Annotated in this window: 47 protein-coding genes and 1 tRNA gene (2 of these 48 running past the window's edge); 25 read left to right on the top strand and 23 right to left on the bottom strand. The window is 50.5% G+C overall.

The genetic code is table 11. The annotated features are described in order from the left end of the window. From F608_RS0127520 to F608_RS0127505, 4 genes are all read left to right on the top strand, one after another. Window positions 1–531, top strand: partial view of a hypothetical protein gene (locus F608_RS0127520; protein ID WP_022668974.1) — the 3' portion only. 111 nt of this gene lie to the left of the window's left edge; the window shows 531 of its 642 coding nt (coding positions 112–642); its start codon lies off the left edge, out of view; the stop codon is at window positions 529–531. Continuing rightward, window positions 531–1523 (top strand): hypothetical protein, encoded by a 993-nt coding sequence (locus tag F608_RS0127515; protein WP_022668973.1) that lies wholly within the window; start codon window positions 531–533, stop codon window positions 1521–1523. The genes F608_RS0127520 and F608_RS0127515 overlap by 1 nt, the downstream gene beginning before the upstream one ends. 251 nt (window positions 1524–1774) lie before the next feature. After that, window positions 1775–9106, top strand: coding sequence for a hypothetical protein (locus F608_RS0127510; RefSeq protein ID WP_153307623.1), 7332 nt, complete (start codon window positions 1775–1777; stop codon window positions 9104–9106). A 168-nt stretch (window positions 9107–9274) separates the two neighbouring features. Continuing rightward, complete coding sequence (locus F608_RS0127505) at window positions 9275–9649, top strand: NifB/NifX family molybdenum-iron cluster-binding protein (protein WP_022668971.1); 375 nt, start codon at window positions 9275–9277, stop codon at window positions 9647–9649. Between the two features lie 254 nt (window positions 9650–9903). Here F608_RS0127505 and F608_RS0127500 read toward each other — a convergent pair whose 3' ends face one another. Then, a complete protein-coding gene (locus F608_RS0127500) occupies window positions 9904–11022 on the bottom strand; it encodes a substrate-binding domain-containing protein (protein ID WP_022668970.1) in 1119 nt (372 codons plus the stop codon). Window positions 11023–11196: 174 nt separating this feature from the next. Between F608_RS0127500 and modA the strand changes: the two genes are divergently transcribed. Genes modA through modC form a run of 3 tightly spaced genes read left to right on the top strand, consistent with a single transcriptional unit; the run spans window position 11197 to window position 13364 of the window. After that, window positions 11197–11970: a molybdate ABC transporter substrate-binding protein gene (gene modA, locus F608_RS0127495; RefSeq protein WP_022668969.1), complete on the top strand. Its 774-nt coding sequence runs from the start codon at window positions 11197–11199 to the stop codon at window positions 11968–11970. Beyond that, window positions 11970–12662, top strand: coding sequence for a molybdate ABC transporter permease subunit (gene modB, locus F608_RS0127490; RefSeq protein WP_022668968.1), 693 nt, complete (start codon window positions 11970–11972; stop codon window positions 12660–12662). The genes modA and modB overlap by 1 nt, the downstream gene beginning before the upstream one ends. A 6-nt stretch (window positions 12663–12668) precedes the next feature. Further along, complete coding sequence (gene modC / locus F608_RS33635; RefSeq protein WP_022668967.1) at window positions 12669–13364, top strand: molybdenum ABC transporter ATP-binding protein; 696 nt, start codon at window positions 12669–12671, stop codon at window positions 13362–13364. A gap of 63 nt (window positions 13365–13427) precedes the next feature. Here modC and F608_RS0127480 read toward each other — a convergent pair whose 3' ends face one another. The 3 genes from F608_RS0127480 to F608_RS0127470 all read right to left on the bottom strand — a co-directional run bounded on the left by F608_RS0127480 (window position 13428) and on the right by F608_RS0127470 (window position 15441). Beyond that, window positions 13428–13883, bottom strand: a complete 456-nt coding sequence (locus F608_RS0127480; protein WP_022668966.1) for a MaoC/PaaZ C-terminal domain-containing protein — start codon at window positions 13881–13883, stop codon at window positions 13428–13430. Window positions 13884–13970: 87 nt separating this feature from the next. Then, on the bottom strand, window positions 13971–14384 hold the full coding sequence (fosX, locus tag F608_RS0127475) for a FosX/FosE/FosI family fosfomycin resistance hydrolase (protein WP_022668965.1): 414 nt from the start codon (window positions 14382–14384) through the stop codon (window positions 13971–13973). A 148-nt stretch (window positions 14385–14532) separates the two neighbouring features. After that, the gene (locus tag F608_RS0127470) at window positions 14533–15441 is read right to left on the bottom strand and encodes an AEC family transporter (RefSeq protein WP_051148667.1); all 909 of its coding nucleotides are present in this window, start codon (window positions 15439–15441) and stop codon (window positions 14533–14535) included. 517 nt (window positions 15442–15958) lie between these two features. Between F608_RS0127470 and F608_RS0127465 the strand changes: the two genes are divergently transcribed. The 7 genes from F608_RS0127465 to F608_RS33630 all read left to right on the top strand — a co-directional run bounded on the left by F608_RS0127465 (window position 15959) and on the right by F608_RS33630 (window position 24049). Further along, window positions 15959–16828 carry a LuxR C-terminal-related transcriptional regulator gene (locus F608_RS0127465; protein ID WP_022668963.1) on the top strand — a complete coding sequence of 290 codons (870 nt, stop codon included), beginning with the start codon at window positions 15959–15961 and terminating at the stop codon, window positions 16826–16828. 172 nt (window positions 16829–17000) lie between these two features. Then, complete coding sequence (locus tag F608_RS36610; protein ID WP_022668962.1) at window positions 17001–17144, top strand: hypothetical protein; 144 nt, start codon at window positions 17001–17003, stop codon at window positions 17142–17144. Window positions 17145–17234: 90 nt separating this feature from the next. Then, complete coding sequence (locus F608_RS36605) at window positions 17235–17378, top strand: hypothetical protein (protein WP_022668961.1); 144 nt, start codon at window positions 17235–17237, stop codon at window positions 17376–17378. A gap of 69 nt (window positions 17379–17447) precedes the next feature. Then, window positions 17448–18122 carry an ABC transporter ATP-binding protein gene (locus F608_RS0127450; protein WP_022668960.1) on the top strand — a complete coding sequence of 225 codons (675 nt, stop codon included), beginning with the start codon at window positions 17448–17450 and terminating at the stop codon, window positions 18120–18122. After that, the gene (locus F608_RS0127445; protein WP_022668959.1) at window positions 18119–20734 is read left to right on the top strand and encodes an FtsX-like permease family protein; all 2616 of its coding nucleotides are present in this window, start codon (window positions 18119–18121) and stop codon (window positions 20732–20734) included. Before F608_RS0127450 ends, F608_RS0127445 begins: the two co-directional genes overlap by 4 nt. Window positions 20735–20742: 8 nt before the next feature. Further along, entirely contained in the window at window positions 20743–21930 is a 1188-nt protein-coding gene (locus F608_RS0127440) for a lipocalin-like domain-containing protein (protein ID WP_244154347.1), read from the top strand. A 181-nt stretch (window positions 21931–22111) separates the two neighbouring features. Beyond that, complete coding sequence (locus F608_RS33630) at window positions 22112–24049, top strand: GNAT family N-acetyltransferase (RefSeq protein ID WP_022668957.1); 1938 nt, start codon at window positions 22112–22114, stop codon at window positions 24047–24049. A gap of 31 nt (window positions 24050–24080) precedes the next feature. Here F608_RS33630 and F608_RS0127430 read toward each other — a convergent pair whose 3' ends face one another. Genes F608_RS0127430 through F608_RS0127420 form a run of 3 tightly spaced genes read right to left on the bottom strand, consistent with a single transcriptional unit; the run spans window position 24081 to window position 26621 of the window. Further along, window positions 24081–24518, bottom strand: coding sequence for a pyridoxamine 5'-phosphate oxidase family protein (locus F608_RS0127430; RefSeq protein WP_022668956.1), 438 nt, complete (start codon window positions 24516–24518; stop codon window positions 24081–24083). Window positions 24519–24525: 7 nt separating this feature from the next. Beyond that, window positions 24526–26100, bottom strand: a complete 1575-nt coding sequence (locus tag F608_RS0127425; RefSeq protein WP_022668955.1) for an SDR family oxidoreductase — start codon at window positions 26098–26100, stop codon at window positions 24526–24528. Between the two features lie 14 nt (window positions 26101–26114). Beyond that, window positions 26115–26621 (bottom strand): hypothetical protein, encoded by a 507-nt coding sequence (locus F608_RS0127420; RefSeq protein WP_022668954.1) that lies wholly within the window; start codon window positions 26619–26621, stop codon window positions 26115–26117. A 191-nt stretch (window positions 26622–26812) separates the two neighbouring features. Between F608_RS0127420 and F608_RS0127415 the strand changes: the two genes are divergently transcribed. Together F608_RS0127415 and F608_RS0127410 are read left to right on the top strand one after the other, a co-directional pair. Continuing rightward, entirely contained in the window at window positions 26813–27793 is a 981-nt protein-coding gene (locus tag F608_RS0127415) for a YbgA family protein (RefSeq protein ID WP_022668953.1), read from the top strand. A 280-nt stretch (window positions 27794–28073) separates the two neighbouring features. Continuing rightward, window positions 28074–28619: a rhomboid family intramembrane serine protease gene (locus tag F608_RS0127410; protein ID WP_022668952.1), complete on the top strand. Its 546-nt coding sequence runs from the start codon at window positions 28074–28076 to the stop codon at window positions 28617–28619. A gap of 78 nt (window positions 28620–28697) precedes the next feature. Here F608_RS0127410 and F608_RS33625 read toward each other — a convergent pair whose 3' ends face one another. The 4 genes from F608_RS33625 to F608_RS33620 form a co-directional block, all read right to left on the bottom strand. Further along, the gene (locus tag F608_RS33625) at window positions 28698–32498 is read right to left on the bottom strand and encodes a ligand-binding sensor domain-containing protein (protein WP_022668951.1); all 3801 of its coding nucleotides are present in this window, start codon (window positions 32496–32498) and stop codon (window positions 28698–28700) included. Between the two features lie 6 nt (window positions 32499–32504). Then, the gene (locus F608_RS0127400) at window positions 32505–33989 is read right to left on the bottom strand and encodes an S-methyl thiohydantoin desulfurase domain-containing protein (RefSeq protein WP_022668950.1); all 1485 of its coding nucleotides are present in this window, start codon (window positions 33987–33989) and stop codon (window positions 32505–32507) included. 72 nt (window positions 33990–34061) lie between these two features. Then, window positions 34062–34628: a response regulator gene (locus tag F608_RS0127395; protein WP_022668949.1), complete on the bottom strand. Its 567-nt coding sequence runs from the start codon at window positions 34626–34628 to the stop codon at window positions 34062–34064. Between the two features lie 203 nt (window positions 34629–34831). Then, the gene (locus F608_RS33620) at window positions 34832–35110 is read right to left on the bottom strand and encodes a hypothetical protein (RefSeq protein ID WP_033399052.1); all 279 of its coding nucleotides are present in this window, start codon (window positions 35108–35110) and stop codon (window positions 34832–34834) included. Between the two features lie 541 nt (window positions 35111–35651). Between F608_RS33620 and F608_RS0127380 the strand changes: the two genes are divergently transcribed. The 3 genes from F608_RS0127380 (at window position 35652) to F608_RS0127365 (ending at window position 37755) form a co-directional block, all read left to right on the top strand. Further along, window positions 35652–36089, top strand: a complete 438-nt coding sequence (locus F608_RS0127380) for a GNAT family N-acetyltransferase (protein ID WP_022668946.1) — start codon at window positions 35652–35654, stop codon at window positions 36087–36089. Between the two features lie 166 nt (window positions 36090–36255). After that, entirely contained in the window at window positions 36256–36828 is a 573-nt protein-coding gene (locus F608_RS0127375; protein WP_341833820.1) for a GNAT family N-acetyltransferase, read from the top strand. A gap of 558 nt (window positions 36829–37386) precedes the next feature. Next, complete coding sequence (locus F608_RS0127365) at window positions 37387–37755, top strand: hypothetical protein (RefSeq protein ID WP_022668944.1); 369 nt, start codon at window positions 37387–37389, stop codon at window positions 37753–37755. Window positions 37756–37965: 210 nt separating this feature from the next. Here the strand turns inward: F608_RS0127365 and F608_RS0127360 are convergent, their stop codons facing one another. Then, window positions 37966–38337, bottom strand: coding sequence for a hypothetical protein (locus F608_RS0127360; protein ID WP_027363183.1), 372 nt, complete (start codon window positions 38335–38337; stop codon window positions 37966–37968). Between the two features lie 204 nt (window positions 38338–38541). On the opposite strand from F608_RS0127360, the gene F608_RS0127350 reads away from it, so the two are divergent. Beyond that, window positions 38542–39677, top strand: a protein-coding gene (locus tag F608_RS0127350; protein ID WP_208599521.1) for an IS3 family transposase whose coding sequence is annotated in 2 segments (ribosomal slippage) — window positions 38542–38821 and window positions 38821–39677 — 1137 coding nt in all. Because the reading frame shifts where the segments join, the coding sequence is not laid out codon by codon here. Between the two features lie 132 nt (window positions 39678–39809). Here F608_RS0127350 and F608_RS0127345 read toward each other — a convergent pair. Then, a complete protein-coding gene (locus tag F608_RS0127345) occupies window positions 39810–40817 on the bottom strand; it encodes a hypothetical protein (RefSeq protein WP_022667033.1) in 1008 nt (335 codons plus the stop codon). Window positions 40818–40907: 90 nt separating this feature from the next. Here F608_RS0127345 and F608_RS33615 point away from each other — a divergent pair, with 90 nt between their 5' ends. Then, window positions 40908–41576: an RraA family protein gene (locus F608_RS33615; protein WP_022668943.1), complete on the top strand. Its 669-nt coding sequence runs from the start codon at window positions 40908–40910 to the stop codon at window positions 41574–41576. Window positions 41577–41986: 410 nt separating this feature from the next. Here the strand turns inward: F608_RS33615 and F608_RS35410 are convergent, their stop codons facing one another. The 6 genes from F608_RS35410 to F608_RS0127295 form a co-directional block, all read right to left on the bottom strand. Further along, window positions 41987–44890, bottom strand: a complete 2904-nt coding sequence (locus F608_RS35410) for a PAS domain-containing protein (RefSeq protein WP_022668941.1) — start codon at window positions 44888–44890, stop codon at window positions 41987–41989. A 1023-nt stretch (window positions 44891–45913) separates the two neighbouring features. Continuing rightward, complete coding sequence (locus tag F608_RS0127320) at window positions 45914–47263, bottom strand: Ni/Fe hydrogenase subunit alpha (protein WP_022668938.1); 1350 nt, start codon at window positions 47261–47263, stop codon at window positions 45914–45916. Further along, window positions 47264–48193 carry an NADH-quinone oxidoreductase subunit B family protein gene (locus F608_RS0127315; RefSeq protein ID WP_022668937.1) on the bottom strand — a complete coding sequence of 310 codons (930 nt, stop codon included), beginning with the start codon at window positions 48191–48193 and terminating at the stop codon, window positions 47264–47266. After that, window positions 48184–48627: a hydrogenase iron-sulfur subunit gene (locus tag F608_RS36710; RefSeq protein WP_208599555.1), complete on the bottom strand. Its 444-nt coding sequence runs from the start codon at window positions 48625–48627 to the stop codon at window positions 48184–48186. The genes F608_RS0127315 and F608_RS36710 overlap by 10 nt, the downstream gene beginning before the upstream one ends. 98 nt (window positions 48628–48725) lie before the next feature. After that, window positions 48726–51773 carry an FAD-dependent oxidoreductase gene (locus F608_RS0127305; RefSeq protein ID WP_153307621.1) on the bottom strand — a complete coding sequence of 1016 codons (3048 nt, stop codon included), beginning with the start codon at window positions 51771–51773 and terminating at the stop codon, window positions 48726–48728. 37 nt (window positions 51774–51810) lie between these two features. Continuing rightward, window positions 51811–52314, bottom strand: a complete 504-nt coding sequence (locus tag F608_RS0127295; protein ID WP_027363181.1) for a hydrogenase maturation protease — start codon at window positions 52312–52314, stop codon at window positions 51811–51813. A gap of 386 nt (window positions 52315–52700) precedes the next feature. On the opposite strand from F608_RS0127295, the gene F608_RS0127290 reads away from it, so the two are divergent. Continuing rightward, a tRNA-Pro gene (locus F608_RS0127290) sits at window positions 52701–52777 on the top strand. Window positions 52778–52962: 185 nt separating this feature from the next. After that, window positions 52963–53433, top strand: a complete 471-nt coding sequence (locus tag F608_RS0127285) for a PilZ domain-containing protein (RefSeq protein ID WP_022668933.1) — start codon at window positions 52963–52965, stop codon at window positions 53431–53433. A gap of 116 nt (window positions 53434–53549) precedes the next feature. Here F608_RS0127285 and sbtM read toward each other — a convergent pair whose 3' ends face one another. Continuing rightward, complete coding sequence (gene sbtM, locus F608_RS0127280; RefSeq protein WP_022668932.1) at window positions 53550–55169, bottom strand: thio(seleno)oxazole modification radical SAM maturase SbtM; 1620 nt, start codon at window positions 55167–55169, stop codon at window positions 53550–53552. Between the two features lie 72 nt (window positions 55170–55241). Then, the gene (sbtA, locus tag F608_RS35970; RefSeq protein WP_153307620.1) at window positions 55242–55454 is read right to left on the bottom strand and encodes an SbtA family thio(seleno)oxazole RiPP natural product precursor; all 213 of its coding nucleotides are present in this window, start codon (window positions 55452–55454) and stop codon (window positions 55242–55244) included. A gap of 361 nt (window positions 55455–55815) precedes the next feature. Here sbtA and F608_RS0127270 point away from each other — a divergent pair, with 361 nt between their 5' ends. Next, window positions 55816–55992, top strand: a complete 177-nt coding sequence (locus F608_RS0127270) for a hypothetical protein (protein ID WP_153307619.1) — start codon at window positions 55816–55818, stop codon at window positions 55990–55992. A 130-nt stretch (window positions 55993–56122) separates the two neighbouring features. Here F608_RS0127270 and F608_RS0127265 read toward each other — a convergent pair whose 3' ends face one another. Next, a complete protein-coding gene (locus tag F608_RS0127265; RefSeq protein ID WP_022668929.1) occupies window positions 56123–56365 on the bottom strand; it encodes a hypothetical protein in 243 nt (80 codons plus the stop codon). Between the two features lie 28 nt (window positions 56366–56393). Beyond that, window positions 56394–56939: a YaeQ family protein gene (locus tag F608_RS0127260; RefSeq protein ID WP_022668928.1), complete on the bottom strand. Its 546-nt coding sequence runs from the start codon at window positions 56937–56939 to the stop codon at window positions 56394–56396. Window positions 56940–57491: 552 nt separating this feature from the next. On the opposite strand from F608_RS0127260, the gene F608_RS0127250 reads away from it, so the two are divergent. Further along, on the top strand, window positions 57492–57671 hold the 5' portion of the coding sequence (locus F608_RS0127250) for a sodium:proton antiporter (RefSeq protein ID WP_022668927.1). Its footprint extends 1356 nt past the window's final position; 180 of the gene's 1536 nt are visible here — the first part of the coding sequence; its start codon is at window positions 57492–57494; its stop codon lies off the right edge, out of view.

The raw sequence follows: 57671 nt of genomic DNA, 5'->3' as shown, positions 1-57671 counted from the left end.
AGCATATCTGAAACTGCAAGGGATCAAGGGGGGCAAATCCCCGAAAAGATAGCGGTCCAGGCCTCTGAATCCCACGGCGGTTCCATGATTGCATCCAAAGTCGCTAATGGGGGGGACAAAACCGAACCCCAGACCATGGGTCCGGAGGGAATTACCATGATTCTCGGCCCGATCAATGCCGAAAGGTTGGTGAACAATAAAGGCGTATCTGTGGATGCAGGGCAGAGTATCCGGGAAACCATCAGCCAGAAATTAACCGGGAGCAAAGAGATCAGCCTCTTTGATGCACCTGAAGAGCGATTCATTGACGATTCTCCCCGTCCGGACCTTTCCCGGAGAGGGGTCAAGTTTGTGGTAAAGGGGGTAGCCAGTACGGGCTCGGATTCCAATGAAACAACCGTGTTTTTGCGGGCCGTGGATACAATGACCGGGAAGGTCGCCATGGTGGCTTCTGCCCGTCATGAATCCCAAAATCAAGCTGCCGAAGAGGCAGCCCAACGGTTATTGACAAAAATTACAGGTGGGAAGTGATGAGAGTTCTTTATTCTATTTTCATGATTGTTTTGTCTGGTGCCCTTGCCGGTTGTGTCAGCAACAGCAAGACTGCTAAACCTGCCGGCAGTACCACAAGTCAGATTCGCCCGGTAGATGCCTTGCCCAAGGAAGTGGCTGCAGACAGGATCACCGTGGCACAGTTCAGGTTTGTCAGCGACATGATGGCAAGGGATCTGGTACGCCAGCCCTTTATCGTCAGGGCGGGCAGTCCTCCGGTGGTTACCATCCGAAAGCTTCAGAACAAGACAGGTATCTATATTGACGAGCAGATCTTTCAGGAAACCATACGTGTCAAACTCATGGAAAACTCAGGCGGTTTGATCCTGTTCCGGGATGATGCCTCCTACAAGGATATTATCAAGGAACGGGTCCGTCAGAGCAATGAAGAACTGGTGGTTACCTTGACCGACACCGAACTTGGGACCAAAACCCGGGACCGGGTAAGTGAGCGGGAATATGAGGCAGGTTCCCTCAGCGGAGGGAGCGGAAGCGGTGAACTTACGGATAATTTTGAAGAAGAAAGCACCATGGATATGAGTCAGACCGCTTCGGTCAAATCCAAGGTTGCAGCAGCCGATTATTTTTTAAGGGGTATCATTTACCAGGTAAATGAAAAGGACATGACAAAGGCAAACAGCGGAATGAGCTATTTCCAATATCAGTTCAGGGTGGTGGATGCGAGAAGCGGGCTCATTGTCTGGGAAAAGATGGTGTCCAGCAAAATGGCCGGGCAGTATATGTTAAAACCGGCCCAGCCGGCATCGGGATCCGGGTCCCAGACCCCCCAGGGCTGGCCAACAGGAACGGCTGTCCAGCCCGGTGCCATACCCGGGCAGACCCAGGTTCCGGTCACCCAGCAGCAGACGGTTCAACCGGTTCCCGGGCAGATCTATCCGGCCCAGCAGCAGTCCAATCCTGTACAGCAATTGCAGCAGATTATTCCCATTATTAAAAAGATCCAGCAATAGCCTCAGCCGGGCTCCTTCAAGCTGGGAGGATAATGAAAAAAAGACCGATTACATGTCCGCCTAAGGTAAAATTACATGTTGTTCTACCAGGATCACTGAGTAAAAGGATAAAAAGGACCGCTATAATTTTGGCGGCCCTTTTTTCTTTTGTCTTCTTTTCAATTCCGGTTTTTGCGGAAAATGATCCATATATCGTCTATAAACCCATTGCGCCGCGATCCACAGAACCTGACGAAAATTTGAGCAGTTCCGTGGAAAAATGGGCCGCCTTGGGGTTGCCCAAGGCAGTGGCGGAAGCGGTTCATCTTTACGCGGTAAAACCAAGTGCAAAAACAGGTCTTCAGGTATTGCAGCACTACAATGAATTGGCCGGGGACAAGAACCAGGCCGGTAAATATGCGGCCCTCCGGGATACTTGTTTTCAACAGGATCGCCAGCTTTTCCAGAGCATTGACGCCCTGAAGTATGAGATTGTGATGCGGACCCAGAAAAGGCTTTCCCGTCGCTTCAGCAGCGAGGGAGGGATAGACGGAGCCCTCCGGGTGGGATCTTCCGCGGCCCGGCACAAAGAATGGCTTGACTGGGCAAAAAAGGGCAAAGACCTTGATTCCATGCCGGCCCTGGATGTCAATAAACAGTTTTCCAGCGACGACGACATCACCAATATACCCAATGCCGCAGCCGAAGAAAGAAATCCCGTCCTGGGGGAACTGCTCAACGGCAGGACCGCGGCAGAGGAGTTTGTCAAGGCATCCATTGAAATGGGGTTCAAAGGCGGTCTGGATCCCAAGCTGGTCCAGATAGAGTTTTTATCCCCCACAAAGGCATTTGGGATCCTCCAGGAACAGCACCCCGGAGAATTTTTGCCGGTCAAGCCCCAATTCATGGCCGAATGGACCCGGGCGGACCAGGAAAAGTACAATGGCCTTTTTGCCGTGGAACAACTCCACGAGTGGGCCGTTCAAAAGGGAATGATCACCACCAACGTGAATGACCCGGAGGGTTCCACCATTCCCTATGCAGAGTATGCAAAAACACACAATGATCCCGATGCCCCCAAAGGGTTTAGCGCCCATGGATTAATGGCCTGGATGGCCAACAACCACCGTCAGATCTTTGAGGTGCATTCCGGGGATCTAAAGAGCCTTGCCAAATACACTACGCGGATGATCGCGGCCTGGCGGGTTCTGGGTCTGAAGCCTCCGTCCCAGGATGCTGCCATGTATGAAATGGCGGAAAAGATCTATAATCCGCCGGAGGGCTATTCACCACCGGCCGATGCCTTGGAAAAACTCAAAGAGTACAATAAAACCCTGATCATCAATGCCCATACCCAGAATTTCAGTCTCATCGAAAAACGTTTGGTCAAAGCGATCCGGACACGCAGCAAAAACAGGCCCACGGACAGAGGGCTTAATTTTGACGCGTTTGATCTTAATGACCTGATCGCCGGGGATAAGGAACTCTACCAGGCCGTAAATTCCCTTGCCGTTGCCTATACCAATATTGACGACGATATGATCAAAGATCTTGAAATCGAGATTGGGGAAAAAATAAAACAGGCCGGGGACAAACGAAAACCCGGAACACCTGAAGCGGATTATGCCGCCCGGATTTCGGTTCATCTGCTCCAGACGCTTGAAGTGGCAAAAAAATCCGCAGCTGCCAGCCGGGTCCAGACTGATGCCTTTGTATACCTTCGAAATGAACTGGATGAACAGGTCAATAAGCACATTACCGATATCAGCCAGCGCCTGAACCTGGACTCCTATCTCTTAAAGGTGGCCACAGGGGATTTTTCCGACACTGAACTGCGCATCGACTGGGACGGCCGGCGCCCGGTTGTGGCCAAACGCCAGCTCACCCCGGAGGATGTGGCCCAGGACATGCGAATGATAGAATCCCTTTCCAGACTTTTTGTCTGGCAGGAAGCGCCCATGGCAAAGATGGCCAAGGAGTACTTTGAGGTCGATGACCCGAATTTGGCCGTACGTCTGGTGAAGCTGGTCCGTGAAATGGGGGAGGTCGCCTCTGCCAAGCCCGTCACGGTCACCTATACGGATGCCGGCGGAAAAAAGGTCAGTAAAACCATGGCGGTTTCCGCCTTTAAAACAGGGTTAAACGCAGGGTTTCTTACGTTTAAAGCCGCCCTGGCCGGCTGGAACTTGTGGGGAGATGCCGCCGACGGAAAAGCCCTTTTCGACAATCTTCGGAAAATTGCCACAAAGGCCGGAATGGATCCAAAAGAGCTTGCCATTGCCCATTCCCAGATCCTTGCCAATGCCCTCAACCTTTCAGAGTATGCCAATGTCCCCTTAAAAGGGGGAAATTATCTTTCCACCCTGGCCACCCTGGCCGGGAACAGTTTCATGGACGACACCCTTTATACTGATCTTGGAAAGGTATTGTTCAACGATCTTGTGGTTGCTTATCAGCCTTACCTTGCCTATGCCTATGCGGTCCACGGAATCGCCTCCTGGGGCTGGAACAAGTATTCCCTTTCCGCCTCAAAGGGAGAGATCTTTCAACTGCTGCTGGAAAATGGTGTCTGGGAATACCCGGACAAGGACGGGGAAAAAAAAGGTGAAAAAGGCAAGACTTCCCAGGCCAGTGATCCCAAGAACCGCAGCTATAAAAAGGATCCGATATTCCAGGGATATATCGAATGGGATGGAAAAAACCATGAAGATAGGATTCCTGCTTCCAATACGAAAAGGCTTGCCAAACTTCTGTCCGATGAAGTCAAGGACGGAATCATGCTGAAAAAAAGCAAGATCAAGGTCAACCCCCGTCTCTCCTTGATGGATATCGCCTATAAGGGGGGATACATTGCCAAGGATCAGATGATCGATATCGATACCAAGGCCATTTCCCAGGTCTTTGGCGGATGGTCCATCACCAGCTGGCCCTCTTTAATCAGCCTGCCGGTGATCAGTACTGACTCCAGCTATTGGACCCAGTCCTGGCTCAAATCAGTCTATGGTATCCAGGTCCCCACCCGGGAAGACGCTACGGTCATTTCCCAAAAAAAAGAGCGGCTGATTCAGATCGGTACAGGAACCAATGAGGGATGGGGGACCTGGACGGCCACCTTTGTGGATGGGGTCCGGTACGGGGTGTTAAAGAACCTGGGTTATCTGATGCAGGATTTCTGGGTCAAACGCCAGATTTTACTGGAAAAGGTGGTGCTGCCGGCCATTTTAAAAGAAGCTGCCAAGCAGAAGATGAAGGACGATATCCAAAATTCAGATGTGTCTGATTATCCTGATGAATTAAAAAAATTAAGGGAACGGATGATCGAATTGGATAAAAAGGTCTGGAAAAATATTGCCCGATCGGCAGATCCTTTTATCAACGTGGCATATGATCCGGAAAAGGACATCCCCATTACCGACCAATGGTGGGAGTCCATCAAGCCCCAGCGGGAAACCCTTACAAAATGCGTGAACTGGCTTGAGAAGTATAAAGACGACAAGAATGCCGATCCAAAAATTGAGTTCCCCGAATCCTATCTGGACCTGGTGAGAAGCTATTACAGGGTCAAGAGCTATCTTGGCTATGGTGTTGTGGTGGATACAAGGGAGGATGTTCCCAAGCTTGCCAGATATACCATTGGAGATATTACCGACATCCTTATCGCCCATGAAAAAGCTTATGACGGTATTTTAAATACCCTGGCCAATACCCAGAAGCTGGTGAAAGAAAAGGGCAAGATCGACATCTCTCCCTATCATGTGCATTTAAAGCCCCTGCCGGTTTCCTGGTTTGGCCAGCTGGATACAGCCGATGAGGGTGAAAAGGTGTCGGATCCCTCCTCCGTGGCATCCATTGCCGACAATTGGCAGGGGAAATATAAAGAGGAGACCATGAAGGTGAGTGCAGATATCGGGGCTATTCTGATCTCCATGGGGTTTAAACCTCCCCAGATCCCGGAATCCGAATACTCCTGGACAGATCCAATTCGAAAACTGACCGCGACCCTCTACAATTGGTGGTCCAGCAACGGGGATGTTCAACTGGTACCCAGCCATCCCCTTTGGAAGGATGCTGTCCAGCTTCGCATGCAGATTCACAAACTCCAGAATATGCTGGTCAAACCGGAGGAACTCAGCAGAGGTGAATTTGACAAACCCATCGGGCAGATGGTGTTTAAAGAATTTAAGAAAAACGACAAGGACGAAGCTTCCCAGAGTAAGGATATCCTGACCGATGTCCCTGTGAACCTGGTTGCCGGAAAACCGTTGGAACGGGGAGGGCAGGTCAAGGAACTGGTAAAAAAAATGGAGGAAGAGTACCGGGATATTTTAAAACAGGTCCAAAACCTCTTTGAGGTTACCCTGGAGATAAGCCCGCCTTCTGGATACCACATTCCAGGGGAGATACAGGTAAAGGTATCTGCCACCCCCAAACTCCAGGGCCTTGGAACGGGAGATCTTCTCAAGCAGGTTGAAAATTACCGGTATGAGATCTACGGCCTTCAACCCGAGGTCAGCGAAGGAGATCTGATTGTCAACGAAGTGGTCAAAGAGAACACCTGGAAACACAATCTGTCCGCTTCCGGGAAACAAAAGCTGAAAGTACAGCTCCTTGGAGCGGATCATCTCCCCCTGAGCGTGACCGAGCATGAACTCATTGCGGATCCGGCCTGGCTGGACGGCGAACTGATCGTGCACGACAACTTTAGTTTGACCGATCCTGTCACCATAAATCTGGGCCGGGGAAGCGCCCTGGAAAATCCGGTGGGAGAACTGAAAACGCCTGGAAAATTCACTTTGGAAATCAAACGGATAAACGACGGACTGGTCAACCCGCCCCGGGATAACCCCGATATCAAACCCCTGACTGCCATCGCCAAAATTATTCCCCAGGTAGATTCAACTCAACGGGCTTCCGCCGGCATGTCCATTGTTACCTCCAACAAGTCCGATGTTCATTCGGCCGCCAGTATCCTTAGCCTGGTCAAGCCCCTTGAATTTCAATTGGCGACCCCGGTGAATATCAAAGTGAATGTCACCGATGCCAGCGGCAGCCAGGTCAAGAGCGATATCACCGCCTCCAGCGGACAGCAGGTAGTCTCCCTTCCGGATGAGCTCATATTAAGGCTGAAGAACCAGGATCCGGTATCAGTTAAGGCCGAACGAAAAGAGCCGGCACCTGGGGTCTCGGCAACGGGCAAAGCCGTACTATACGATTCCGCTACCATGAAGGGAGAAATGGGTTTTGATGTTCAGCTTGATTTTTTCGATGCAGGTAATCTTACCGTGGAAGGCCGGTTTGTACCGGTTCCGGGAATTGAGCCGGCACCTGTTTTTTCCAACGGGCAAATGCGGTCCAATATCTCGGAAAAACAGGAGGTGGGAGCGGACGGTTCTTTTTCCTTTACCAATACAAGGGCCGTGCTCCTGAACAAAGCCCTGATGGTTTATGGGGTCATGTTCAGTGACGACGGTCGGATATTCAAGCCCAAGGGCGGGGCCTTTACAACCCCCTTGAAAAAGGGAAGAACCCTGAAGCTGGGAACCATTGAGCTGGAACCCTGGGAAGTTACGGTAAAGCCCATTACCGTTTCTGTACAGGACAAAACCGGCAATGCCATCCCCCATGACATGGTCAAGGTTCAGTTGGGTTCAGAGCCGGCCGCCTGGGACGGGAAACACTTTTCAGGGGCCTGGACCATCCGGAAGAAAGATGAAGAACTCAAAATTACGGCTGAACTGACACTCTTCAACGGATCCAGGGTAAAGGGTGAAACCATCCTTGCCACTGCCGGGATCGATCTGCTGAAAAAGTCTCCTCCCCCGCCCAAGACCGTTTTGATACCCCTAAATGTTCATGCCAGCCTGACGGTGGAAGGGAGTACAGCCATTGTCCTGGAAAAGGGCAAGCAAAAACCCAATGCCGTGAAACTCGAGTTTCCCGGTACGGGTGAAACTGCCCGGGCTGCCCTGGATGAAGCCTTTTCGGTTCTGATTATCGGCCCCTTTGAAATCCATAAAAAACTGGATGTCGAAGCCAGGGCCCAGGACCTGAAAGATAAGATCCTTTACAGGGCAAGCGGATCCGGAACCATCCCGGAGCTGCCGACCCTCGATGTTGGAAAATTGACCCTTAAAAGTGACAAAGGAGGGGACTTTCTGGGTATCGGGACCATGCAGGTCACCGGTGCCAACGGAGGCAACCCTGTTTTGGGAAAGCCAATGAAGGGATCGGCAGACATTGTGGTTGGGAAATATGAAGGTCCTGTTTCCGTTGAATGGACCCGGCAGTCTGATATGCTTGTGGAGAAATCATTCAAGGATTATATCTCTCCGGGAGAATCTTTTTCCGTAACGGTTTCCATGCCTGAGGTTCCAGAGGCCATGCGCACCAACGATGATGTGCTGGAACTTCGCATTTCCGACGAGATTGACAAGGAAGCCGTTAAATCTTTTCCATTCACATGGGAAAGCGGGGACGAGTTTCTGGGATTTCAATTTATCAGCGTGAAAAAGCAAAAAAGGGGAACAAAGTTTACCATCGGTGAAAAGATCAATGTATCAGGTAAATGGCAGATCGCAGAGGATAACGGGATCAGCCGCACACTGGTGTACTATGCCAATGGGACCGAGTTTTTCAGAGAAGATCTTAGCGTGCCCAAAGGAAAGATTTTTTCCCATTCTGCCATTCTGGACACCAAGGGGGTTAAAAAAGGGTTAATGGAGGTCCGGGCGGACATGGTCAACGATGATCCTGTTGCCCTGACCAAGGGCATGGGAAAGGTCCACATGGCAGAACCTGAGGATAGAATCCTGTCAGCCGGTGCCGGTTCGTCCTCAGGTTCCGGCGGCAATTCAAAGAAGTTTACCCAGGGAGACAAGGTGTTTATCTATGCCGATGTCCAGGCTGCCGAAGGAAAAGAGGGGACCCGGTCTTTGACCCTGAAATACAGGGGCAGGGTGATCTTATCTGAAAGTTTTGATTTACTGGGGGATGAAAAAGCCTCCCGGTCTTTTCAGATCAACTCCGATAAATTGTCAGCTAGAAATCATGCCTTTACTCTGGAGTTGTTCGATGAAGAGGGCAAACGCCAGGATTATGAAGTGGTCCGGATCAAACTGGCGGAAAAACAGCAGTCCCAAAGTGCCGGTATTGGTGGACTTCAGAATGTGACCTGCACCGGAGATACCGTCAGTATCAAGGTCTGGGACCACAGCAGCCAGGACGGAGACATTATTACGCTGACCCTTGGCGACCAGGTCGTTCTTTCCGGGTTTAACATGGGATGGGATAAAAAGAATATCATTGGCTGCGGGGGGTCCGAGCCTTCCGGTCCGCCCTGTGCCTTCCTGAATCTGCCCCTCAAGTCAGGAAACAATGTGCCGGTATCTGTAACGGCCCATAACCAGGGGGATGGCGGACCCAACACGGCAGCCCTGAAGGTGGAAGGCGGCTGTACACCTGAACTGCAGTATTGGAATCTGAAGACCGGTGAGACCAGCTCCATTTATATCAGCAAAGGAACCGAACCAGAACCGGAAAATGAGCAGACCGGCGCATCCAACGACGCCTCCGGCGGCCAGTCCGTTATACAATCATGGCCCTAGATCTGTCACACATGTGTCGGAAAATTTACCTGGATCCTAAAAATCAGATATTTTACCTTTACTACTCCGGCCCGGGTTTCTTTTTATTTAGACTTTGCCAATTCCCAGAAGAAAATGGTATGAAAGGCCCTTGCAGAAAACAATCCTAAAACAAGAGGAGTGTAGGACATGAAAATCTGTTTTCCGGTGGAATCGGACAAGGGCTTGGATAGCGAGATCTTTGGCCATTTTGGATCCGCCCCTTTTTTTGTGGTGTTCGACAATCAGGAAAAGACCACCGCAACCATTAACAATCAGGATCTGGGCCATATCCACGGCCAGTGCAATCCCATGAAGGCCTTGAACAATAAAATGGTGGACGCAATTGTCGTCGGCGGGATCGGTGCAGGGGCCATAACCGGGTTGAACAATATGGGAATCAAGGTCTACAAAGCCTCAAAGGGAAATATCCAGGAGAATATCCAGCTCTTTGAAGCCGGTTCCCTGATGGAAATGACAATGGATCACACCTGCGGCGGCCATATCGGCGGTTGCGCCCATTAGAAAATCTATCCGGCCCGGGGTCTTCTCTGACCCCGGTCCGGATTTGTTTTTCCTCTTTACACTTCGCTTATAAATCGATTTCTTTTACCCTCCCTTATCCTATCTCAGGAGTGTATGAGTTCTTTCCGGATATTTTTTGCCTGGGCAGGCAAGTTATGCCTGTTATCGTTCGTATATAAGCATTAACGTAAGAAACTCCTTTTTTCTGCGATTTTTTTTGTTTTTTTCGTGAAAAGAGAGAGCCCTGCCCACATTTAAAAGGAAGCAATGGTTTTGCCGGTTTTCCGCTGGCTGTATCCGGGTAAAAAAGAAATTTCATCCCTCAGGTCCCGGCTCTGGAGAACATTGAGAATCATCTGGATCCCGGGACTGGCCATAAGGTCCGAGGGCACCACCAGATCACACCGGACTTCGGCCAGGGGGACAAAGTCCAGGCCGTGGGCCAGGGCCACCGGCTGCAGCCCCAGGGCAGCATCTGCCAGCCCATAGGCCACCATCTGGGCCCCTTGATTGTGTCCTTGAACAAGGGTCTCATATCCTTTTATCGCGTCTCCGGGAATCCTGGATTCTCCCAGCAGTTCATCCAACAGCACCCGCAGGGCAGCCCCGGGTTCCCGGTTGATGAAGCGGATCCCGGGCTGGGCCAGATCAGAAGCGGCTTTAATGCCAAAGGGATTTGATTTTTCCACCATGATTCCCTCTTCCATCATGGAAAATCCGATAAGGGTGGCTCCGGTTTTGGCCAGCTTCTCCCGGGCCAGGACTACATTGGCCTCCTGTCCGGGCCGGTTATGCAGGTGCATTCCGGCCAGATGGGCCTTGCCCTGGACCAATCGGTTAACCGCTGCATGGGTGGAGGCAAATCTGCAGTTCATGCGGAGTTTCGGGTCGATGCGGGAAGCATGGGCCGCCAGAAGTGAAAATGCCGGATCACAGCCCAGGAGAAGTACGGTATTGTCGATCCCGGATTCCGAGCCGAAAAAGCGGATCCCTCCTTTTTTCTGTTCAAACACCCCGTCGGCCGGGCGCAGCTCTCCCGGAAAGGCAAATCTGCCGTCCACAGGATAGGCCACCAGCTGATCCCGGACCTTTACCACAGAGACTCTTTCCTCCCCTATAGGGGTGTCTTCGCCCATGACCACAGGGCAGGTATCATGGGATCCTTCCTCGTAAAAGAGGTCTTCCACCCGGCAGCCAAGATGGCGGGCCAGTTTCAGGGCCACCCCGGTATTGGGCAGATAGCGCCCGGATTCAATGTCGTAAACCGCCTGGCGCTTTACGCCCACAAGTTCTGCCAACCGGACCTGGGATAGTTTTGCCTTTTGCCGGTACTCTTTGACCCGGTTGGTGATTCCCCCTGTTTTCTCGGCCATGTCTGCCCCTTTTTGTATTCTACAAATTTGCGCCATGTGACGTTTGAAAAATTATATTGACGTTTTCAAAATACAAGTCTACCATAAACCCGGAATTCGTTCAAGCAGACCCTGAAAATCCTGAGGCCTGGAAACGGATAAAACAATTAAAATGAATTGAAAAAGGAGTTGAACATGAATCCCAAGCCCATCAATATTCTGATAGCCGCTGCTTTGCTGCTGCTGACCTGTATTCTTCCATCGGCAGAAGCCCAATCCCAAAATGTAACGGTATTTGCCGCGGCATCCACCACCAATGCCGTCACCGACATTGCAGAATTGTACAAAAAAACCCATCCCACAAAGGTCCGTCTATCCTTTGCCTCCTCCTCCACCCTGGCCAAGCAGATAGAAAAAGGCGCCCCCGCCGATGTTTATCTTTCTGCCAATCCCAAGTGGATGAACTACCTTGAAGAAAAAGGAGCCATTGTCAAAGAAAGCCGGAAAGATCTTCTGGGCAATCGACTGGTTCTCATTGCCCCGGCCGGATCCTCCATTGGGAAGCTCATTGTGGACAGCCACCTGGATCTGGCCGGCCTGCTTTCCGGCGGACGTCTTTCCATGGGCGACCCTGACCATGTGCCGGCCGGCATGTACGGTAAAAAAGCCATGACTCACCTGGGCTACTGGGAGAAGATAGAGGATAAGATTGCCAGGGCCAAGGATGTCCGGGCTGCCCTGGTGCTTGTGGAGCGGGCTGAAACCCCTCTGGGCCAGGTCTATGCCACAGATGCCGCCATCAGTTCCAAGGTCAGGGTGGTGGGGCTCTTTCCCGAAGAGAGCCACCCTAAAATCGTCTACCCTGTGGCCCTGGTGAAAAAAAGTCCGGAAGCCCGGGCCTTTCTCGACTTTATCCAGTCGGCCCAGGCTGCTGAAATTTTTAAAAAATACGGTTTCAGTATCCGCTAATGCAAGGCCTGACCCCCATGGAATGGGAGGCCATCGGACTCAGCCTCAAGGTTTCGGGCCTGGCCGTTGCCGTCAGTCTGCCTGCCGGAATTGCTGCGGCCTGGATCCTGTCCCGGTGCCGGTTTCCGGGCAAGGGCCTGCTGGATGGAATCATCCACCTGCCCCTGGTCCTGCCCCCTGTGGTCACCGGCTATCTTCTGCTGGTCTGCCTGGGCAAAAACGGAATTGTGGGACATTTCCTCTTTCAATACCTGGGAATCACCCTGGCCTTTACCTGGAAGGGCGCAGCCGTGGCCGCCGCTGTCATGGCCTTTCCCCTTCTGGTCCGCGCCGTCCGCCTCTCTGCCGATGCCGTGGATCCGGGGATGGAGCAGGCCGCCAGAACCCTCGGGGCAGGGCGGGTCCGGGTGTTTTTCACGGTCACCCTTCCTTTGATGGTGCCCGGCATCATCACCGGGGTGATCCTGGCCTTTGCCAGGAGTCTTGGGGAATTTGGCGCCACCATCACCTTTGTCTCCAATATCCAGGGGGAAACCCAGACCCTGCCCCTGGCCCTGTATTCCCTAACCCAGGTGCCCAACGGAGAGGCCGGGGCCCTCAGGCTCTGCATCATTTCCGTGGTCCTGGCCATGACCGCCCTGGTCTTTTCCGAATGGCTTGCCAAGCGCTTTGCCGCCTTCATGAAAGGATAATTTTCCATGCTGGATATCCATGTACAAAAACAACAGGGCCGCTTCTCCATTGATGCCGGGTTTTCCACAAAAGAGGCCGGTGTCACTGCTTTGTTCGGCGCCTCGGGTGCAGGCAAGACCTCTGTGGTCAATATGGTGGCCGGCCTTTCCCGCCCGGATACAGGAAGGATCGTCATTGGAAATTGCTGCTGTTTTGACGGGGACCAGGGAATCGACCTGCCCCCGGAAAAACGGCGCATCGGATATGTATTCCAGGAATCCCGCCTCTTTCCCCACTTAAGCGTCCAATCCAATTTGACCTATGGCATGCGCCTGCAGAAGAAAAAAGATCGCTATGTCGACTTTGACAAGGTCGTGACCCTGCTGGACATTCACTCCCTTTTAAACCGACGCCCGGCCAAGCTTTCCGGAGGGGAAAAACAGCGGGTGGCCATCGGCCGGGCCCTGCTTTGCAGTCCCATGCTCCTTCTCATGGATGAACCTTTGGCCTCCCTGGATCAGGAACGCAAATCCGAGGTTCTCCCCTTTATCCGGACCCTGAGCCAAAGCTTCAATGTTCCCATCCTCTACGTCAGCCATCAGATGGATGAGATCTTCAGCCTGGCAGATCAGCTGGTCCTTCTTGAAAAGGGAAGGGTCAAGGACTCAGGACCTGCCAAAACCTTTAACACATGGGGGTTAAGGTATATGCTGAAAAATTAAGGTTTTGCCCGGGAAAAAATTGACTTTTCGTATAAAAACAATGGACAATCCCTTTGGATTGAATTATTTGCCCAATTTTTTATATTTTTTACCGGCCAGTAAATAGATATAGCCATAGTTCATTACCGGTTCTTTATTTTGATTAAAGACCTCACACCGGATGGACGCAAATCCCCGGTCCGGTTTGCTCTTGGATCTTTTCAAATCGGTCCACCAGGCTTTTATGGAAAGTCGGTCTCCCGGCCGGACCGGATTGAACATCTTCACCCCATGCATGCCCAGGCCACTCAGTATGGCAACCCTGCCCTGGGCCTCGACAACGGAGCGGGTACATGCGGAAAGGGTATGAAGGGAGGAGGCGACAAGCCCCTTGAAAATCGAATTTTCAGCGGCATCTTCATCGATATGAAAAGACTGGGGATCAAATTCTTCGGCAAATTTAACAATGGACTCTTTTGTCATCAAAACAGGCCGGCACGGGAGAAGGTCTCCATCTGTGATATCTTCGAAGTATTTCATTTCCAGGAATCTCTCCTAGGTTTATTGAGCCGGAATCATGGGCAGCGCTTTGAAAGGTATGGCTCTGCCGCGGGAGAACCGAATCCATCATAGCCGCTCATGTTTTCTATAACTTGACAGCCGCTGGGATAATGTTCCGGTATGCAGCTCAAAAAGATGGTGGTCATAATCGTAAAAATAGACGGATCGGGCTTCTCCTTTGATCCGATCCCGTCCTTTCACAATTTCCAATCCGAATTCTCTTATCTTTTTGATATATGAATCAAAATCACCTTCAGAGACTTTAAAGGCGATATGATTATAGGACCTTTCCAGGCTTGACTCTCCTTCCATAACAGCAATCCATGTATGGCCGATTAAGAAGAACTTTTCATAGGAAACCGAAAAATTCTTATGGGAACTGTCATACACCTCCTTGGCATGGAAAACAGAACGAAACAGTTCAGCAGTGCGCTTAACATCTTTTACCACAAAGGTAATATGGCTGATTGACTCTATCATTCTTGATCCTTTTATTCTGCTGCCCACATATCAGTATTTAAAAATTGTGTAAAGGGGGCCGGAAATTCGGCCTTTCAGAATAAAACAGAATACAGAAAGGGAAACATCCTGAAAATCGGATCCATACAGAAAGGGCAGGATAAAAGCCCTAGAGCAGAAGCATCACAACGGTGAGGCTGGCAAGGCTGAGCAGGGTTCCGGCAAAGACCACGCTGGTCACGAAAGTCGGAGCCACATCATGTTCCATGGCAATGATGGCGGTGAGCACAGCCGCCGGCATGGCCGACTGGAGAATACCGGCCGAAGCCTGGAGGCCGGAAAGACCGATCCAGGGGATCAGAAGAAAACCCAGGGCCGGGCCGATGACCAGTCTTACCCCGCATGCGGCCCAGGCCGGTCGCCCCCACTCCAGCCTTTTGGCTTCCCTAAGCTGGAGCCCGAGAATCAAGAGCATCATGGGGATCATGGCATCGGCCAGCAGACCGGTGATGCGCTGGACCATGACCGGCGGTATTGTCCCGGTAAGGGGAAAGAACAGGGCCAGGGGAAGGATCACGACTCCCGGCGTCTTGGTCAGGTTTTTCAAGGCCCCGAAACCACCCCTGTGGACCCAGCTGGCCGCCAGAATACAGCAGGCAAAGGAGATGGTGTTCACCGTTACCATATAGATTGTCGCACTTTCCATGGCAGCATCCCCCAGCCGGAACCGGGTCAGGGCCAGGCCGAAATTGCCGACATTTCCGAAAACACAGGTCATCAGAAAGGCCACGGCCATCTCTTTTCCGTAGCCCATCATGCGGGCGACCAAAAGACCCAGAAGACCGGTTGCCAGGTAAACCACTCCAATGCCGATGATCATCCGGCCGGCAGTGGCAAAATCGATACGGACCTGACTGAGCACATTGAAAATAAAACCCGGGATCAGGATATAATAGGCGGCCCGGGACAGAGAACGGTATTGGATATCGAGTTTGGGGCCGAGCATATATCCCAGCAATACCAAGGCAAAAACCGGACAGACAACATTGAAGAATATGGAAAACAATTGAGGCAGCATGGGCATTCCGTTTCAGTGGCCATCACGAATGAAACGAATGATCATACGCCTTCCGTTTAATGCGCAATCCCGTAAAAGCTAAGGCTTATACAAAAGATCAGGCAGCCAGTCAAGTATCCGCCATTCCGTCAAGCAGCCTGGAGCTCTTATGTTCTGGCCTGGGAAAGTTTTTTGTGCTGAAATCTTTTTGGAACTAGAAAGATAATTGACGGGCACAACCTGAAATATCGGCTGATCAATGGTGGTACGATAGACAATAAACCCTTTTCAAAATGACGGCTTCCCGGTAAATTAAGTCCAACTCCCAAAATTTCAATGTGTTGATTTCTGGAGGTTGTTGGGTTTTTAGCCAGGATGGTGCCAGCGGTTCGGCTTTCAAACCGGCTTTTGCGGCTTATTGACAGGGCAGTTGATCGAGTCATAAAAGTGTCAGTATGGTTTTTATCCGGGTAAAATCGTTTACACCCACCCCAAGTTAGGGTTTAATGGAAGAAAAAAATAGTTTCAGGACCAGACCATGGGAAAAATTGCATACTCGGAGTCGCTGATCCGAAAGATATTTGATACCCTTTCCGCCCACATCGTTATCATTGATGACCAGGGCCGGATCCTTGCCACCAATGCGGCATGGGATAGATTTTCCGGGGAAAACAGGCTCACCGGACAAATGGACTTCAAGGGGATGAACTATCTAACCGTTTGTGAGACCGCCACCGAAGACGGAGCTGAAGATGCCAAAAATGTAGCCGGGGGGATCCGGGATGTGATCGAAAATAAGTGCAGGGAGTTTCTCTATGATTATCCCTGCCATTCCCCCGGGGGAAAACAATGGTTTTACATGAGGGCTGTCCGCATGGAGGACAGTGACGGGGTTCGGGTCATTATCAGCCATGAGGATATTACAGAGCTTAAACTGGCCCAGGAGGCCCTTCAGAGCCACCAGGAAAGTCTTGAAGAGAAAAACCAGAGCCTGGAAGAGGCCAATATCGCCTTAAAAGTCCTTATACGCCAGGGGGAGACGGATAAAGCTGAAATGGAACAGAGGTTTTTGACCCATATCAAAACCTTTGTCCTCCCCTATATCAACAAACTCAAGGCCGGAAATCTCAAGGAGCGGGATATGACCCTGCTGGGCCTTCTGGAAGACCAGCTCAACGGGGTGGTCACCCCTCTCATGCAGCAGCTGTCCAATGCCCAGGTCATGCTCACCCCCCAGGAAATGCAGGTGGCCGCCCTGGTCAAAGAGGGAAGGACAAGTGCGGAAATTGCAGATATTCTTTATATTTCAGAGGCCACGGTGAGTTTCCATCGCAGGAACCTGCGTTCCAAGCTGGGCCTCCAAAACCGGCAGACCAACCTCAGGTCCTTTCTTTTATCCATGTCCTAGAATTGCAGGCGTGTTGAATGGAGCCTCCCTTAAAGCTTCTCCGGGTTTAATGATAGGTTTGCCCTATCCTTAAACCCTTCTTATGCCGGTATTGAATAAAAGTTTTTTATAGCTAACTTATGTTCAAGTCCCAGACAAGGCAAAAACAAACCCAGAAAAAAGAGGTGATAAAATGAGTGATAGAAATGTGGAAAACTATATTGAGAACGAAAAAGAAAACAATCAGGGCCATGTGGACACCCGCCACTTTAACTTTGAGTGCGAAAATCCCGATGAAAGCCTGGGCTGTGATCCCGGGATCGATGTGGCAGGATAGCCGTATCAGAGAATGTAAAGGCAGAGCCCTAGGACCAAGAAATTAAAATATTACAAAACAAAATATGAATAGAGACCCAGAGGTGATAAAATGAGCGAAAAAGAAGTCGAAAACTACGTTGAAGACGAAAAAGAAAGAAGCCATGGCCATGCGGACACCCGCCACCTTAACTTTGAATGTGAGAATCCCGATGAGCATCTGGGGTGCGATCCCGGAATTGACGTGGCCGGATAGACGAAAAAAAATCATCCATTACAGCAGCAGAGCCTCTTTGGGGCTCTGCCTTTTTTTTAGGGGAAGGACATGGATATCCTGATTTCAAATCTGAGCAAGACCTATGACCATCAGAACCGGGAGATCTTCAAAGACCTCAATGCCCGGTTTCAAACCGGGCAGGCATCGGTTGTCCTGGGCAAAAGCGGGGTGGGCAAAAGCAGTCTGCTCAATCTCATTGCCGGGATCGACACCCCGGACAAGGGGGAGATCACCCTGGGCCAAACCCGGGTTTCCGGGATGAACGATGCTCTGCGGACCCGGTTTCGGCTCCGCCATATCGGATTTGTCTTCCAGTCCTTTAACCTCATCCCTGTTCTCAGTGTGCTGGAGAATGTAACCCTGGTCAGCCAGCTGGACGGCCGGCCCCTGGACCGGTCCAGGAAGAGGGCTGTATCCCTGCTGGAAGAGGTGGGCCTCAAGGACCGGATTCATGATTTTCCGGACCGCCTTTCCGGAGGGGAACAGCAGCGGGTGGCTTTGGCCCGGGCCCTGGCCAATGATCCTAAGATCATTCTGGCCGACGAACCCACCGGCAACCTGGATTCAGATACCGGAACCAGGGTGCTGGAACTGCTCTTTTCCCAGGCCAGGAACCATGGAAAAACCCTGGTCATGGTTACCCACAGCCGGGAAGCCGCATCCCTTGCGGACCAGGTCTTTACCGTTGCCAAAGGCTGTCTCGTGGCCGGAGGCGCCGGATGAGCCTGGGCCCCCTGATCCGGACCTTTTTCAGGAGCAGCCGGTCCCAGCCTTTACGGACCGGTCTCATGATCTTCGGCATTGCGCTGGGGGTGGCCGGGGTGATAGCCATTGACATTGCCCGGACCAGTGTGTCCAGGTCCTTTGAATTGTCCACATCCTCTCTCACGGCCCGGGCCACCCATCAGATCCTGGGCAATGACTTCAGCCTTCCCCAGTCTCTTTTTACCCGTTTGAGAACCGGTCCCGGCATCCGGAAAAGCGCACCGGTCATCTCCAGGCAGGTCAAGGTGGCTGAACTGGACGGCCGGACCTTAAGGCTCCTGGGCATTGACCCTTTTTCCGAGACCTATTTCAGGGATCTGAAGCTGATCTCTTTAGACCCGGAAGAGACCGGGCAGATCCGGAGGGTCATGATTCAGGGGGCTGGCCTGATCATGGCCCGGGACCTGGCAAAGGCCCACGGGCTTTCCCTGGGGGACGGCCTGACCCTTGTACTGGGGGAGAGGCAGGTCAGAACCCGGATCGGAGCATTGGCAGAAACGGGTCAGACCAACCGGTTCATGGAAGGCGTGATTGTGGCAGATATCGGGCTGGCCCAGGAACTGCTGGAAATGGGGGACCGGATTACCCGCATCGACCTAATTCTCGATTCCCCGGAAGAGATTGATGCGGTAAAAAAGATCCTCGGACCGGGTCAGGTTCTGGTGGACACGGACCAACAAAACCAGACCCTGAGGAATCTTTCCCAATCCTTTGAAACCAGTCTGACCGCCTTTTCCGTCCTGGTGCTTTTTATGGGCATTTTCCTGATCCACAATACCGTTTCTTTTTCCGTGGTGCGCCGCCGGCCACTCAACGCCACCTTTAGGGCCCTGGGCGCCACCCGAAAGGATATTTTCCTGGCCGTTGAAGCCGAGATCATGACCTTTGCCCTTGTGGGTTCTCTTTTGGGGATCCTTCTGGGGATCCTCCTGGGCAGGGGAGCTGTCCAGGCGGTCTGTTCCACTGTTTCCGACATGTACTACACCCTTACCGTAAGCCAGACCCATATCCCCATGTACGTTCTGGCAAAGGGGGCGGCCACAGGGATTCTGGCATCCTTTGCCTCATCCCTGGTACCTGCCCTCAACTCGGCCCACACCCGGCCTATCACCCTGATGCAGCCCTCTTCTTCCGAGAGCCGGCTGGACCGGCACATCCCCTGGCTGACCGCAGCAGGACTGAGTATGCTGGCGGGAGCCTTTATCCTCTTCAGGCAAAAAGGGGAGGATCTGGGCCTGATCTTTATGGGTGTCTTCCTGGTTTTCGGCAGCGCCTCTTTTCTGGCCCCGGTCCTGATCAAAGGGCTGGCCCGGCTCATGTCCCGGCTGGTTACCCGGCTGGAAAAAAGATCAGCCCTATCCAAAGGTGCCTCCCTCCACTGGACCATGGCGCGGATGGGCATAGGGAATGTAAGACGTTCCCTGAGCCGGACTTCTGTCCTCATCGCCTCCCTCATGGTGGTGATTTCCGTTTATATCGGTATTGACACCATGACCTATAGTTTTAGGGAATCCATTATCCAATGGGTGGACGGAAATATCGGCGGGGATATCCATATCTCCTCCCTGGATGAACTTCATCCGGCCCTGGACAGAAGATTGCCGGAAAAAATCCAGGCCATGGAGGGGGTGGACCGGGTCTCGTCCTATAATATCCATAAAAGCTTTTCATCCAAATCCGGCCAGGTCCATATCTTTTCCTATATCGAGGATACTTCCATAAAAGAATGGACCTGGCTCGACCCGAAAGCCGGCACAGGGGCAAAAAAGAAAATCGACGCTCTTCTGGTCAAAGGATGGATCCTGGTCTCCGAGATCTTTGCCCGGAACCATGGTCTCTCCCCCGGGGATTCTGAGAAAAAAGAGGTCCGGGTGGTCATGGAGACCCTGAATGGACCTGTACCCTTCCGGGTGGCCGGAATATTCCGGGATTTCTTCATGGGCGGAGGCCGGGCCGTGGTCAGCCGGGAAATGATGAAAACCAACTGGGGAAAGGATGAGATCACATCCATCCAGGTGTTCCTTAAAAAATCTTTTCAAAAGGAGGGTCCCGCGGCTGTCCGGGCCATGTTTCCCGAAATCCGCGGGGCTGTGTCAGATCCTTCATTGCTCAGGATCCGGTCCGGTCCGGAGATTAAATCCAGGATCCTGGCCGTGTTTGACAATACTTTTCTGATTACCACGGCCCTTCAGCTGCTCACGGCCCTGGTGGCCCTGACCGGGATTATCAATTCGGTCATGGCCCTGATCCTGGAAAGAGGAAGGGAACTCGGCATCCTCAGGGCATGCGGGGCAGAGGGTTTCCAGATCCGTACCATGGTTCTATGGGAATGCGGAACCTCCGGGTTCATGGCCGGGCTTCTGGCCATTCCCATGGGGCTGTTTCTCTCCTGGGTCCTGGTGGATGTGGTCAATTACAGGGCTTTCGGCTGGACCTATGAGATTGAGATTCCCCTGGTCACCCTGGTATTGGCCTTGGGTTTTTCCGGACTCACAGCCCTGGGAGCCGGTCTGATTCCGGCGGTGAAGGCCGGGCAGATCGGCGTGGCAGATGCCCTGCGAACGGAATAGGGGGAAGATTGAAGTATCGAGAATTCAGATTCATGAAATTGACGGCCTGGGCTGCTCTGATGGCCGGACTGCTGATCCTGGGCTGTGACCCGCCGCCCGGGCCAAAGACCATTGATATTCTATCGGCCCTGTCCCGGGGAGGATCCCCGGAAGACTGCTATGCCCTGGCAGACCGGCCCGGGTCCATAAAGTTCCCCGGAGATCTGGGACCCCACCCCTCATTTAAAACCGAGTGGTGGTACTACACCGGGAACCTGGTGGATGCATCGGGTCGCCCCTTTGGATTCCAACTCACCTTTTTCCGGAATGCCCTGGACTGCAGCGATCCAGAGGGGACATCCTCCTGGAGATTTCGCCAGCTCTACTTTGCCCATTTTGCAATTACAGATATTAAAAACAAATCTTTTTACTCTGCCCAGCGCATGAACCGGGGAAGCGTGGGCCTGGCAGGCGCCCAAAGTGTACCCTTTAGGGTCTGGATCGATGACTGGTCCGCAGTTCAGTCCGGTTCCTCCCCGGACCGTCTGACCCTTAAGGCCGGGGAAAGAACTGCGGCCAAGGGCGAGTCTATTCAAAAGAAGATCACCCTTCATCTCAATCTGATCCGCACCAAACCCGCCATCCTCCAGGGAAAGAACGGCTGGAGTCAAAAGGGGCCGGGCCCCTCTGATGCGTCCTATTATTACTCATTCCCCGGCATGAAAGCGGAAGGATCCATTTCCCTGGATCAGGAAGAATTCCGGGTGTCCGGCCGGGTCTGGTTTGACCATGAGTGGTCCACCTCGGCCCTGGGGGAAAATGTCCGGGGCTGGGACTGGTTTGCCCTCCACCTGACCCAGGGGCCCCTGGCCGGAACAGACCTCATGGTCTGTCAGGTCAGGCAGGAAGACGGACGGCCCAATGGGTTCGGTTTCGGCAGCATCTCCTTTACAGACGGCCAATGGATCCCCCTGACCGAAGATCAGTTTGCCATCACCCCGAAATCGGTTTGGACCAGCCCTTTATCCAAGAAAAAATATCCGGATCAATGGTCCATCACCATTCCCGGCCGGGACATGGCCTTTGAAGTCAAAACCCGGGTTCCGGACCAGGAACATCCCCATGATTTTTCCTATTATGAGGGGGCGGTGCAGGTCATGGGCCAAACCGGTTCCGGTACAGGGTACGTGGAGATGACCGGTTACGAAGCCCGGTAGCGGGAGTTCCGTTCCCCCGGGGCTGTAAAAGCAAGGTTACATATATCTATTTATTCAATGCTTTCCCTTGATATGTATTACATTGTGGTATATCTTAAGGCTTAGTTCCAGCCTGTAAACAAGAAACTAAAAATCAAATGTGCCAAATTCTCATTGCGCCCGGTGCACATGAGGTCATATCATGGAGAAGATCGTTTCTTTTACCCATTTTTTTAAAAAAAACCGTACCCCAGCCAATGCAGAAGCGATTCCGGAATACGATTTCCCGTTGCACATCAGAGACAGGATAACAACTCCCGAAGAAGCAGTTTCCAATGTTAAATCCGGAGATAGAGTTTTTATGGGTACGGCATGCGCCACGCCAAGAACATTGATAGGGGCATTGGAAAATCTGAACAAAAAACTGAATGATGTTACGCTTTACCACTTCATGGTCAATGGAGCCATCCCTTACGAGGGAGGGATACCGAAAACAAGATTTCATCATACTTCCTTTTTTGTTGATAATGAAATGCGGGAAATCATTAAACAGGGAAAAGGAGATTACATCCCCATATCCATTGAACAGGTTCCCAAGTTACTCAAAAACGGCGGCCTCCATTTTGACCTGGCGCTAGTCCAGGTGAGCATGCCGGATCAGCATGGGTACGTAAGCCTGGGTGTTTCATCTGATATCACCCATACCGTGATCCAACACGCAGATATGGTGATTGCCGAATTAAACCCGAACATGCCGAAAACCTGCGGTGATACCTCCATCTGCATTGAGCAGATAGACAGAGCCGTTATTGTGAATGAACCGATAATTGAATATGAATACCCTCCCGTGGACCTGGACCTTGTAAAGAGGATTGCCCAATATCTGGGGCGCCTCATCGAAGACGGATCCACTCTTCAAATCGGGTTGGGAGACATTCCCAATGGAATACTAGGCCATCTCAAAGGGTGTCGCAATCTGGGTATTCATTCTGATCTGATTACCGACAATGTGGTTGATCTGATTGAAAAGGGAATCATTAACGGGAGGGAAAAATCCAACTATAATGGTCAGGTTGTTGCCAGCTACTGCTTAGGCTCACGCAAGCTCTTTAAGCGAATTGACGGAAATCCGATGTTTTCTTTTCATCCCATCGAATACGTATGCGATTCATCTGTCCTGGCCAAAAACAATAGATTTGTATCTATCACACAGGCATTGTCAGTCGATCTGATGGGGCAAGTCTGCTCAGATCAGTTTGCCGGAGAACTCTACAGCGGGATATCGACTCAGCCCGCTTTTATGCGCGGAGCGGCGAATTCTCCGGACGGGAGACCGGTTATCTGTCTGGCATCAACAACGGATGACGGGAAAGAATCACGGATCCGCCCGGTACTCAACGAAGGGGAGGCGGTTTCCATACCCCGTTCAGATGTCCACTATGTGGTTACGGAGTTCGGGATTGCATACCTGTTCGGTAAATCTATTCAGGAAAAAGCATTGGCATTGATTGAGGTTGCACAGCCTTCATTCAGGCGGTGGTTGTTGCAGGAGGCCAAGCGACTGAAATACCTGAGGCCAGATCAGGATTTAAAATGTATGGCCGAGGGTAACCAGGAATGCCGATATCCCCAGGAAGAAGGCAGGAAATTAAAGTTAAAGAATAACATAGAAATCGTTGTTCGTCCCGCCAAGGCAAGCGATGTAAAAGGGCTTCAGGACCTTTTTTATAAACTCCCGCCCTATGACGTGTATACCCGGTTTTTTAGCAATTTAAGCGATCTTTCAATTTCAAAGGCAGAGTGTTTTTGCAATGTGGACTATGAAAGGGAAATGGCCTTTGTCGTTACAACCGGGAAGCGGGAACAGGAAACAATTGTCGGCAGTTCCTTTTATGTGGTCGATCCTTCGAACAATATGGCAGAGGTCGCCTATATGGTATTGCATGAATGGCACGGCATGGGGCTGGGCACAACTCTGCAGCAGAGCATGATTAAGTATGCAACATCCAAAGGTGTGAAGGGGTTTACAGCAGACATCCTGGCAGAAAATACTGCAATGCTCAAATTAGCAAAAAAATGCTGCACAAAGGTGAATAAAAGCCTGAATAGCGGCATATACAAGGTTGAAATGATATTTTAGTTTGTTTCCTTTCCGGTTGGAAGGCCTGGGATCAGATCTTGATCTCCACCACGTTTTCAAACCGGCTGACCAGGAGATAGGTTTCAACTCTGACCTCCACCATAACGGTATGGTGAAACCCGGCAAATTCTTTGAGCTGGGGATGGCGTCCCATAAAATCTTGGATATGGGGGGTTTTGTCTTCCAGGGGCAGTGCTCTGCCCAGGGCAGTGACTGCCAGGGCTCTGGAAAAATCATCTGACCGGTTGCAGGCAGAACTGACCAGGAGGGCCACCCTGTCGCAGGCAGTCAGATTGTTGAATTTTCTCGTATCTGCCTGGGTCAGGAAATAAATCTGCTTCAGATCCTGGGAAAAGGAAAAGGCCACCAGGCTGGCATAGGGATGGCCGTCTTTCTGGGTGGACAATACAGCCAGTGTCTGGGAAGCAAAGAGTTCTCCAAGGGTTTGTAAGGATTCTTGTCTGGTCATGGACCTCCTAGGCTCTTTTTGAAATTTTCGGGGTGAACCGCAAAGGGCCGTGGATCAGCCGGCATCCGGCCGAGCGGATCAGGCCCTGCAGCATTCTGGAAAAGACATATTCATGAAAAGGATAGAGAACATACCAGTACAGGATACCGGCAATTCCCCTGGGCAGGAACCGGGACAGGAGGCGGATCTCGCAATGGGTTTTGTCCATTGGGGTGATGGTGATTTCAAGCAGGGCTTCTCCGGGCATTCTCATCTCCGCCAGGAGCAGAAGCCGGAAAGGGGGTTCAATGGTAAGGACCCGCCAGAAATCCAGGGCATCCCCTGTCCGAAGCCGGGTCGCGGAACGCCGGCCCCGGTTCAGGCCCACTCCTCCGGAAAAGATATCCATAATTCCCCTGAGTTTCCAGAGCAGGTCGGCGGCATAATAGCCGGTGGATCCGCCGATGGCCTCCACCCGGGTCCAGAGATCTTTTGGCTGCCCTTCCACCCTAGCTTTGTATCCGCATTTGAGAAGGGTGCCTCCGGTATAGTCTGAATCTCCGCAATGGGTCCATTCCGGGAAAATGAGTTCTCCGGCATCTGCCCAGCAGGTATCCACCTTTTCCTGGCGAACCCGGTCAAGGGCTCGGTCAATGGCCTGGCCGCAGGAGATCAGATCCTGGGGAACCAGTTCTTGGATACGGTTCTCCGTGCAGATGGTGGGCAGACTCAGGCCTTGGGTCAGGGGACGGGCAATGGCCGCCGGGACCGGGGTGACCAGATGGATCCAGAGGGATGAGAGTCTGGGGGAGAGTATGGGCACCGGGAACATGACCGGCCGTGGAATGCCGGCCCGGTCTGCATAGATTTTGAACAGATCCCGGTAGGAGACGATGTCGGGTCCTCCGATGTCAAAGGTCTTTCCCCGGGTCTCAGGATTTTCCAGGCATCCAATGAGGTATCCCAGAACATTGGAGATGGCAATGGGCTGGGTGGGCATGCGGACCCATTTAGGGGTGATCATGACGGGCAGATGCTCGGCCAGGTATCTTAAGATTTCAAAGCTGGCAGAGCCGGAACCCAGGATCATGGCCGCCCGGAGTACAGTGCAGGGGATCTCGCCCTGCTGGAGAATCTGCCCGACTTCATTTCTGGATAAAAGGTGTCTGCTGATATTGGGGTGGTCCAGTTCTCCCAGTCCTCCCAGATAGATGATCTGCTCGGCTTTTGCCGCTGCTGCTGCGGCTGCCATATTCCGGGCCCCGATCCGGTCCGCATTCCTGTATGCCCCTTTCCTGGAGATCATGGAATGGATCAGGTAAAAGAGGGTGCCGCAGCCCTGAAGGGCCCGGCCCAGGGAGGCCGGATCCATGATATCCCCCCGGACCATCTGAATATGGGGATCACGGGCCCAGGGTCGGGTCCCCATTTTTTCCAGGGAACGCCCCATGGCCCTGACCCGGTATCCGGAAGAGAGCAGTTTGGGGATGAGCCGCCCGGCCACATATCCGGTGGCTCCTGTAACCAGAACCGGTTTTTGACCCAGGGAAGCTTTTGTTTGATTTTGTCTGGTTTCTTTGTGATGAGGATGATTCTGGTCCATGTTTTTTCCCGAAGTTATATTTTTCTGGGGTCATAGGCCCAGTGGAGAAGGGCCTGCCTCTGTCTGGGACGGCATCCGGATTGGTCCGGTCCGCAGTTTTTCCGGATGGCGCCGATATGGCGGCGGATCCCCTTCCATCTTTTGATCTGCCGCAAATCTTCCATTTCCATCCTGCGTCCCATGAAATAGCGGCAATACCACTGGAACCAGCCCCTGGGATCCTCCGGGTGGAGCCACCCCTTTTCCTGCCAGATTGACAGGGGCTGGGACGCATCAACTCCGTAAAAATTAAGGGAAATATCTTTTCTGCCCGGGGAGAGCCTGGCTGTTTTAAACCAGTCTTCGGGAAACTCCTCTTTGCAGTCGGTCATGTAGCAGCCGCCGAAGATGCCCATGGACAGCATCTGCCTGGGAGTCAGTTCCGGGCGGAATTCCGGGTGAAAATTTTTACCCGGTGCTTCAATCCGGTCATAGGTATATCCCTTTTGAAAGAAATCGTTGACGATAACGGTTTTGGGCATCACGATCTCCTGAATCCGGTAATGAATGTAAAATCGAAAAACGGCGAAAAAACTTTTACCTGTGGTATAAAACCTATATACTGTAAACCTGCCTGTCAATATTGTTCTATCTTGGGGCGAATTTATTCTGATCCGGGAACGGATCGCATCGCCTCCTAAAATATGGAAATTCAATCCCCAGGGGAGGATCCATGGAACTTCAATCTGAAAAAAAAGCCCAAAAACCCGAAAAGATAAGAATCGGGATTTCCACCTGTCTTCTCGGCCATAAAGTCCGGTATGACGGGAATCACAGCCATGACCGGTATCTGACCCAGACCCTGGGAATGTTTGCAGAGTATGTCCCGGTCTGCCCGGAGACAGAATGCGGCATGCCCGTTCCCAGGGAAGCGGTCCGGCTGAAAGGAGATCCCCGGGCCCCCCGGCTGGAGACCCAAAAAACCCAAGTGGACAAGACCCGTATGATGGAAGAGTGGATTCCAGGAAGGCTCAAAAAATTGGAAAAGGAGAATCTCTGCGGCTTTATCTTCAAGAGCAAATCCCCTTCATCCGGACTATACCGTATCCGGGTGTACGGGGATGACGGCAAGGTAAGAAAGACCGGAACCGGTCTTTTTGCCCGGGCCTTTACCCTCCATTTTCCCAGGATACCGGTGGAGGAGGCCGGCCGCCTCCAGGATCCCGGGCTTAGGGAGCATTTTATCGAAAAGATCTTTTTCTTCCAGCGCTGGCGGCGGCTGGTGGCCGGGAGCAAAACCCCGGGAGGCCTGGTGGATTTTCATACCCGGAACAAATTGCTCATCCTCTCCCACAGCCAGGAGAATTATCGAAAACTGGGCAAACTGGTGGCAAGGGGCAGGAAACTGGGCATGGAGCCGCTTTTTGATCAATACGAAAGTCTTCTGTTCAGGGCCCTGAATCTGAAAACCACCTCCAAAAAAAACATCAATGTTCTTCTGCATATCATGGGATTCTTCAAAAAACAGCTCAGCCCTGATGAAAAGCAGGAAATGCTCTCCGTGATTGATCAATACCGGGAAGGCTATGTCCCCCTGGTGGTCCCTTTAACCCTGATCAACCACTACGTGCGAAAATACGATCAGTCCTGGCTGAAGAGCCAGACTTATCTGAATCCCCATCCCTTTGAGCTGAAGTTGAGAAATTATTTTTAGCCTGGGTTTCCGGTTTATCCAAAAGTGCGGGAAGGGGGTTTCTGCCGGGTTAATTCCCCGGGGTTCCAAGACGGAAATACCACGGGGAATTCCTTTTTCCAACCGGTCGGGACCGACGGTTGAAATGCGCGGAACGCATCTTCCATTTCTCTGCCGGGTTGGACAAAACAATCAAACGGATTTTTTTCAAGCCTGTTTATGTAAAAGACAGTGCGGGACAGGCTTGACCCTGCAGCCCCGACCGGGTATAACCGCCCAAAAGGAAACCCAAGGAGAAACCATGAAGATCAAATACAATTCACCCGTTGTCCTGACCTATGCCCTGCTGGCCCTTCTCTGCCTTATCCTGCCCGTTTCCGGGACCCTGGGGCTGAACTTTTCCTCCCCGTCCGGACCGGCCTTTTCATCCCCTCTTTTTTATATCCGGCTGTTTACCCATGTATTTACCCATGCCGGCTGGTCCCATCTTATGGGAAATCTGATGATTATCCTCCTGCTGGGCCCCCTGCTGGAGGAAAAATACCGGTCCTGGAAATTGTTTGAGATGATGGCGGTCACCGCGGCGGCAACGGCCCTGTTAAATGCGGTCCTGTTTCATACCTCCCTTATCGGGGGCAGCGGCCTGGCCTTTATGATGATTCTGCTCAGTTCCTTTTCCAATTTCAGGGCCAGGGAAGTCCCTCTCACCTTTATCCTGGTGGCCGTGATTTTCATCGGATCCGAGGTGGCCGCCATCCTGAAGGTCGACCAGATTTCCCAGTTCAGCCATCTGGCCGGGGGATTCACGGGAGCGGCATATGGTTTTTTAAGGGGGGGAAGACGGTAACCTGGAACCTTTCCCGTCTGAGGAAACAGACTGCACAACAAGGGGGACAGGATCAGGCCGTCACAGAGTCCTGAACCTTCAAGTTATAGGGGACTTTGGGATCCGGTCTGCCAGTTCCTCCATGAGCCCCGGTAATCCGGCCAGGGTGTCGGGCAGATGGACCATGTCGAATGTCCGGGCCTGGGTCTGCAGCCTTTCTGCCCAGAGCCGTAAGGGGTCATATTGGTATTGGGCGCCCAGGGCGGCTGCATCCTTTGAGAACCTTTCGATCCTGTGGATCACCAGGGCGTCCCGCAGCTCCTCCCATCTCGGCTTGAATTCCTTTTCCAGACGGGTCAGCAAACCGGGCAGGCCTGAAAGGATTTCAGGGGAAAGGTCCTGATCCGGCCGGGCAGATCGGGGTTCAGGAGCGGGGGATTCCTCGGCAGCAGAGGGGGCAGGGTCCAGATAATCCGAGGAATCATGGGGTTTGACATCGGGAATGGAGACCAGAAACCGGCTGCCCTGGCCGGGGCTGCTTTCCACGGTTATGGTGCCGCCCATGGCTGTGATCAGTTTTTTTGATATGGAAAGTCCGATGCCCGTTCCCCCGTAAATGTTAAAGTTTTGTCCCTTCTGCTGGCTGAACCTCTCGAAAATCAGGTCCTTTTGCTCCGGGGCAATGCCCATGCCGGTATCCTCAACAGAGATCAAAAACTCGGAAGACAAAGGCCCGTGGTCAAATCTATGGTAATCTGCCCTGAGTTTGACATATCCCTTATCCGTGAATTTTACGGCGTTGCCCACGATGTTAATAAGCACCTGGCGCAGCCGTGTCTTGTCCAGGACAATGGCAACGGGCAGGGTGCCGCTTTTTTCAATATGAAAGACCAGCCCCTTGTTCCCTGCGGTGATGGAAAAAATCCGCCGGATCTCTTCAAAGAGACGGTCAAGGTTGAACGGAGCGTATGCCAGGGTAAACTTGCCCGATTCCGCCTTGGACAGGTCAAGAATATCGTTGAGCAGGGTCAACAGGGTGGAGCCGGCCGAGCGGATGGTTGAAAGATAGCCAATGACCGTCTTGTCCGGGATCTGTTTTTCAATCATCTCCGAGTACCCGAGGATCAGGTTCAAAGGGGTCCTGATTTCATGGCTCATATTGGCCAGAAACTCGCTTTTTGCCAGGCTTGCGGATTCTGCCTTCTCTTTTTCGGTCTCCAGTTCGGCCGTGCGTTCCTTTACCATTTTTTCCAGCCTTGCCTTGTTGCTCCTGAGTCTGTTTTCAACCTCAGCTTTTTTTTCAAGCAGGTCGGTTTTCATCCCGTCGAGGGCTTTCAACTGGTCATTGATCTTTTTCTCTTTTTCCAGTTCCGCTTCTTTGGCGGCCAGCCTTTTTTGTATATTTCCGGATGCCAGTTTCCAGCCCCATAGCCAGAAGGCCGTCCCGAGGAGACAGTACAGGCCGTATGCCCATGCGGTTTTCCAGGGCGGAGAAGCCACATGAATTTCAATCCGGGCTCCTTTTTTGTTCCAGACCCCGTCATTGTTTGATCCGGCCAATTGTAAGAGGTAGCTGCCGCCGGGCAAATTGGTGTAGCTGCCGTAACGCCGGGTCCCGCTCTGATTCCAGCCGTTGTCAAAGCCTTCCAGAAAATAGGCATATTTATTTTTCCGGGGCTGGGTAAAGTTCAGGGCTGCGAATTCGAATTCAAAGGAATTGTTTTGCCAGTCCAGATGGACCTGTTCAATGGTTTCCGGGCAGGCCCGGATGGGAACGGCCCGGCCGGGGATGTGGAAACTGGTCAGGGCAACCGGGGGAATATAGGGATTGGTTTTGATTTGGCTGGGGAAGAAGCTGATCACGCCTTTAAGGCTTGAAAACCAGAGTTTTCCGTCACGGGTTTTTACGGCACTGGTGGCGTAGGGACTGAAATCGTTTCCCAGCAGTCCGTCCTGTTCGGTAAACCGGCCGGTGACCCGTTCTTCGGAGAGGTTGAACCGGATCAGACCGGAATCGCTGCTCAGCCACAGATTTCCCAGACCGTCTTCCAGAATGGCCCGGATGGTCCGGGTCTCAAACCCCTCTTTTTCTCCGTAATGCCTGAACTTTCCGGTCTTGGGGTCCAGCCGGTTCAAGCCCCCGTCACCCGTGGCGATCCAGAAACGTCCCTGGCCGTCCAGGAGGCAGTCCGTCACCATGTTGCCGCTGATGGCCCAGGGGTTGTCCCCATCCTTTTGATGATGGACAAAGACGTTGGCGGCCGCGTCAAACCGGTCCAGGCCTCCGCCCAGGGTCGGCACCCACAGGGTTCCGTTCTCTTCCTGGAACAGACGTGTGACCACATTGTTGGCCAGGCTGTTTTCATTCTCGGAATCATGGGAGAACCGGGTGAATCTTCCGGTGAGTTTGTTCAGCCTGAAAATCCCGTCCGCCTCGGTGCCGAACCAGAGGATGTCAGGATTCAGCCTGTCCTGGATCATCCCCCGGGCCACCCCGTCTGTATGGGGGTTGATAAATTGTTTTTCAAGGCCGCCGGAATCGGGATCCAATATACCGACCACGCCGTTGTTCATTGAGATCCACAATTTTTTGTCCGGGTCTTCCAGCACGGAAAAAACATAATCATTGGTAATGCCCAAGCCTTTGGGGCCGGATTTCCGGTATACCCTGAACCGCCCTGTTTCCCGGTCAAGCCGGTTGAGCCCCCCCAGCTGGGTCCCCATCCAGAGGCTGCCGTCACCGGATTCGACAATGGTGGTGATGACGTTTGAACTGGGGCCTCTGGGGTCCCCGGCCCTGTGGCGGTACTGGTCAAAGGGTTTTTGGCTGGGGTCCCACTTGTCTATGGCACCGGTGTTTTCAACAATCCACAGGATACCGGCCCTGTCTTCGTAGCATCCCATGATGATATCTCCGGAAATGCTTTGGGCATCGTCATCAACATGTTTATACACCGTGAACTTCCCGGTTTTCGGGTCAAGACATTCAAGGCCTGCGGCCACGTCATAGGAGCGTCCGAGCCAGAGCAGGCCGTTGCGGTCCCGGGTAATGGTGTAAACCTGGTTGTGGCTTAAGCTGTTGGGATGGTCCGGGATATGTTCAAACCGCTGGAACCTTCCGGTTTCCCGGTTCAGACGGCTCAGGCCGCCAAGGCTTGTACCCGCCCAGACAAAGGGCCATTCATCTTCCAGCACCGCATATACCCGGCCCCGGCCCAGGCTGGAAGAATCGTATGGATCATGGGTAAACCGGGTCACCTTTTTTGTTTTGGGAGAGTATGCATCCAGCCCGGTCTCGGTGCCGATCCAGATTGTCCCGTCCCTGCCCGCCGCCACGGTCCATACGGAATCGTGGCTGAGGCTGTTGGGATCCCCCGGGACATGGCGGATCCGGGTGAATATTCCGGTTGCCCTGTCCAACCGGTTGACCCCGGCCCGGGTGCCGAACCACATGAAACCGTCCCTGTCCTGGGCAATGGTCCTGGGTGCCCAGTTAAACTGGCCGGAGCTGATGCTTCCCACATCCCCGGGATCGTATTTATAATAGGTAAAGGTATTGGTCTTTTTGTCGAATTGGTTCAGCCCTGCCGAGGTGCCGATCCACAAAATCCCCTGGTCGTCTTCGAAAATGCAGCCGGCAATGGCCGAAGAGAGCCGGCCTTCTCCGGCCTTGGTAAATTTTGTGCTGTAACCGTCGTACCGGACAATGCCGTTGGTGCAGCCGACCCAGATAAACCCGTCCCTGTCCTGGATAAGGCAATTATTATAGGCGCCGGTATTGAACGGGTGCCGGACAGAAAACCCGGCCCATGCGGGCATCCCCAAGGCCACCAGGAGCCATATGCAGACAAGCAGTCCCCGACGAAAACTTACAGCCCGCATTTTTCCGGGGTTTGTCAAACTCGGTTACTCCTTGGGAAGGACGATGTGAGTGGTGGGTCCCGGCAGACTGCCCCCATGGAAGAGCCGGGCCTTTACGGTACTGCCGGCCAGTTCCTTGAGGGGAACCGGGGCCTCATATATGGGTGAATCCGTGTCCGGCTCATTGTTGTCCACGGTATACCGGATGACAGCCCCGGGGTAGGGGCCTTTCAGGGTCATGCCGGAAACTTGGTTTTCCCGGCCGGGTATTTTGGGGAGATCCACCTCTATCCTGCCTTCCTGCAATTGTTCTATGGGGATATAACTGCCCGGATAGGTTTTCCCGAAAGCCCCCATTGTTGCCGTGATCTCCCGCTTGAAGTTGGCGATGAGATTTGTCCGGCGCAATGTGGGCTCGGGAAAGCCCAAAATCTCGATCTCATGGGTTTTGAAAAAATCAGGGTTTCCGTAGTCCTCTGTGAATGCCTCGTTGGTGAATGAATACCCGTTGCCGTACCTGGCGGAGGTGAGCAGGTAGCAGATGGCGTCCGGCCCGATGGCCATGGGGCTGATTTCAATGGGAGTGGGCACGGTTCTGACCAGAACCCAGAGGGTATAATAGGCGATCATGTTCTCGTTGGAATAGTAGATCCTTGCCCCCATGCTGCTTAAAGGATCAGAGGAGATAAAATCGGCCATGCCGTAATCCTGGTTTTTTGCCACCTGCCTTGCGTTTGCCAGGTATCCTTTGAACATGCGGTAGGGGGTATATCCGCTGCCCAGCCACTCCTTTACGGCGTTGAATATGAGCGGTTCGAATCCGGGTTCTTTCATACAGGCGCCGATATATCTGGCAAAATCAAAGGTATGGGGCTGGAGCAGACCCTGGCTGTAATATCCTTTCAGATCCCTGCCCGTCATGGGATAGGTGGCAAATCCGCCCACACCTTCAAGTTCCGGATGGGCCTTCATGGTATTGGCCACATCCTTTTCCACGATCATGGCATCCCGGTCGGATGCGGGATAGCTTTTCTGGAGCAGGGCTTTGCCGTCGTCATCCAGCATGTTCAGATAATAGTAGGGCACCCGGTTCTGGAACAGTCCCATGTCCATTTCCGAGACGGCCCGGTCGGTCTGGGTGTCTGAAATGAGAAAGGAATCTGTCAGGCCGGCAACAATGGCCGGAACAATGCCGTTGATGGCTCCTACCTCCCCTGCCATCACCCCCGTGAGCTTTCCCGGCCCCGGGGAAACGAGGCCTTCATAGGATTTCAGGGCCGCTGTATAATCTTTTTTGGCCTCAATGGCCGAGGGCGCAAAGACCTCGGCGGCACAGGCGATGGACATCTGGTCCGGGACCTTGGGGGAGGATAGGGTATTCACCGATGTCACCCCGCTGTTTTTAAGAAAATCCCGGGCCACATCCTTGGGGCCGCCGCCCCCTGTGGCAAGAAAGGTGGCGCCTTCAATAAAATCATACAAATCGTCCTGGGAATAATCGACAATGGGGCCGGTTCCGGATTCAGACATGGTTTTCCTCCTATCTGTAAAGATTATGAATTCATGGATGGGAGTACGGCCCAGGAAAGGCTGTGCCGGGATCTATTTGCCATGCCTTTTCTGATACCAACTTTGTTCCTTGTAAAGCTCATGTGTGCAGTCCGGGCAGATCCCGTGGGTAAAAACGGCCTGGGAGTGGGCCTCGACATAGGCATCCACCTGGTTCCAGAACCCCTGGTCATCCCTGATCTTCTTGCAGTTGGAGCATATGGGCAGAAGGCCTCTCAGGATCTTAAGCTCCACATGGGTCTTGATCCGGGCCAGAAGCTCCGCCGAGTTAAAGGGCTTGGTCACATAGTCCACGCCTCCGGCCTCAAACCCCCTGACCAGGTTTTGGGTATCGGTCTTGGCCGTCAGAAAGATCACCGGGATGTGGCGGAAGGCCGTATTTCCTTTAAGGGTTTGACAAACCTCATACCCGTCCATATCGGGCATCATGATGTCCAGGAGAATCAGATCAGGCTCATTCTTCTCGACAAAGACCAGGGCCCTGCGCCCGCTTTGGGCCAGTCCGACTTCATATCCGTTGTCAGAGAGAAGCCTGCCTAAAAACTGCAGATTCTGGGGGTTATCATCTACTGCAAGGACCAGATCTCTTTGGGTGCCCATGACCATGCTCCATAAGTTAATGAAAATAAAAAAACGTATCCCCAAAACGAGAATTAGGACAGGGATTTGCTTGTTGTCAAGGTAAATCTTTTTTATTCACTGAATTGAAAGACTATTGGCCTGCCGGGTTGGGTCTGTTTAATCTAACCTGGAAACCCCGGCCCAGAGGGCCGGGATTGTTACCCTTGGATTGCCTGGTTTTCCTATTCGATTACAAAGGTATCTAAAATGACTTTGAATTTTTCAGCCATTTCCTTCAGCTGTTTGGCGCTTTCTTTTACAATTTCACTATTGGACGTCATTTCCTTGGATGCAGAATTGACGTTTGAAATATCTTCAGAGATCTGGACGGAAACCACATAACTTTGACTCACATTCTCATTGACTTCCTGTATGCCCAAAGATAATGGTTCAATGTTATTGGATATTTTCTGGGTGGCGGAAGATTGCTGTGTGACTGCCGCAGCAATGGTGGCAATCATCTTTTTGGCGGTATTAATTACATCAATGACTTGGTTTATTGAAGTGATTGAGGAAGTCGAAACATTTTGGATATTCTCGATCTGGGTTTTGATATTGTGATACTCAGCATCTTAATTACCATTGCCTTGACCTTTTCAGCGATGCCCGATTCCATGGCATCTGTATATACATTTATTGTCCGTCTTTTTAGAGCATTTAGCAGGAACCCATAAAATTCAGATTTATACAAACTTGATTTTAAAAATCATGGTTGCAATAAGTCCAAAATTCAAGTTACTCTCCAATTAAGTTGATTTTCAGGCAAAGACAATCTGATCCTGATTAGATCGGATAATGTCCATTTTCTAAAGCTTGATATCTGTTATCGTGGAAAAAGCAAGAAAGGAATAATACCCTGGATTATCCTTTCCAGGTTGCCAATGATGATATGAGATAGCATGGAAAATATTTGCAGATATAATGATATATGATGTAAATTTTCCAGTTATCACCACTGTTATGTATTAAAAGCACTGTTGTTGTTAAAACTGTAGGTACTTAATGAAATATACCCAAATGTGCATTGAAGATATTGATGAAGTTATTTCCATATTCATTGATTATTATAATAGCCACGATGAAAGTAGTTGGACTTATGAGAAGGCATTTAAGCGCATACATCAAGTATGGACTATTGAAGATTCATTTGTCTTGATTCAAAAAAAAGATAACGAAATCATCGGATTTGCAATGGGTTATTTTAAACAATATGATGACTTGCTTGCATATGAGTTAGAAGAAATTGTTATTTCCTATCAACATCAAAAAAATGGCTATGGTACTTTGTTAATGTTGGAATTAGAGCATCAGGTTAAAGAAAAAGGTGCCTCATTGATCGAATTATTAGCAGTTAACGACATAATGCATGACAATTTTTATGGAAAATTGAAATATAAAAACGCAAATAATTTGATTTTAAAATCTAAATGGATTGATTGAATCTTTGGTTATTGAAAAGTCGTTTGACCTGGCAATGTGGGGTATTTCATAACTACTTGTATGGAAAGAGAATTTACATAACGCTGCAGTCGACCCGGGGGGATAGCAGCTTTTCCAAAGCACTTGGTTTTCAAAAAAACTTGGCTTCGACAACCTGCTCGGCTATATGCCCCGGCCGGCTGAGCTTGTCGTTAGCTATAGAAAAATAATAATGTACTATCGAATAATTGATAATGACATAAAGGTTTGTTTGTCAGTGCCTTCATTTTCAGAAGATTTGTTCGATCTGACCAATCGAAATCGGAAACACCTTAAAGAATGGCTTCCATGGCTTGATACAATTATGAGACCTGAAGACACAAAAGCCTTTATTGAGTTGCAGCTTCAGAGGTTCAGCAGACAAGAAGCTATCCATCAAACTATCTTCTACAAAACTGAGATTGCAGGAGTATTAGGGTTTAACAAAATAGATAATACCAACAAAATAGGTCACCTTGGGTACTGGCTAGGTAAAGATTTTACAGGCAATGGCATCATGACGAAATGTGTCAAAGATCTCATTGAATTAGGCTTTGAAGAAGTAGAATTACAAAGAATAGACATCAGATGCGCAGTCGGAAATATGAAAAGTAGAGCAATTCCTGAAAGGCTCTCATTTGAAAATGAAGGAATAATCAAAAGAGCCGAAAAGGTATATAATAAATATAATGATCACGTCATTTATGGACTTATTAAATAAATAATTTCGCTAACATGAAGCTTGAACAAAGTCTCTACACAATTTTACAGATTTTGAGCATCACAATTTTTGAGAAAATCCCCATTTCATCGGTGTTTTCAGAGATGGGATACAAAAATAAAATTACTAGCGGTTATATCCAATTGAATTTATTCGAAAGTTAACCGGACACTAATGATCAGATATTTAAAATTTCGAACCAAATATTCGGTTGCAATATATCTATTCCTTTGGGTATTTTTCCCGATCTTGTTGCTTGGAACTGTAGTCTGGGGAGAATCCCTATTGTACTATTTTACTGCTATATATGTAGCAGTCCCAATACTTGAATATATCATGTTAAAATGCCCCTCATGCAAAAGAAGACCAACAAAACCTTTTATGCGGTTAGACGACAAGTGCCAAAGATGTGGACTTAATTTTAACGCCCTGAAATAAACTAATGGTGTAAGAATAACTTTCTGAACCGGACTGCGGGGTTCTTACCGAGTATTATTTAAAGCACAGAGGCCCGGGGCCGGTTCACTCAAGGTTATAGACATTAAAAAAGGACCAATATTGGAATACAGTAGACCCAAAATTGAGTTAATCGTTTTAAGATATGGCTGGATAATTTCATTTATAATTATATCTGCTATTATCTTCTTAGAATTCGGTATTGATGCTGGTCCCGATGATTTTTTCACGGCAGGACGATTTTTTGTAGTCTACCTTGTTCTTTTTGGAGCATTTGAGATAATCCAACGACTTTTTATTTACAAGCTAGTAATAGATACTATTGAAAATCGAATTTCATTTATTTTTTTTAAAAAAGGCAAGGTGATTTCAATTAATTTCAAAGATGTAGAGTCAATTAAAGTCAATTTTTACATATCATTCATATTTGATAACAAACGGGCATTTTTTAAGAGTACAGAAGGGTGTTGAAACCGTTCAAATTTCTGTTTCGTTATAGGTGCCCCACGCGTTTGTAATTCTTTTTTCCAATGTCAGATTGTCCGGCTTTTACCGTAGCAATATCTGGTTTTGTTTTTTACCGCATAAAATCTATTTCAGACGGCGGCCTTTGTTGTATTCAGATATACCAATAGCGACCGATCAATCGGCTCAGAAAAAATCCCGCATTGAACGTTCAATTCATCCTGTGGCAGCAAACAACTCCTTTTGCCCATCTTCTTTTTTCATTGGTTTATGCCTTGTTCCGGCCATTTCAATCAACAATGTTACGATAGTCGTCAGAGTTGATCGGACAATCACACCATGCTGGCTTCTTACCCGTGTTTGTTCGAGGCCTTCTCTTTTTTTCATCAGATTAAAGGGCCTTTCACAGTTTTTCCGGATCTCGATTGCGTCTTGAGATCCGCTATGAAAAATCGGCATTGGTTGAAAATAGCCGCTGTCAAAATCAACGATCCTTGATTTTGAACAATTTGATTCAAACGCACACTCACCCGGAACGGCATCACATCCAAATTCGTGGCCTTCCGGTGTCGATCCCAAAAACTGCATTGGAATCTCACAAGAATCATTACAGGCAACCCTTAATGGCGATTCCAAAACGTTGTCAGGAAGTTTGGCTTTCTCCGATGCAGGGGTGACGACATAGACACCGGTTTCGTTGAGAACCGAACCATCACTATCGTGATATGCGGTGGTCCCCAGAATCCGAACAATGTGCTAAGCTCTGATTCACTAACATGAAAGGAGTTGGCAATGACCACCAGGAAACGGAAACAGTATTCACCTGAGTTCAAAGCGAAGGTTGCGTTGGCTGCCCTGAAAAATGGGCAAACAGTAGCCGAGTTGGCAGCGCGGTATGAAATCCACCCGACAATGATCAACACCTGGAAACGGAATCTGCTTAACGGCGCCGCAGATGTGTTCGATAAAAATCGGAATCAAAAAAAACATATGGATACCAAAGTAGATGAGCTTTACCGCCAAATTGGCAAATTAAAGGTGGAAAACGATTTTTTGTCGAAAAAGCTCAACTTTTAAGTCGAACAGAACGTAAAAAAATGGTCGATTTCAATAATCCTCGGATCAGCATTGTTCAACAATGTAAGTTGCTTAAGGTAAGCCGAACCTCGGTATATTACCGCCCCAAAAAAGTTCGTCGTCTGGATCTTGAGCAGATGAGACTGATTGATGAGCAATATTTAAAAACCCCGAATTATGGAAGCCGATCAATGCGTACTTTTCTGCAAAGGTTGGGCTATAAAATAAGTCGTAAGCGTGTCCGGAGACTGATGAGCATAATGGGATTACGGGCCATATATCCAAAGCCGAAAACAAGTAAGAAGCACCCGAGGCACAAGGTCTATCCCTATTTGCTTCGTAAACTGACAATAAACCGTCCCAATCAGGTTTGGTGTGCGGATATCACATACATTCCTCTTGCCAAAGGTTTTATGTATCTTGTGGCAATTATGGACTGGTATAGTCGGAAAGTATTATCCTGGCGGCTTTCCAATACCCTTGAAACGGCATTCTGTATTGACACTCTTGAAGATGCGATACATCAATATGGTTGTCCCGAAATATTCAATTCAGACCAGGGGAGCCAGTTCACCAGTGAGGCCTTCACTGGAGTCTTGAAGGAGAACGCCATCCGTATCAGCATGGATGGCCGTGGCCGTTTTCGTGATAATATTTTCATTGAACGGCTATGGTGGACTCTGAAGTATCACTATTTGTATTTAAGGGCGTTTGAAGGAGGTTTGAAGCTCCGCCAAGGACTGACACAATGGTTCCTGTACTACAACGGGGAACGCTTTCATCAGTCACTGGACAACTGGACACCAGATGAAATTTACTATAAAAACCAAGAACGAAAGGCGGTCGCATAGGGTTACTGCTGCCTGTTTTTTACACGCCCTCCGGGCGCATAAAAACCAGTCACCCGTGCGATGTTTTTCTATTTTTTAATTTTTTTAAAAAACAGATTCAGAGCTTATCTCAGGCCCCAGGCTGTTCATTCATTAGGGTCCAGCGCAATAAGCCTGGTCGGCGGTTATCAATTTGATATCAATACCCAATGTTTGAGCAAGCTTGATCAACGGTTTTAAAAACAGGCTGTCATGATGATTTGCCGCCCCGATTAGGGATACCAATGGAAAACTATGGCCTGTCGATGGGTTGATGGCTGTTAGGGTGTGAAGCCGGTAGCCAATGACGTAATACGATTTATCCCTTTTATTCCGGCGTTTTCCACAATCACAGTCCGGATCGGAATACATTCGTATTTTTTTGCCTTTGACCTGAATTGTGCAAAGGGGGTAATTGATTTCAGACGGCAGTTCACTGGAATCAACACCATGGATAACGGCACTCTCCAGACAGCCTGATTTATAAAAATGATGGAGGAAATATACCAGGACATTCATCAATTGTTTGAAATTCAGGCCACGCCGGAAGTGACACAATTCAGTATGATCTGCCTGGTGTTTGGTATTTAAAGGCAGTCTCACAAAACGCCTGTTTTGCTTTCGTTCCCTGCCAAAATATTCATCGCTGCAAAATTTCCTGTAACTGATTTCAGGGTATTTGATTATTTTTAAAAGCTCCATCCGAAATAACTGGTAGGGTTGAATATCCCTGTGCACAGCGGAATATCCGTCAGGCGCAATCAAGCTGTTGATAATCTGGTTGTCTATAAGTTGGTCAACAAACTGCAATTCCGGGTCTACAATTTCAGGGTATGGCTTTTTCAGGGTGTCAAAATGAAACAGGTTGTCGGAATGAAAATTTTCAATGTAGGACGCCATCTCAGGAAGGCTACGAATCTCTGCTGAGGGGGCCTGATCTTCAACTCCTATGAGTTCTTCGATGGGGATGTCCAAGGTTTGAGAATAATCATAATTATCCAAAACTTCCATCATGATTTGCTTTGTCAGCTCTTTTTTGGACTTCCTTGTCATCTTTTTCCAGTTCGGAAAACTCTTTTTCAATTGCTTTGTGATGATTCGCCTGATATTTTTTGTATGCATAAAGCCTCTGTGGTGTTGTTTCCTTTTTGTTTAGGCGCTTGAAAGATACAACTAAACAGAGGCTTTTTCAATTACTAACATACTGAAAATTTGTCGGATAACGTTAAAATTGCGTCATCGATTTCAACACCCTTTAGTACATGCGCTATCTCTGATTGTATGGGACGATTTAATGCAATGACATCGGATATGAAACCTCTCTTTGAAGGTATTCGCCTCGTCGGCACAGCAATAACCGTTAAGACTCTTGCCGCTGATTTAGCCGCGGCCTTTAAAGCGATCGATATCTGCCAGCCTGGAGATATTGTGGTTATCGATTCTCATGGATCTTTTAATACAGCTTTCTGGGGAGAGAATATGACAATGTCGGCTCTCAATCGGGGGGTGGTTGCAGCTGTGATCGATGGTGCTTGCCGAGATGTCGAAGAAATCAAAAAAATCAGGTTTCCCGTAATCTGCAAGGGTGTTGTTCCTAATGTGGGTGCCGTTGCGGGCTATGGTGATGTCAATGTCTCCATCCAGTGTGCCGGGGTTTCGGTTTCGCCCGGGGATATTGTTGTTATAGACTGTAACGGCGTGGTTGTTGTGCCAAAAACTGAGGCTGCTAAGATCCTACAAAAAGCTCAACGGCTTTTGAAGACAGAGCATCTCCTTCAAGAGAAGATTAAAGCAGGTGCAACAATAGGCGAATTGGTTAATATCGATGAAGTGTTTAAGACTAGGTTCTCATACCAACGTAAAGCATTGAAGGGTGACTGACTAAAGGGTCAGTCTATCAGTAGAAACAGGCTCTTTAAAATGGATGCGGAAAAAATAACGCATCCATGATTGGGAATTAAAAGCACCTTTTAATACTTTGTTATCCTAATTTTCGAGGTTGACCCTCGTAAGGAGGGTTAAAAATCCACTTATTACTTTATACTCTTGCTTTTTGGGCAGGGACTGAAAAATCAACACAATAAAGTACCAGGCGGGGAGCAACCCCATTTTTCAAAAATCCATTTGGCCAAACTACACCTATCCGACGCCCATCGGTTTTTCAAAATGTAAATTCCTCTTGATGAAACTGCAAGAGTCCAATTGATGACGATTTGAAGACTTTCCTTATTCAAGGATTCCGGGGGATTTTTTCGAACTGTGCCGGAACCTGAGAACCGGATTTGGACTTTTCAGGCCTTCCTGTCGAGTATCTGTCGCAGCTTCAGCGACAGCGTTTCTTTGGAAAAGGGCTTGTTGATAAAGTTCAGACCTTCTTCCAGTATCCCCCTGTGTGCAATGACATTTGCCGTATATCCGGACATGTACAGGATATTGACATCCGGATCAATTTTTTCTATGGTGACGGCCAGTTCCCTGCCGTTCATTTCGGGCATCACAACATCTGTCATCAGAAGCTGAATCCCGCCAGGCTGTGCCGAAGCGGCCAACTTAACGGCCTCGCTGGGTCGTGGGGTGCTCAGAACCCTGTATCCCAGTCGTTCCAGCATCTTTGATATGACCTTCAGGATGGCCTCATCATCTTCCACCAGAAGGATGGTTTCATGCCCCTTTACGACCAAGCCCCCTGTCCCCTGTTCACATTCTCCGGCACTCAGGCTTCTTGTAAAATAGACCTTGAATACTGTTCCCTGATCCGGTTCGCTGTAAACATGGATAAACCCGTTGTTCTGTTTGACAATACCGTAAATGGTGGCAAGCCCCAGACCCGTGCCTTCACCTGTTTTCTTGGTGGTAAAAAACGGATCAAAAATTTTGTCCAGGGTCATGGCATCCATTCCCCGGCCGTCATCACTGAAGGCCAGCATGACATAGTCCCCGGGAAGAAACTCCTTGTGAATCCGGCAATACGCCTGGTCAAAACTGACATTGCAGGTTTCAATGGTCACCTTGCCGATATCCCGGATGGCATCTCTGGAATTAACACAGAAATTGGCCAGGATCTGGTCAACCTGCGTAGGGTCTATCTTGACCGCCCAGACGTCGTCACCGGGGTTCCAGACAAGGTCAATATCCTCTCCGATAAGGCGCCTCAACATTTTAAGCATCCCCTCAATGGCAATATTTAAATTCAGATTTTTAGGAGAGATGGTCTGTTTCCTGGCAAAGGCAAGCAGCTGCCGGGTCAGGTCGGCAGATCTGTTTGCCGCCCTGTGGATCTCATTGAGCTTTTTTGCGATACGGTCTGAGGGGGGCAGGTCTTCAAGCAACATCTCACTATTGCCTAGGATGATGCTCAACATATTGTTAAAGTCATGGGCGACCCCGCCTGCAAGGCGACCGATGGATTCGAGTTTCTGGGCCTGGTTCAGGGCCCTTTCAAGGGCTTGCTTTTCCTCCTGGGCACGTTTCTGTTCTGTGATGTCCTGAATTAAACCGACCACTTTCAGGGGTGCCCCTGAATCATCCCTGAGAACCTCCGCCACAGACCGGATTGTCCTGGTTTCCGGGCCGGAAACCGGGTGGATCATAAATTCAAGATCATAGGGGGTGTCTTTTTCAATCAGGTCCATCAGGGCTTGGTGAACCCGTTCCTTTTCGGGAATGCAGTCTTCCACTTCCCGGGTGGTAAACCCTGGACTGTCAGGGTCAAATCCGTATATCCGCTTTGTTTGATCCGATCCCCAGAAGGTTTCGGTGACAAGATCATACTCCCAGTTTCCCACTCGTCCCATGCGCTGGGCCCTTTTGTAGCGCTGATCATTCTCCTTAAGGGTGGCCTCGTATCTCTTCCGATCACTGATATCCACATGGGTGCCGACAAATCTGACTGCCTTGCCCTTTTCGTCGAAAATCGCATTGGCCCGGCTCAGGATATCCACCCAATGCCCATCCCTGTGCCGCATTTTAAATTCAATCTCGAAACGGTCCCGTTTCCCGTTAATCACTTCCTGCTGCATTTGCCTGGCATCCCGGGCATCTGACGGATCCGTCAGCTTCTCCCACACGGAGAAATCGTTGGGCAGTTCGTCATCCCCATACCCGAGGAGACGTTTCCACACGGGTGAATAATAGATTTCACCGGTTGTCAGGTCCCAGTCAAAGAGGCCGTCATTGGCGAACTCCATGGCTGTGCGTAATCTCTGCTCACTCTCTTGTATTTTTCGATTGGCAAAGGACAATTCAACCGTTTTTTTCCTCACCTGGCGCTTGAGCAGCCACATCATAAGAATCACCCCGATGATCAGCACCGGTATAAGGATGGCGGCCAGGTTTTTCAAAATCTGTCCCATGGAGGGTTGGGGGGCTGGCAGGATGGGGCTGAACCATTTATCGTAAAGTGCCTGATAGGTCCCGTTGGCGATGACAATGGTCAGTCCCTCGTTCAGCAGACTCAGCAGATCCAGTCTCCCCTCCGGAACCGCGATGCAGAATTTCTGCTCGAACCCGGAGAGCGGCCTGGCCTGGGGCTTAAGGTTCTCCGGCTCCAGAGAGCCGATATCAACCAGATTTGAAATTTTCAGTTTTTGAAGGATCTGGTATCCGACCAGCTTCTGGATGAGCACGGCATCATTTTCTCCGCGGGAAAGCCGGGCCATGGCCTCCTCAAAGGTGTCGGTCAGTACCAGGTTGTCGGTCAGATGATTCCGGACGGCATACTCATGGGCCGTGTCCCCTTCCATGACAAGGACCTCCCTGCCTTTCAGGTCGGCTTCGCTCTTTATGGAAGTCTCTTCCTTCCGGATAAATATGGTACCGTGCATTCGCAGGTAGGGTGCTGAAAAATCAAGGACCTGGTCCCTCTCCTCGGAATAGGACACCAGGGGAAGGACATCCAGGTTGCCACGGATGAGTTCCTGCTTGATCTCATGCCATGGCCCGACCTTGAATTTCACCCCAAGCCCCATCGCGTTTGCCACGGCCGTCAGCAGCTGGACCGAGAAACCATCTGCCTTGCCGTCGGGGCTTATTACGGAAAAAGGCGGATAGGACAACTCACTGGCCGACTGGAGGGTATCGCCCATTTTCACAATGTCGGCAGGTGATCCGGCCAGGCATTGGGATGAGATCGCCAGGACGGCCAGGCCCGTAAGCAAAGAGGAGACTGATCTTGTTAATGTATGGTAGAACAGCATGGGTATTTTTCCTAAACCGGGGGTTGTGTTTCGTAAGGAACTGATAAGTAACGTACTAAAAATCTGCGATATATGCAATTGATTGTCGCGTTGTTTACCGGGTGGTGGATAGGAACTTCCTTTTTGTCGGGCAATGGATAGACAAAGCGTAAGAGATTATCAAGAGCCTTAAAATATGGCCCCGGCCGGGCAAGACCCCAACATGTTGCGGGCTTGCCCGGCTGGGGCTTTGATGTCAAACTGGTCGTTGGGATAAAAATAACGCCGGAAAGAAAAAATAAAAACTCGGTCCTGCTTAACCGAAAAAGGGGTAAACATCAATCTTTTGTGCTGATTTTAAGCATACTTCACCGGAAATCCCCTTAAACGTTGAAAAAATCAATTCCACTCGGCTATCGGGATTTGGGGCACGCAATGAAGCTTGCGCTTAAGGGAAAAGTCGTAATCCAAATCTGGAATAGAATCGGGGATGGCAGGTTTTGGCGGATCATGGTTACGGATATCCAAATGCCAATTTATATGACATAGGATTCCTTCAATGATGTCGAGTTCCTCGATAAAACTGATGATACCCATCGGGCCCTGACATTTGTGGCAGATCAGCGGGTCCACCTCATAGATTTTCCGGATCAATCAAGCCCGATTCTGGCGGAACTCTTTGGAAGATATCTTCCAGGTCTTCAAAATGATTTTCAACACAATTGTGGTATGCGCTTGCCTTGGGATTACGAGGCTGGTTAACATCAAGCTTATGTGTTGCTGTTAGGGCCATGGCGAAACCGGTAATGATGATAGAATTATATGAGAGTGCCCGGAAAAAAACAGAATACGAGCGTGGAATAAATAACTATTGAAAATACAGAAATGGTGCTTGGAGAACCAAGAAAAACAAAGAAGGGTGTGGATTTTTCCACACCCTTCTTTGGATAACAGCCTTTATCTACATATTATTTCGCCGTTTTTGTCCACAACTTTGATATCGATTGTCTTGCCGCCGTCCAGGCGGTGGGTGGCGCAGGAAATTCAGGGGTCATAGGCACGCACGGCCATTTCCACCTTGTTGAGAATGGTTTCGTCCACCTTGCCTTCATGGATCAGCATCCTGGCTGCCTGCTCCACGCTCATGGAGATGGGGGCCAGGTTGTGGGTGGTGCCCACGATCATGTTGGCCGATTTGATCAATCCCTTTTCATCGGTGGTGTAGTCGTGGATTAGGGTGCCCCTGGGGGCTTCCACATGGCCCACGCCCCGTCCGGCTCCCGGGGTGAACCCAAGCCGGGTTTCCTTTCCGCAGATGGCCTTGTCCAGGAGCAGCTCCAGGGTCTTTTCACAGGCATAGACCAGTTCGATGAGCCTTGCCCAGTGGTAGAGCAGGGTGTGCTGGGCCGGTCTGCCGAAACTCTTCCGGAACTCCTCCAGTTCCGCCTGGGCCAGGGGAGTGGAGATATGATCACAGACGTTGAGCCGGGCCAGGCAGTTGGACCGGTAGATGCCCCTGGGCTGGGCAAGGTCTGTGGAAAATCCCTCGTTCCAGGATTTGGCATAGGGAAATTTCCCGTAGGAGGTCTCTTCCACATGCTCGCCGATATAGTCCAGGTAATCGGCGTCGTCAAAATCCTCACAGGTTCCGTCGGGCTTCATGAGCCGGATTTTCCCGTCGTAGAAATTGAGGGATCCGTCCCTGTCCACGGTCCCGATAAACCCCGTGGTAATGGAGCCCAGGGTGGTTACCTCGGTAAGGTAATTGGGGAAGATGTTTTCCTTGGCATGGGCCATGGAAAACTTGGCAAACTCCAGGAGTTTTTGGGTGTCTTCCACCAGGCTCAGCCGCTGGGAGTCGGACATGGGCTTGGAAAATCCGCCGGGCACAGCGGCAATGGGGTGGATCACCTTGCCGGCAAAGCGTTCCATCATCATCTGGCCCAGTTGGCGCATCTGGATGACCTTTCTGGCCAGATCCGGGGCAGCCTGGGCAATACCGATAACATTCCTGACCTTGTAGTCTGCATCCGGACCCAGGACAAAGTCCGGGGCGGCCAGGAAATAAAAATGAAGGATCTTATCGTTGATATGGGCCATGTTCTGCATGCATTCCCGCAGAATATGGCCGGCCCGGGGCACCTCGGCCTGGAAACAGGCGTCCACGGCCTTGGTGGAGGCCAGGTGGTGGTGCCAGGGGCAGATTCCGCAGATCCGGGTGACGATGCGGGTCACTTCTTCGGCAGGCTTGCCCTGGACGTATTTTTCAAAACCCCGGATGGAGTTGAAATGGGTGGTTGCCTTTTCCACCTCCCCCTGATCGTTGAGTTCTATCTTTATGTTTGCATGTCCCTCAATGCGGGACAGGGGCTGGATATTGATTGTCTTTCCCATTTACATGCCTCCTTTGGCGGTCAGCCTATTGTGGGCTCCGGAAAATCTGAGCAGACTGTTCCGGTCCGGAAGGCTGCTGATGTCAATGCCGTTGGTGACCAGGGCGTTGAGCATATCCATGAGCTGATTTCCGTTCTGCCGGACCGGGCCGTAGCAGCCCCGGCAGGGAACCCGTGCGCTGATGCACCTGGGAGCCTCCCCGTCATTGCCGGCACATCCGGCCCGGGTCACGGGGCCGGCGCACAGATAGCCCTGTTCTAGAAGGCAGCGCATTTCGCTTACCGGTTTTTCCGGATCAAACTGGGGCGCTTCTGTAAAACGCCGGATCTCCTTGACCTTGCCCTTGCCCTCCCGGATGGTGGGGCAGGTATCGCATACGCTTCGAAAGGGAAGCTCCGGGGTTTCGCCCTTGAGCAGGGCAAGGATGGCCCCTCCGATCTGATCGGGATGGGGCGGACACCCGGGCAGGTAGATGTCCACTTTGATCTGTTCGTCCAGGGCATAGCACCGGTCCAGAAGAGGGGAGAGTCCGTTTCCGGGAACTTCAGCCCCGGGATCTGTACTTTCCGTGTGATAGTATTGGTCAAAGAGCTCCTCATTGGTATAGGAGTTGATCAGGGCCGGGATACCTCCGTGGGTGGCGCAGGTGCCCAGGGCGATGAGAATATCGCATTTCTTTCTCATCTCATGGGCCACCTCCAGGTGTTCCTCGTTGCGGATCCCCCCGGAAACAAGTCCAACGGTGGCTTTGGGGATATCCATATGTTTTTTATCCCCCAGCTGACCGTAGTGCTTGTGGTCCATGAGAACCGGGATGTGGACAAAATCCAGCTCCGGGAGAAGGTCGAGCAGGGTTTCCCCCAGGTTGAGAATGGCGATTTCGCATCCCGAGCAGGAGTTGAGCCATTCGCCGGCAATTTTTACTGGCATGGGGCGGCCTCCTTTTTTCTCTTCCGGGCAAAATCGTTGGGACCGAGGTCAGTTATCTTCCGGGTGAACTGGGTGACCTTTTCGGCAAACCGGGGGCCTTCGGCACCGGATACCCATTCAATGGCGGCCCGGTCCGGGTGGATCCCCAGGTCCTCCAGCATGAGTTGAACAATCTGAAATCGGGCCAAGGCTTTATGATTACCATCCTGGTAATGACATTCACCGGGATGTCAGCCCATGACCATGACGCCGTCGGCCCCTTTTTTCAGGGCGTCCACCACAAGATCCGGGTGGACCATTCCCGTGCACATGACCCGGATGGCCTTCATATTGGGGGGATAGGCAAGTCTGGAAACCCCGGCAAGATCGCCTCCGGCATAGGAGCACCAATTGCACAAAAAACCGATGATGGTGGGTTCAAAATCTTCTGACATTTCTTTATATCTCCTTGAAAAAAGGAAAGAGGATCCGGTCACGGTTCAACATGAAACCGGATTGAGTCTCTTTCATCTGTTATTAGCGCTAATTTTACTTATGCATGATCCAGAATGGCGTCCACCTGGGCCCTCAGCTGGTTCAGGGTAAATCCGTTGACCACAACCCCCTCCTTGGGGCAGACCGCGGCACAGATCCCGCAGCCCTTGCACAGGGCCTGGCGGGTTTTGATCCTTCGGTGGGATTTCCCCTTTTCATCGGTATACTTGACAAGTTCAATGGCGTTAAAGGGGCAGACATCCAGGCAAAGGGCGCATCCGTCGCAGTTGTGGGTGACGCTGGACTTGATGGCATCCAGTTTCATGGTTTTCCGGGAGAGGATAACCGAAGCCCTGGATGCAGCGGCCTTGCCCTGGGCAATGGCCTCGTCCACAGGTTTGGGATAGTGGCACATACCGGCCAGGAAAACCCCGTCCACATTGGAATCCACAGGTCTGAGCTTGGGATGGGCCTCCATGAGGAATCCGTCTGCATTGACCGAGCACTTGAACATATCCACAAAGGCAGTGGCGTCATTGGGCACGATGGCCGAAGCCAGGACCAGGAGGTCCGGATGGATCTCCACCTCCATCTGGACAATGGGATCAAAGGTTCTGATGATGAGCCGGTCTTCTTTTCGGCTGACCCGGGGAAGCCGGTCCCGGGTATATTTGATAAAGATGACGCCCAGTTCCCTGGCCTCCATGTAGAGGGTTTCCTTGTCGGCATAGGTCCGGATGTCCCGGTAGAGGATGTATACGTCCCGGCCGGGATCCGCCTTTTTCAGGTTGACGGCCTTCTGGACGGACTGGGTGCAGCAGACCCGGGAACAATAGGGATGATCCTGGTTCCGGGAGCCAACGCACTGGATAAAGACCACGGAGGAGGCGTTTGAAACAAACTCCGGATCCCTGTGGATCTTATCGTTGAAATCCATGGTGGTCAAAACCCGCGGATCTTCTCCGTAAAGGTACTCATGGGGACTGTATTCCCGGGCACCCGTGGCGATGACGCAGGCCCCGAATTCAATGTTCTCAATTTCGCCGCCCCTGGAAAGCTCGCCCACGAAACTGCCCACAAATCCGGATACCGCTGTCAGCCGGGTTTCGGTTAACACCCGGATTTTTTCGTGGGCCCGGACCTGTTCATTCAGCCTGGCTACATGGGAGGGGATGTCCTCATTTTTCCATGTACAGGTCAATTGTCTGCCCATTCCGCCCAGCTGCTTCTGTTCCTCCACCAGGATCACTTCATATCCCTGGTCGGCCAGGTTCCGGGCCGCGCTCATGCCGGCAAGGCCTCCGCCCACCACCAGGGCCCGGGGGGTGATATTGACCAGGATGTCTTCCAGGGGATAGTTGAGGGCGGCCTTGGCCACGGCCATTTTGACCTGTTCTCTGGCCTTGGCCGTGGCTTTTTCCGGTTGATCGGGATGGACCCAGGAGTTCATGTTCCGGATATTGGCCATCTCCACCATATACTTGTTCAGGCCCGTGGACTGGAGGGTCTCCTGGAACAGGGGCTCATGGGTCCTGGGGGTGCAGGCTGCGATCACCACTGCATTGAGGTTCTCCTTTTGGATGGTCTGGGCAATGAGATCCTGGGTGTCCGAAGAACAGGTAAACATATTGTTCTCCACATAGACCACATGATCCAGGGTGGAGGCATATTCGGCCAGGGCCTTGACATCAACCACCGAGGCGATATTGGTGCCGCAGGAGCAGACAAAGACTCCGATTCTGGGCGTCTGTCCGGAGATATCAAATTCTTCGATGAACTTCTTTTCAATGGCCAGGCTGCCCCGGGCCTCGGCGAGGTCGGCCTTGACCTGGGCTGCGGCCGTGGATGCCGTGGCAACGGACTGGGGGATGGCCTTGGGGCTCTGGAAGCTGCCGGTCACATAGATGCCCTTCCGGTTGGTGGATGCCGGCTCAAAACTGCTGGTTTCGGCAAAGTGGAACCGGTCCAGCTCAATACCGCATTTATCGGCCAGTTCCATGGCCCCTTCCGGTGCGGACAGGCCGATGGAAAGAACCACCAGATCAAAAAACTCATCATGGCTGACGCCCTGGTCATCGGTCCAGGTCATGGTCACGCCCGAGCCTTCCGGCCCAGGGGACAGGGTATGGGGGCGGGCCTTGACATAGTTGACCCCGCTTTTCCTGGAGGTCTCGTAGTAGCGTTCATATTCCTTGCCCGGGGTACGGATGTCCATGTAGAAGATGGTCTGCTCACCCCGGCCCGGCAGATGGGACTGGGTCATGACCGCCTGTTTGATGGCATACATGCAGCAGACGCTGGAGCAGTATCCCTTGTCGCCGCAATTGATGTTTCTGGAGCCCACGCACTGGATCCAGGCGATTTTTTCCGGTTCCCTGCCGTCGGATTCCTTTTGAAGATGGCCCATGGTCGGGCCGGAAGCTGAAAGCATGCGCTCATACTCCAGGCTGGTGACCACGTCCGGGATCTCATCGTACCCGTAATAGTCGATGCCCGAGGGGGAAAAAGGCTTGAATCCAGGGGCCAGGATAACGGCGCCCACATTGATATCCCGGTATTCCACCTTCATATCGTGGTTGATGGCCCCCGTGGGACAGACCTTGGCGCAGACCCCGCACTTGCCCTTGGTCAAAAAGATGCAGTTATCCGGATCAATGGCGTACTTGAGGGGTACGGTCTGGCCGTACTTGATATAGGCTGCCTTGCGTTTGCCCAGGCCCATATTGTATTCATCATCCACTTTTTTGGGACATTTCTGGGCGCACAGCCCGCAGGCGATGCACTTTTCTTCGTCCACAAATCTGGGATTCTTTTTGATTTTTACCGTGAAATTTCCCTGCTCGCCCTGGACATCTTCGATTTCAGAGAGTGTCAATAATTCAATGTTTAAGTGCCGACCGCACTCAACCAGTTTGGGTGAGACAATTCACATGGCACAGTCATTGGTGGGAAAGGTCTTGTCCAGCTGGGACATGACCCCGCCGATTCCCGATGTTTTTTCCACTAAATAGACGTAAAAGCCGGAATCCGCCATATCCAGCGCAGCCTGGATTCCGGCGATTCCTCCTCCGGCCATCAATACCGATCCTAGGGGTTTGTCTGTCATATCTACCTCGTCGCTCTGTCTAAAGGGTTACCATTATTTATTGATTAAAAGCATCACGGCTTTTTAATTCCTGAATCACTATATCAGCGGCCTGCTCAACGGCCTGTTCCGCCCTGGGGCAGAGGCCCGGGCAGATCTCGTTGGGTACGGACTCCGTATGCATGGCAATGACCTTTACCTCAACTCCCTGTTCCACTAGCTGGGAGATCAGGTTGGAAGAGGGGGACTGGTGAAGGGAAAAATCAGCCATCTTTTCCCGGGGTACAAGACCGGGTTCAATTGTAAACACCTCTCCCTGGGTTCTGCCCTCCATGGTGACGGCGTCTATGATGAGAATCAGTTCCGGTTTTTTTTCCACCAGAATCAGGTCAAAGATGAAATCCCGGATCCCGGTACCGGCATCCAGAACCAGGACAGATTCCGGGAAAGAGAAATTATTATTTAAATACCGGATCACTTCCGGACCAAACCCGTCATTGCCGAACAGGGTATTGCCGCAACCGAAAATTAGAACCGGTTTTTCATAAATAAGACGGGTCACTGAATTCACTTTTGTCCGTTTAAAATCATATGGTCAAATCTAATATTCTGCATCCGTTTTTACGGAAAAAAGTTGAATGTTTAACAGGAGTTTTGGTCTGTGTCAATAATTAATTTTGGTAATACCAATCTCCAAAAAACAGAAGGGGTATTGGAACAACCAATTTGGATAAGGCATTGATAATAAAGATAATACTCATTAATAAATTTCTTGATCAAAGAGTGGAAAGGGCAATTGGCGACCCATAAATCCGGTAAAAATAAAATGATTTTCTAACAAATAATAGGATAAAAAGTTCTTTTTTCCTCCCGGGAAAACCTAGGGGGATGAATATTCTTTCTTGACACCTTATTCAAAGGGTGATAAAAAGCCCTCTGTTCGATTATCGGGGCGTAGCGCAGTCTGGTAGCGCACTTGTCTGGGGGACAAGTGGTCGCAAGTTCAAATCTTGCCGTCCCGACCATTTAAAGAATTAAGGCTCCCGGCGATTTCTCCGGGAGCCTTTTTGCTTTTAATGGCCTAAAATCTTCAAGGGGGATAAAATATATATCCGGTCTGTTCCATCGTTACAAAAAACAGAGACTATGGTATTATTAATAAATTTTACATTGATGATGACCCGCCGAACGGAAACACAGGATAACAAGAATGACAATTCCCAGGGTTTTTGTGACCTCAACCTTTACGGCCACGTTTTCCTGCAGTGACTGCGGAAAATCCTATCAAAAGGACGTTTCCCCATTCATCGGACATGAAGCCGAGGTGAAATTAAAGTACAAGTGCAAATGCGGCCATTCATTTTCAGTTATCCTCGAAAGAAGGCGCTCCATCCGTAAAGAGCGCAGCTTCAAGGGTCACATTATACAGAATCAGAAAAAATGGCATGGAGTGGTAACGGATCTGTCCAAGCACGGACTCAAGTTCAAAGTCCTGGAGAAATCGGATATTAAAGTGAAGAGAAGCGCAGAGGTGAGGTTTGTTCTTGATAATCCCAACGGATCAAAGATTACAAGAATCGTAAAGATCAAAAGAGCGTTTTCGCCCCTTGTTTTCGGGTGTGAATTTGTTGATGACGTGCACTATGATGATCTGGGGAAATACTTTTTATTTAACTTTTAAAGTCCTGGGGTTTAGACCAAGCAAATAAGAATGAAAGAGATCGCCGGAACAGCCTGGACAATACAATTACAAAGCTCCAGGAATCCGGTTTTTGTATTTGATAATGCCCCCTAAAACTAAGCTTTTTTTGTTACGGAGGATCGAAAACAAAATGGATCTTTGTTCTTGAACACGTCAAGACCGCGGCTGTAGGCAATGGCAAGGCAGCCGCGACAGACGATATTTAGGGTGCAGTCCTTACAATCTGTGCTGCCCTTCCGATATTTGTGTGCGAGCTCGGACTGATAAATATCCTTCAGTCTGCTCTCAAGAATATTTCCGATGGGGGATGGAAACTTTCTGCAGGCATGGACTTCACCATCTGCGAGAAGCGCCACAAAATTAAAAGCAGCGCCGCAGCCATAACCGGTGCATCCGCCAAACAGATCCAGACCGTTCTGATTCCGGACAATATTGATCAGGTTATCTTTCAGACCCAGGACAGGGTTCTGATGCGATTCTATTTCATATTCTTTTAAGAAAGACTGGAACTCCCCGGGTTCCGCCATCAGAAGCCGGGCACCTTCCCCAACAGTGGACAGCCGGTTAAATGTGAAAAAATCAGCCCGGTTTCTGAGGAGATCGGCCAGGGGCAGCACCTGGTCGATGTTATCACGGGTAAGTGTGAGCATGACCATGGTGTAAATGCCCATATCCCGGAGTTGACTTAGAAAATATAGGGACCTTTGGAAATGCCCTTTTCCCCGAATCATGTCATTGTGTTGTTCCAGGCCTTCTAAACTGATCTGAAAATGGGAAGGCATTTGAATTTTGACCAGCTCTTTAATTTGATCAATGGGAGAGGGATTGCCCAAAATGGCCGTCCCGAACCCCCGATTTGAGGTTTCTCGGTATATATTCAAAAAATCAGGGTAAAGCAGGGGATTGCCCCCGGTAAATGTCACCTGGCCTTCCACATGCATTTGGTGACAGAAATTGTAAAAATCATCCAGGATATTCACTGCGATATGGAAGGGCAATGGGGCTCGGTTACTGCGGTCGTAGCAGTGCTTGCAATGTAGATCACAGGCTTGGGTGATGTGCCATTGCAGTGTAAAGGTATCTGCAGATCTAAATTCTTCGAGCTTGGAAGAACCATGGGGAGAAAGAGCATTGCCTCTATGGATAAGAGATTTTGGAGACAGGATAATACCCTGGGAAATCGCTTTTTTAAGAACAGAATCGATAAATCCCATGGTGGCTCCTCCGGCGGCAGCCGCATCACGGATTTCAATTTGTTCAATGACAATTTTCAGGGCCAGAAGATCCGTATCGCCGGCCTCTCGAATATGAAGCCGGTCATTTTTCGGGTGGCGCCAGATAAGGATGAGTATATTTTCTGACGGAATGATCGGCTTTTTTTCTTCTGACGGCTCTTTATCCAGTATGGATGCAAGATTTTTATGGGAAACCGGCAAAAGGGTTAACAAAGGATTCACGCTCAAGATGTCCATATCCGGTTGAAAATGAGCATTAATCCGCGTAATTTTGTGTAATGCCCAGTCAATACGGGCGATATCGACTATAAATTCAGGCAGACCCAGGGATTTTTCGACAGAAGAAAGTTTGTCCGGGAATAGGAGCGGTTCTATATTATTGCCCAATGCCTCCAGGATCCTTCCCCAGGTCTGATTCCCAAGGATCCTGCGGCAATTGGAAAAAATGCTCTGAAGATTTTTTTCTCGTGATGAGTACACGGGAATAAAAAATTAACCTGTCATTTTATGGGTTTGAGCTTACACACGCAAACTGCGTGTAAGAAATCAGCTTCAGCCGCTTTTGGCAGGTTGATTTGCCTGATCATCGGTGCCACCTGCACCGGAAGATCCACCGCTTCATCCGCTATTGGAACTGCCTGCTCCGGGCTTTGTCCCGCTACATGCGCTTTTACCGGAACAGCCGCTTAAAGGAATCGTGGATCCCGATATCAGGCCGGCAATGCAGAGGCCTGCCAGAATCTTTTTCAGGTGATTGGTATCCATGCCCACCTCCTGTCTGTTTAAAAGAGAGGTACAAAAATTCCCCCTGGGGAAGGAGTCACAAAAAGCAAAATAGAAGATGAAGTTTCAAATATAGAATTGGGTATTTCTATGGAGTTGCTTTTTGCTATTGATAATATTTATCAGGACGGCATGGATATGTCAATTTCCCGGTCAAAGATAAAATCATCTTCTTCACCCAGGGGTTTGTGGAGGATATCATGAATCTTAAGCTGATAATTCAGGTTCTTACCTTGAAATCTTTATTGATTTTCAGCGATTCGATCTTATATTCTTGGAATACAACATGACAAAAATTGAGTCTGAACTCTTGTCATGTGAATCCGAATATCTGGAGGATGATATGAAATCATATATGAAAAAGAAAGCCGCCATGTGTTGTGCCATTGGGAAAAAAAGAATGACCGAAGCCCTCAGGGCCTGCGATTATTGCAGTACCAGCATGGAGGAGCGAAGCGAGTGTTATAAGGCCGTTGCCAAAGATACCGGCCTTCGTTCCAAGAGCTGTGTGCTTATGTAAGAACAAGTATGGCTTTACACTTGGCCTTTATGACCGGGGAAAGAATACTCTGAGCCTGCCGTATTCTTTCCCCGGCTCTTTTTTGAGAAAGCAGATGGACAGAATCGGTATCGGACGGAAGTTTCAGGGTTTATTTTCCAGCCAGGGCCAGGCCGGCCATTTCCACGTTGGTCTTCCACTCAGAGGCGGAGATTCTCCAGTTCCGGCAGTCATCCGGGTCCGGGTCTCGGTTGAAGGCCGTTTTCAGCCATAAAAGTCCTCTGTTGTCATAACACCAGGCAGCAAAGGAATCGTCCATGAGAAATGTGGAAGGAGAGACCTCCGGGTTTTGCCGCATCATCTCCCTGAGTTCATCAGCCGTTTTCGCAAACATGATTTACCTTTTGTTTTCACTTTCAATATCAACTTGGCTCATTGGACTGCAACTCGGTCCAGGCCACTTCACAGGTCCCGTTTTCAGAAGAGACATAGAGCAACCCGTCTGAAGCGGTGACGGATAGATCCATGGTCCGTTTCACAAGTCCTGCCAGGGCCTGTATGCCTTTCCAATGAAACTGAAAAACAGAGGCCCTGAGATCTTTATATTTTTCCTGCTCCTTGGCCCACCAATTGTCTGATTTCAGATTAAAGGAATAGACCTTGACCGCCTGGGAAAGTCGGCAGGCTTTTTTAATCCGGTCATAGGACGGCTCCCCGATATCGATCCACAATGAAATTTGGTTATCCAGAGTCCGTGCCCAGATATCCGGCTCTTCTACGGAAGAGAGGCCTTTGGTGAAACGTAAGGATTTACCGGCATTCATACAATAGGCCAGAACCCTGGCCATCATCCGTTCCAATGTCTCCGAGGGATGCTGGGCAAGGGTTAAACTCAGATTTTCGTAATGATTGAGTTCAATATCGGCCAAAGAAATTTTAGCCTTATAAATCCTCGGTTTTAATGCCATAAGTCCCCTTTTCCAGAATCATAAAAACGATATCTTTTTTCAAAAACAAGGGACGAATAACCGAATCCGGACGGGTCTGTCAACCCTTTCCCTTGAATCCTCTGGAAAGAGGGCCTCATCTCATCCCTTTGAACGGTTGAATCAAAACTTCAGATGAATCAAAAAACTCAGATTTTAAGGTGAAAGGATAAGGAGATGGGAGCTTTGTCAATGGCGGTTCTCAAAAACGGCGGATAAAAAGATATAAATAACCAAGTTTTGCACGGACAACGCAGCTGTTCAGAATCCGCCGGACCATATCTTTTGTCCGGAATACTGATGTGGGAACCAGAAGCGGGTATCTCCGGGCAATGCCCTCCTTTTTTTCCTATAATCTTGACTTTGACATTTTTATTTATTAGTAGTTTGGTAATGCTTCTCAGACAAGCAAAAGCGACGTGTTCTATCCGAAGTGGAACCTGATCTCTTACAAGTACAACGCAACTTAGCCTTTGCCCGAACACAAAGATTCAATGATTGAGCGACACCCAGCACATCAGAAGGAGGCGGTCTATGAAGTTGGATGGAATTGCAGTGGTCATTTTTCTTTTGGTCCTAATGGTTTTTCCGGCCTCGCTTTCGGCCCAGGACAGCCCTTCGGCAGACAATCAGAACACCCATTATTCCCAGGCCGCAGAACCCCAGAATCCCGAACCGGGTCACGAACCGGTCCATGGGGCCGGAAACCATGGA

Source organism: Desulfospira joergensenii DSM 10085 (genome assembly GCF_000420085.1).
Taxonomy (GTDB): Bacteria; Desulfobacterota; Desulfobacteria; order Desulfobacterales; family Desulfobacteraceae; genus Desulfospira; species Desulfospira joergensenii.
Note: the sequence above shows the minus strand (reverse complement) of the source record. Positions and strands in the feature narration are given on the sequence as shown.

Coding starts and splice junctions, on each gene's coding strand:
- F608_RS0127515 (WP_022668973.1), top strand. CDS start 531: ATGAGAGTTCTTTATTCTATTTTCATGATTGTTTTGTCTGGTGCCCTT.
- F608_RS0127505 (WP_022668971.1), top strand. CDS start 9,275: ATGAAAATCTGTTTTCCGGTGGAATCGGACAAGGGCTTGGATAGCGAG.
- F608_RS0127500 (WP_022668970.1), bottom strand. CDS start 11,022: ATGGCCGAGAAAACAGGGGGAATCACCAACCGGGTCAAAGAGTACCGG.
- modA (WP_022668969.1), top strand. CDS start 11,197: ATGAATCCCAAGCCCATCAATATTCTGATAGCCGCTGCTTTGCTGCTG.
- modB (WP_022668968.1), top strand. CDS start 11,970: ATGCAAGGCCTGACCCCCATGGAATGGGAGGCCATCGGACTCAGCCTC.
- modC (WP_022668967.1), top strand. CDS start 12,669: ATGCTGGATATCCATGTACAAAAACAACAGGGCCGCTTCTCCATTGAT.
- F608_RS0127480 (WP_022668966.1), bottom strand. CDS start 13,883: ATGAAATACTTCGAAGATATCACAGATGGAGACCTTCTCCCGTGCCGG.
- fosX (WP_022668965.1), bottom strand. CDS start 14,384: ATGATAGAGTCAATCAGCCATATTACCTTTGTGGTAAAAGATGTTAAG.
- F608_RS0127470 (WP_051148667.1), bottom strand. CDS start 15,441: ATGCTGCCTCAATTGTTTTCCATATTCTTCAATGTTGTCTGTCCGGTT.
- F608_RS0127465 (WP_022668963.1), top strand. CDS start 15,959: ATGGGAAAAATTGCATACTCGGAGTCGCTGATCCGAAAGATATTTGAT.
- F608_RS36610 (WP_022668962.1), top strand. CDS start 17,001: ATGAGTGATAGAAATGTGGAAAACTATATTGAGAACGAAAAAGAAAAC.
- F608_RS36605 (WP_022668961.1), top strand. CDS start 17,235: ATGAGCGAAAAAGAAGTCGAAAACTACGTTGAAGACGAAAAAGAAAGA.
- F608_RS0127450 (WP_022668960.1), top strand. CDS start 17,448: ATGGATATCCTGATTTCAAATCTGAGCAAGACCTATGACCATCAGAAC.
- F608_RS0127445 (WP_022668959.1), top strand. CDS start 18,119: ATGAGCCTGGGCCCCCTGATCCGGACCTTTTTCAGGAGCAGCCGGTCC.
- F608_RS33630 (WP_022668957.1), top strand. CDS start 22,112: ATGGAGAAGATCGTTTCTTTTACCCATTTTTTTAAAAAAAACCGTACC.
- F608_RS0127430 (WP_022668956.1), bottom strand. CDS start 24,518: ATGACCAGACAAGAATCCTTACAAACCCTTGGAGAACTCTTTGCTTCC.
- F608_RS0127425 (WP_022668955.1), bottom strand. CDS start 26,100: ATGGACCAGAATCATCCTCATCACAAAGAAACCAGACAAAATCAAACA.
- F608_RS0127420 (WP_022668954.1), bottom strand. CDS start 26,621: ATGCCCAAAACCGTTATCGTCAACGATTTCTTTCAAAAGGGATATACC.
- F608_RS0127415 (WP_022668953.1), top strand. CDS start 26,813: ATGGAACTTCAATCTGAAAAAAAAGCCCAAAAACCCGAAAAGATAAGA.
- F608_RS0127410 (WP_022668952.1), top strand. CDS start 28,074: ATGAAGATCAAATACAATTCACCCGTTGTCCTGACCTATGCCCTGCTG.
- F608_RS0127400 (WP_022668950.1), bottom strand. CDS start 33,989: ATGTCTGAATCCGGAACCGGCCCCATTGTCGATTATTCCCAGGACGAT.
- F608_RS0127395 (WP_022668949.1), bottom strand. CDS start 34,628: ATGGGCACCCAAAGAGATCTGGTCCTTGCAGTAGATGATAACCCCCAG.
- F608_RS33620 (WP_033399052.1), bottom strand. CDS start 35,110: ATGATTGCCACCATTGCTGCGGCAGTCACACAGCAATCTTCCGCCACC.
- F608_RS0127380 (WP_022668946.1), top strand. CDS start 35,652: ATGAAATATACCCAAATGTGCATTGAAGATATTGATGAAGTTATTTCC.
- F608_RS0127375 (WP_341833820.1), top strand. CDS start 36,256: ATGCCCCGGCCGGCTGAGCTTGTCGTTAGCTATAGAAAAATAATAATG.
- F608_RS0127360 (WP_027363183.1), bottom strand. CDS start 38,337: ATGCAGTTTTTGGGATCGACACCGGAAGGCCACGAATTTGGATGTGAT.
- F608_RS0127345 (WP_022667033.1), bottom strand. CDS start 40,817: ATGCATACAAAAAATATCAGGCGAATCATCACAAAGCAATTGAAAAAG.
- F608_RS35410 (WP_022668941.1), bottom strand. CDS start 44,890: ATGCTGTTCTACCATACATTAACAAGATCAGTCTCCTCTTTGCTTACG.
- F608_RS0127320 (WP_022668938.1), bottom strand. CDS start 47,263: ATGGGAAAGACAATCAATATCCAGCCCCTGTCCCGCATTGAGGGACAT.
- F608_RS0127315 (WP_022668937.1), bottom strand. CDS start 48,193: ATGCCAGTAAAAATTGCCGGCGAATGGCTCAACTCCTGCTCGGGATGC.
- F608_RS0127285 (WP_022668933.1), top strand. CDS start 52,963: ATGACAATTCCCAGGGTTTTTGTGACCTCAACCTTTACGGCCACGTTT.
- F608_RS0127270 (WP_153307619.1), top strand. CDS start 55,816: ATGAAATCATATATGAAAAAGAAAGCCGCCATGTGTTGTGCCATTGGG.
- F608_RS0127265 (WP_022668929.1), bottom strand. CDS start 56,365: ATGTTTGCGAAAACGGCTGATGAACTCAGGGAGATGATGCGGCAAAAC.
- F608_RS0127260 (WP_022668928.1), bottom strand. CDS start 56,939: ATGGCATTAAAACCGAGGATTTATAAGGCTAAAATTTCTTTGGCCGAT.